General features: G+C 52.4%; 55 protein-coding genes and 1 riboswitch (2 of these 56 cut by a window edge). Of the genes, 27 read left to right on the forward strand and 28 right to left on the reverse strand.

Translation table 11 applies throughout. The annotated features are described in order from the left end of the window. Positions 1-183 carry the final stretch of a patatin-like phospholipase family protein gene (locus tag AJE_RS01855; protein WP_008949398.1) on the forward strand. 858 nt of this gene lie to the left of the window's left edge, so 183 of the gene's 1,041 nt are visible here — the last part of the coding sequence; its start codon lies off the left edge, out of view; the stop codon is at positions 181-183. Here AJE_RS01855 and AJE_RS01860 read toward each other — a convergent pair. From AJE_RS01860 to AJE_RS01875, 4 genes are read right to left on the reverse strand one after another with little or no spacing between them, the layout of a single operon-like run. Next, positions 175-1,017, reverse strand: coding sequence for a cobalamin-binding protein (locus tag AJE_RS01860; protein ID WP_138984185.1), 843 nt, complete (start codon positions 1,015-1,017; stop codon positions 175-177). The genes AJE_RS01855 and AJE_RS01860 overlap by 9 nt on opposite strands. A gap of 1 nt (position 1,018) precedes the next feature. Next, positions 1,019-1,621, reverse strand: a complete 603-nt coding sequence (gene cobO, locus AJE_RS01865; RefSeq protein ID WP_008949400.1) for a cob(I)yrinic acid a,c-diamide adenosyltransferase — start codon at positions 1,619-1,621, stop codon at positions 1,019-1,021. 12 nt (positions 1,622-1,633) lie between these two features. Continuing rightward, positions 1,634-2,626 (reverse strand): FecCD family ABC transporter permease, encoded by a 993-nt coding sequence (locus AJE_RS01870; protein ID WP_008949401.1) that lies wholly within the window; start codon positions 2,624-2,626, stop codon positions 1,634-1,636. Then, the gene (locus AJE_RS01875) at positions 2,623-3,417 is read right to left on the reverse strand and encodes an ABC transporter ATP-binding protein (protein ID WP_008949402.1); all 795 of its coding nucleotides are present in this window, start codon (positions 3,415-3,417) and stop codon (positions 2,623-2,625) included. Before AJE_RS01875 ends, AJE_RS01870 begins: the two co-directional genes overlap by 4 nt. A 104-nt stretch (positions 3,418-3,521) precedes the next feature. Beyond that, a riboswitch (cobalamin riboswitch) is annotated at positions 3,522-3,702 on the reverse strand. A 171-nt stretch (positions 3,703-3,873) separates the two neighbouring features. Between AJE_RS01875 and AJE_RS01880 the strand changes: the two genes are divergently transcribed. Beyond that, positions 3,874-4,428: an NADPH-dependent FMN reductase gene (locus AJE_RS01880; protein WP_008610241.1), complete on the forward strand. Its 555-nt coding sequence runs from the start codon at positions 3,874-3,876 to the stop codon at positions 4,426-4,428. Positions 4,429-4,564: 136 nt separating this feature from the next. Next, complete coding sequence (locus AJE_RS01885) at positions 4,565-5,302, forward strand: hypothetical protein (protein ID WP_008949403.1); 738 nt, start codon at positions 4,565-4,567, stop codon at positions 5,300-5,302. 85 nt (positions 5,303-5,387) lie between these two features. Here the strand turns inward: AJE_RS01885 and AJE_RS01890 are convergent, their stop codons facing one another. Both AJE_RS01890 and AJE_RS01895 read right to left on the reverse strand, forming a co-directional pair. Beyond that, on the reverse strand, positions 5,388-7,406 hold the full coding sequence (locus tag AJE_RS01890) for a S9 family peptidase (RefSeq protein ID WP_008949404.1): 2,019 nt from the start codon (positions 7,404-7,406) through the stop codon (positions 5,388-5,390). Positions 7,407-7,457: 51 nt separating this feature from the next. Next, on the reverse strand, positions 7,458-8,987 hold the full coding sequence (locus AJE_RS01895; protein ID WP_008610238.1) for a fumarate hydratase: 1,530 nt from the start codon (positions 8,985-8,987) through the stop codon (positions 7,458-7,460). A 98-nt stretch (positions 8,988-9,085) separates the two neighbouring features. Between AJE_RS01895 and pabB the strand changes: the two genes are divergently transcribed. From pabB to AJE_RS01910, 3 genes are all read left to right on the forward strand, one after another. Beyond that, entirely contained in the window at positions 9,086-10,465 is a 1,380-nt protein-coding gene (gene pabB / locus AJE_RS01900; RefSeq protein ID WP_008949405.1) for an aminodeoxychorismate synthase component I, read from the forward strand. Positions 10,466-10,480: 15 nt separating this feature from the next. Next, positions 10,481-11,044 (forward strand): CoA pyrophosphatase, encoded by a 564-nt coding sequence (locus AJE_RS01905; RefSeq protein WP_008949406.1) that lies wholly within the window; start codon positions 10,481-10,483, stop codon positions 11,042-11,044. 179 nt (positions 11,045-11,223) lie between these two features. Next, on the forward strand, positions 11,224-12,603 hold the full coding sequence (locus tag AJE_RS01910; protein ID WP_039925683.1) for an L-serine ammonia-lyase: 1,380 nt from the start codon (positions 11,224-11,226) through the stop codon (positions 12,601-12,603). A 25-nt stretch (positions 12,604-12,628) separates the two neighbouring features. Here AJE_RS01910 and AJE_RS01915 read toward each other — a convergent pair whose 3' ends face one another. From AJE_RS01915 to AJE_RS01930, 4 genes are read right to left on the reverse strand one after another with little or no spacing between them, the layout of a single operon-like run. Further along, positions 12,629-12,889: a putative signal transducing protein gene (locus AJE_RS01915; protein ID WP_008610232.1), complete on the reverse strand. Its 261-nt coding sequence runs from the start codon at positions 12,887-12,889 to the stop codon at positions 12,629-12,631. Positions 12,890-12,929: 40 nt separating this feature from the next. Then, positions 12,930-14,534, reverse strand: coding sequence for an L-lactate permease (locus tag AJE_RS01920; RefSeq protein ID WP_008949408.1), 1,605 nt, complete (start codon positions 14,532-14,534; stop codon positions 12,930-12,932). 25 nt (positions 14,535-14,559) lie between these two features. Then, entirely contained in the window at positions 14,560-17,724 is a 3,165-nt protein-coding gene (locus AJE_RS01925) for an efflux RND transporter permease subunit (RefSeq protein ID WP_008949409.1), read from the reverse strand. 2 nt (positions 17,725-17,726) lie between these two features. Beyond that, complete coding sequence (locus AJE_RS01930) at positions 17,727-18,923, reverse strand: efflux RND transporter periplasmic adaptor subunit (protein WP_008949410.1); 1,197 nt, start codon at positions 18,921-18,923, stop codon at positions 17,727-17,729. A gap of 378 nt (positions 18,924-19,301) precedes the next feature. Here AJE_RS01930 and AJE_RS01935 point away from each other — a divergent pair, with 378 nt between their 5' ends. After that, positions 19,302-19,610 carry an isoamylase early set domain-containing protein gene (locus AJE_RS01935; RefSeq protein ID WP_008949411.1) on the forward strand — a complete coding sequence of 103 codons (309 nt, stop codon included), beginning with the start codon at positions 19,302-19,304 and terminating at the stop codon, positions 19,608-19,610. A gap of 46 nt (positions 19,611-19,656) precedes the next feature. On the opposite strand, the gene AJE_RS01940 is transcribed toward AJE_RS01935, so the two are convergent. Next, the gene (locus tag AJE_RS01940) at positions 19,657-20,775 is read right to left on the reverse strand and encodes a beta-ketoacyl-ACP synthase III (protein WP_008949412.1); all 1,119 of its coding nucleotides are present in this window, start codon (positions 20,773-20,775) and stop codon (positions 19,657-19,659) included. A 280-nt stretch (positions 20,776-21,055) separates the two neighbouring features. Here AJE_RS01940 and tamA point away from each other — a divergent pair, with 280 nt between their 5' ends. Both tamA and tamB read left to right on the forward strand, forming a co-directional pair. Further along, entirely contained in the window at positions 21,056-22,756 is a 1,701-nt protein-coding gene (tamA, locus tag AJE_RS01945; RefSeq protein WP_008949413.1) for an autotransporter assembly complex protein TamA, read from the forward strand. Further along, positions 22,753-26,541, forward strand: coding sequence for an autotransporter assembly complex protein TamB (tamB, locus tag AJE_RS01950; RefSeq protein ID WP_008949414.1), 3,789 nt, complete (start codon positions 22,753-22,755; stop codon positions 26,539-26,541). The genes tamA and tamB overlap by 4 nt, the downstream gene beginning before the upstream one ends. Here the strand turns inward: tamB and AJE_RS01955 are convergent. Genes AJE_RS01955 through AJE_RS01965 form a run of 3 tightly spaced genes read right to left on the reverse strand, consistent with a single transcriptional unit; the run spans position 26,538 to position 29,358 of the window. After that, entirely contained in the window at positions 26,538-27,317 is a 780-nt protein-coding gene (locus AJE_RS01955) for a methyltransferase domain-containing protein (RefSeq protein ID WP_008949415.1), read from the reverse strand. The two genes, tamB and AJE_RS01955, sit on opposite strands and share 4 nt — an antisense overlap. Before the next feature lie 35 nt (positions 27,318-27,352). Then, complete coding sequence (locus AJE_RS01960; RefSeq protein ID WP_008949416.1) at positions 27,353-28,111, reverse strand: Nif3-like dinuclear metal center hexameric protein; 759 nt, start codon at positions 28,109-28,111, stop codon at positions 27,353-27,355. Next, positions 28,108-29,358: a glycosyltransferase gene (locus AJE_RS01965; protein ID WP_008949417.1), complete on the reverse strand. Its 1,251-nt coding sequence runs from the start codon at positions 29,356-29,358 to the stop codon at positions 28,108-28,110. The genes AJE_RS01960 and AJE_RS01965 overlap by 4 nt, the downstream gene beginning before the upstream one ends. A gap of 154 nt (positions 29,359-29,512) precedes the next feature. Between AJE_RS01965 and AJE_RS01970 the strand changes: the two genes are divergently transcribed. The 5 genes from AJE_RS01970 (at position 29,513) to infA (ending at position 32,638) form a co-directional block, all read left to right on the forward strand. Continuing rightward, positions 29,513-29,755: a Rho-binding antiterminator gene (locus tag AJE_RS01970; protein WP_008949418.1), complete on the forward strand. Its 243-nt coding sequence runs from the start codon at positions 29,513-29,515 to the stop codon at positions 29,753-29,755. Between the two features lie 124 nt (positions 29,756-29,879). Then, positions 29,880-30,836 carry a thioredoxin-disulfide reductase gene (trxB, locus tag AJE_RS01975; RefSeq protein WP_008949419.1) on the forward strand — a complete coding sequence of 319 codons (957 nt, stop codon included), beginning with the start codon at positions 29,880-29,882 and terminating at the stop codon, positions 30,834-30,836. Positions 30,837-30,886: 50 nt separating this feature from the next. Next, entirely contained in the window at positions 30,887-31,609 is a 723-nt protein-coding gene (aat, locus tag AJE_RS01980) for a leucyl/phenylalanyl-tRNA--protein transferase (RefSeq protein ID WP_008949420.1), read from the forward strand. Beyond that, a complete protein-coding gene (locus tag AJE_RS01985) occupies positions 31,602-32,324 on the forward strand; it encodes an aspartate/glutamate leucyltransferase (protein ID WP_008949421.1) in 723 nt (240 codons plus the stop codon). Before aat ends, AJE_RS01985 begins: the two co-directional genes overlap by 8 nt. Before the next feature lie 95 nt (positions 32,325-32,419). Next, positions 32,420-32,638 carry a translation initiation factor IF-1 gene (gene infA / locus AJE_RS01990; protein WP_008610216.1) on the forward strand — a complete coding sequence of 73 codons (219 nt, stop codon included), beginning with the start codon at positions 32,420-32,422 and terminating at the stop codon, positions 32,636-32,638. A gap of 117 nt (positions 32,639-32,755) precedes the next feature. On the opposite strand, the gene clpA is transcribed toward infA, so the two are convergent. Beyond that, positions 32,756-35,032, reverse strand: a complete 2,277-nt coding sequence (gene clpA / locus AJE_RS01995; RefSeq protein WP_008949422.1) for an ATP-dependent Clp protease ATP-binding subunit ClpA — start codon at positions 35,030-35,032, stop codon at positions 32,756-32,758. Positions 35,033-35,096: 64 nt separating this feature from the next. Continuing rightward, complete coding sequence (clpS, locus tag AJE_RS02000; protein WP_008610212.1) at positions 35,097-35,417, reverse strand: ATP-dependent Clp protease adapter ClpS; 321 nt, start codon at positions 35,415-35,417, stop codon at positions 35,097-35,099. 199 nt (positions 35,418-35,616) lie between these two features. Between clpS and cspD the strand changes: the two genes are divergently transcribed. Further along, positions 35,617-35,832 (forward strand): cold shock domain-containing protein CspD, encoded by a 216-nt coding sequence (cspD, locus tag AJE_RS02005; RefSeq protein WP_008610211.1) that lies wholly within the window; start codon positions 35,617-35,619, stop codon positions 35,830-35,832. Positions 35,833-35,969: 137 nt separating this feature from the next. On the opposite strand, the gene AJE_RS02010 is transcribed toward cspD, so the two are convergent. Continuing rightward, complete coding sequence (locus AJE_RS02010; RefSeq protein WP_008949423.1) at positions 35,970-38,198, reverse strand: NADP-dependent isocitrate dehydrogenase; 2,229 nt, start codon at positions 38,196-38,198, stop codon at positions 35,970-35,972. Positions 38,199-38,503: 305 nt separating this feature from the next. Between AJE_RS02010 and AJE_RS02015 the strand changes: the two genes are divergently transcribed. From AJE_RS02015 to AJE_RS02040, 6 genes are all read left to right on the forward strand, one after another. Beyond that, positions 38,504-39,040 carry a pseudouridine synthase gene (locus AJE_RS02015; protein ID WP_039927998.1) on the forward strand — a complete coding sequence of 179 codons (537 nt, stop codon included), beginning with the start codon at positions 38,504-38,506 and terminating at the stop codon, positions 39,038-39,040. An 18-nt stretch (positions 39,041-39,058) separates the two neighbouring features. Further along, positions 39,059-39,514, forward strand: a complete 456-nt coding sequence (locus AJE_RS02020; RefSeq protein WP_039927893.1) for an NUDIX hydrolase — start codon at positions 39,059-39,061, stop codon at positions 39,512-39,514. Between the two features lie 110 nt (positions 39,515-39,624). Beyond that, positions 39,625-40,728 carry a tRNA 2-thiouridine(34) synthase MnmA gene (gene mnmA / locus AJE_RS02025; protein ID WP_008949426.1) on the forward strand — a complete coding sequence of 368 codons (1,104 nt, stop codon included), beginning with the start codon at positions 39,625-39,627 and terminating at the stop codon, positions 40,726-40,728. A gap of 1 nt (position 40,729) precedes the next feature. Then, the gene (gene hflD / locus AJE_RS02030; protein WP_008949427.1) at positions 40,730-41,362 is read left to right on the forward strand and encodes a high frequency lysogenization protein HflD; all 633 of its coding nucleotides are present in this window, start codon (positions 40,730-40,732) and stop codon (positions 41,360-41,362) included. A gap of 14 nt (positions 41,363-41,376) precedes the next feature. After that, complete coding sequence (purB, locus tag AJE_RS02035; protein WP_008610204.1) at positions 41,377-42,747, forward strand: adenylosuccinate lyase; 1,371 nt, start codon at positions 41,377-41,379, stop codon at positions 42,745-42,747. Between the two features lie 163 nt (positions 42,748-42,910). Further along, positions 42,911-44,065, forward strand: a complete 1,155-nt coding sequence (locus AJE_RS02040; RefSeq protein ID WP_008949428.1) for a ribosomal protein uL16 3-hydroxylase — start codon at positions 42,911-42,913, stop codon at positions 44,063-44,065. A 75-nt stretch (positions 44,066-44,140) separates the two neighbouring features. Here the strand turns inward: AJE_RS02040 and AJE_RS02045 are convergent, their stop codons facing one another. Further along, positions 44,141-44,569, reverse strand: a complete 429-nt coding sequence (locus AJE_RS02045) for a DUF4826 family protein (protein ID WP_008949429.1) — start codon at positions 44,567-44,569, stop codon at positions 44,141-44,143. Between the two features lie 230 nt (positions 44,570-44,799). On the opposite strand from AJE_RS02045, the gene AJE_RS02050 reads away from it, so the two are divergent. Further along, positions 44,800-45,843: a Leu/Phe/Val dehydrogenase gene (locus tag AJE_RS02050; RefSeq protein WP_008949430.1), complete on the forward strand. Its 1,044-nt coding sequence runs from the start codon at positions 44,800-44,802 to the stop codon at positions 45,841-45,843. An 80-nt stretch (positions 45,844-45,923) separates the two neighbouring features. On the opposite strand, the gene AJE_RS02055 is transcribed toward AJE_RS02050, so the two are convergent. The 4 genes from AJE_RS02055 to psrA all read right to left on the reverse strand — a co-directional run bounded on the left by AJE_RS02055 (position 45,924) and on the right by psrA (position 49,759). Next, a complete protein-coding gene (locus AJE_RS02055) occupies positions 45,924-46,115 on the reverse strand; it encodes a hypothetical protein (protein ID WP_008949431.1) in 192 nt (63 codons plus the stop codon). 29 nt (positions 46,116-46,144) lie between these two features. Continuing rightward, positions 46,145-46,639, reverse strand: a complete 495-nt coding sequence (locus AJE_RS02060) for a GNAT family N-acetyltransferase (RefSeq protein WP_008949432.1) — start codon at positions 46,637-46,639, stop codon at positions 46,145-46,147. Between the two features lie 126 nt (positions 46,640-46,765). Continuing rightward, positions 46,766-49,081, reverse strand: a complete 2,316-nt coding sequence (locus AJE_RS02065; protein WP_008949433.1) for an acyl-CoA dehydrogenase — start codon at positions 49,079-49,081, stop codon at positions 46,766-46,768. An 18-nt stretch (positions 49,082-49,099) separates the two neighbouring features. Further along, positions 49,100-49,759, reverse strand: coding sequence for a TetR family transcriptional repressor PsrA (psrA, locus tag AJE_RS02070; protein WP_008610192.1), 660 nt, complete (start codon positions 49,757-49,759; stop codon positions 49,100-49,102). Positions 49,760-50,040: 281 nt separating this feature from the next. On the opposite strand from psrA, the gene upp reads away from it, so the two are divergent. Genes upp through AJE_RS02085 form a run of 3 tightly spaced genes read left to right on the forward strand, consistent with a single transcriptional unit; the run spans position 50,041 to position 52,764 of the window. Next, complete coding sequence (gene upp / locus AJE_RS02075) at positions 50,041-50,667, forward strand: uracil phosphoribosyltransferase (protein WP_008949434.1); 627 nt, start codon at positions 50,041-50,043, stop codon at positions 50,665-50,667. 26 nt (positions 50,668-50,693) lie between these two features. Beyond that, complete coding sequence (locus AJE_RS02080; protein WP_008949435.1) at positions 50,694-51,581, forward strand: alpha/beta fold hydrolase; 888 nt, start codon at positions 50,694-50,696, stop codon at positions 51,579-51,581. A 58-nt stretch (positions 51,582-51,639) separates the two neighbouring features. Further along, positions 51,640-52,764 (forward strand): META domain-containing protein, encoded by a 1,125-nt coding sequence (locus tag AJE_RS02085; RefSeq protein WP_008949436.1) that lies wholly within the window; start codon positions 51,640-51,642, stop codon positions 52,762-52,764. 157 nt (positions 52,765-52,921) lie between these two features. Here the strand turns inward: AJE_RS02085 and rplT are convergent, their stop codons facing one another. The 5 genes from rplT to AJE_RS18710 all read right to left on the reverse strand — a co-directional run bounded on the left by rplT (position 52,922) and on the right by AJE_RS18710 (position 56,423). Then, positions 52,922-53,278, reverse strand: a complete 357-nt coding sequence (gene rplT / locus AJE_RS02090) for a 50S ribosomal protein L20 (protein WP_008949437.1) — start codon at positions 53,276-53,278, stop codon at positions 52,922-52,924. 17 nt (positions 53,279-53,295) lie between these two features. Continuing rightward, positions 53,296-53,493, reverse strand: coding sequence for a 50S ribosomal protein L35 (gene rpmI, locus AJE_RS18050; RefSeq protein ID WP_008949438.1), 198 nt, complete (start codon positions 53,491-53,493; stop codon positions 53,296-53,298). Between the two features lie 91 nt (positions 53,494-53,584). Next, entirely contained in the window at positions 53,585-54,127 is a 543-nt protein-coding gene (gene infC / locus AJE_RS02095) for a translation initiation factor IF-3 (RefSeq protein WP_082629007.1), read from the reverse strand. Positions 54,128-54,159: 32 nt separating this feature from the next. Further along, positions 54,160-56,076 carry a threonine--tRNA ligase gene (gene thrS / locus AJE_RS02100; protein WP_008949440.1) on the reverse strand — a complete coding sequence of 639 codons (1,917 nt, stop codon included), beginning with the start codon at positions 56,074-56,076 and terminating at the stop codon, positions 54,160-54,162. Between the two features lie 149 nt (positions 56,077-56,225). Beyond that, entirely contained in the window at positions 56,226-56,423 is a 198-nt protein-coding gene (locus AJE_RS18710) for a DUF6436 domain-containing protein (protein WP_272941525.1), read from the reverse strand. Between the two features lie 101 nt (positions 56,424-56,524). Here AJE_RS18710 and AJE_RS02110 point away from each other — a divergent pair, with 101 nt between their 5' ends. Together AJE_RS02110 and AJE_RS02115 are read left to right on the forward strand one after the other, a co-directional pair. Beyond that, the gene (locus tag AJE_RS02110) at positions 56,525-57,385 is read left to right on the forward strand and encodes a fructosamine kinase family protein (protein WP_008949441.1); all 861 of its coding nucleotides are present in this window, start codon (positions 56,525-56,527) and stop codon (positions 57,383-57,385) included. A 42-nt stretch (positions 57,386-57,427) separates the two neighbouring features. Continuing rightward, a complete protein-coding gene (locus tag AJE_RS02115) occupies positions 57,428-57,628 on the forward strand; it encodes a CPXCG motif-containing cysteine-rich protein (RefSeq protein ID WP_008949442.1) in 201 nt (66 codons plus the stop codon). Between the two features lie 3 nt (positions 57,629-57,631). Here the strand turns inward: AJE_RS02115 and AJE_RS02120 are convergent, their stop codons facing one another. After that, positions 57,632-57,671, reverse strand: the final stretch of a protein-coding gene (locus AJE_RS02120; RefSeq protein WP_008949443.1) for a riboflavin synthase. 590 nt of this gene lie beyond the right edge of the window; 40 of the gene's 630 nt are visible here — the last part of the coding sequence; its start codon lies off the right edge, out of view — the gene reads right to left on this strand; its stop codon occupies positions 57,632-57,634.

Genomic DNA, 57,671 nt, shown 5'->3' on the forward strand with positions numbered 1-57,671 from the left:
GTGGTGATCCTCTGCCCCAGTGACGCCTGGGTGCGCAGCCTGCCCTATGCCAAGATACCGGATCGCAAAGACTTTAAACTGCCCGATGCTGAGCGTATCGCCTATTGGCAGGAAGTCCTGCAGCGCTCACATGAGCTGGCCGCCGCCTTTGCCAGCGGCGATTATCAACTCGAGTTACTGTAGGACGGGTTTCCGATAAATTGCCAACTGCTGACACAAGGTCGCTGCAGCATCCAGGATCCGTGGCGTCGCGCGGTATAGCTGGTTAGCATCCAGCGTGATAAAGGCGTGCTGCTGTACCGCCGGTAGCTGCGTAAAGCGCTGCCAGAACGCATTATGCTCAGTTTTCGCTTCGCGGCTAGCCTGCACTATTACTGCTGGCTGGCGGGCTAATAACTGCTCCAGCGCTACCTGCGGATAATCGGTTTTCGCATCGGCAAAGATATTTTGTGCCGCACACAGCGATAATACCTGCGCTGGCCAGGCTTGATTGGCAACCGTCATTAAAGGCTCAGTCCCGAGCGCAAAGAATACCGGCACTGCTGGTTTAGCCTGATACTGTGCCGCCAGTTGCTGTTGTCGTTGCCGGAAAGCAGCAGCCTGCTGTTGTCCTTGCTCTGCCTGACCCAGTAGCTGCCCTAACTCAACAAGCTCGCTGGCAATATCATCCAGTAATACCGGCTCAGAATAAAACACCCGGATGCCGAATTGCTGCAGGCGCTGTAAATCGGCCTCCGGATTACCGCCACGCCAGGCCAGCACCAAATCCGGCTTTAGCGCCAGGATCGCCTCGACATTTAAGGCACCGAAGGTATTGAAGGACGGCAAGGTTTTGGCCGCCTCCGGATAATCGGAATAATCGCTCACCGCCACCAGCCGCTCACCGGCGTCCAGCAAATACACCCATTCGGTCAGATGCGGGGTCAGGCTGATCAGCCGCTGCGGTACTGCGCTGGTCGCGGCCTGGCTACTTAAAGGCAGCCACAGTAGCAGGCAAAGCAGCAGATATGGGCGCATCTTACCAATCCAGACCGCGCTGCGCTTTGACACCAGCATCGAAAGCATGTTTCACCACCTGTACCTCACTGACCGTGTCAGCTAACTCAATTAAACGACGATGACAGGCGCGGCCGGTGATCACCACATGTTGTTTTGGCGGCCGATTTAACAGTGCCTGTTCAATCCGCTCCAGCGGCAGATAATGGAAGGTTAGCATATAGGTCAGTTCATCCAGCAGCACCAGGTCGATGCTGTCGTCAGCCAAAAATCGCTCCGCTTCCTGCCACACCAACTCTGCCGCGGCAATATCACCGGCCCGATCCTGCGTATCCCAGGTAAAGCCGGTGGCCATTACCGCAAACTCCACGCCATGCTGCTGCAGCAAATTACGCTCACCACAGTCCCAGCTACCTTTAATAAACTGCACCACCGCTGCCGTTAAGCCATGTCCGACAGCACGGGCCACAGTACCAAAACCAGCGGTGGATTTCCCCTTACCATTGCCGGTTAACACCAATAGCAGCCCTTTCTCAATATTGGCACGGGCCACCGCCGCATCAACCTGGGCTTTTAGCCGTTGCTGTCTGGCCTGATGCTGCTGTTGTTTAAGCTGCTCTGACATCTGTACTCCCCATTACACCCGTCGCCGTAGCAACAATAAGAAAAAGAGACTTCCCAGCACTGAGGTAATGACCCCTAGCGGGATTTCCTGCTGTGCCAACAAGGTCCGTGATAGATTATCGACCCACAACATAAAGACCGCGCCCAATAAGGCCGATCCCAGCAGTAAGGGTACAGCGGTGACACCAAACAAATAACGCACCATATGTGGCACCAACAGACCGACAAAGGCGATACCGCCGCATTGTGACACAATCACCGCACTGACCAGCGCCGTGGCAATCAGCAACACCAGGCGCAGCCGCTCGGGCCGGATGCCGAGGCTGCGGGCGCTACTGTCTGATAATAACAGTGCATCCAGTTGCCGGCGCAGTGCCAGCGCGAGCAACAACAACAAGACGACCGGAGGGCCAATTAACATTAAGCTTTGCCAGCTGCTGCGGCTTAAACTGCCCATTAACCAGAAAATCACCCGGTTGGCGGCAAAGGGCTCGGCAAAATACAAAATAAAGCTGCTGATAGCACTGAGCATAAAGGATACCGCTACCCCGGCTAACAGCGTGATCTCAATGCGTTGTCGTTGCTGACGCATGGCTACCGCCAGCACCAGCACAATCGCCAGCATGGCCCCGACAAAGGCACCCAGCGCCATACTCAGTTGCTGCTCTGGCAACACGATGCTGACAATAGTCGCGCCCAGTGCTGCACCGGCCATCAAACCAAATAAATAAGGATCGGCCAGTGGATTACGGCTGGCATTTTGTAACACAGCGCCGCTGACCGCTAAGCCAGCCCCAACCAGTAAGGCAGTCAGTACCCGTGGCAACCGCAGTTGCCAGATAATGGTTTCGGCCAGTGGCTCAGTCCCGTTGAACTGCAGTGCCGCCGCCAGCGTCGACAACGGAAAGGAGACACTGCCAAGCAACAGGCTTATCACGACACTTACCAGCAACACCAGTGCGAGCGCAGTTAACGCCAACGGGTAATAACGGGTCCAGCGGCTCATAATGCGACCTGCGGGCTGATAAACTGTACCTGCCACCAACCATATTGCGGATGCTGACTGACTGCTACCGGTAACTCAAATACCTCGCTCAGTAATGCCGGTTGCAACACCTGTTCCGGACGACCAAAGGCACGCACCTTGCCCTGGTCCAACAGCAATAATTTGTGACAATAGCGCGCAGCGAGATCCAGATCATGGATAGCGCAAATGACGGTTTTTTTCAGCTGCAACAGCAGTTGAAGCAACTGATGCTGATGTTTCACATCCAGATGATTAGTCGGCTCGTCCAGCAATAACACACTGGCCTGTTGTACCAGTGCCCGGGCCAACGTCAGGCGTTGCCATTCGCCACCCGACAGGCTCTCGACCGGCTGCTGTTGTTTCTCCAGCAAACCGGTTTGACTGAGCGCCAGCAACACTTGTTGCCGGTCATAATCGTTATCCGGTTCAAACCAACTTTTGTGCGGCAAGAGCCCAAGTGCAGCCACCTGATAACAGCTTAAACCGGTTAAAGGTGGATTATGCTGCGGTAAGAATGCCAGCTGCCTGGCTAATTGCCGTAGTGGGATGCTGGCCAGAGATTTACCGGCAAACAACAGCTTGCCACTGTCCGGCGCCGGACAACCACTTAACAGCGACAGCAACGAGCTTTTGCCGGCACCATTCGGGCCAATAATTCCCACCAGCTCACCGGGTGCCAGCTCCAGGCTAATATCCTGCAGCACCTGAGTGCGCTGGCGCTGCTGCGGATAGCTCAGACTAATTTGCTGTAATGAATAAATGGCGCTCACGCGATTGTCCAGTTAGTTAATGGGCAGCAACCAAGGACAACCGGCAGTGCAAGCTGCAGGCCGGGCAAAGGCGCTACCGTGTATTCCCGCACGGGCGTATCAAAGGCATAATTCGTGTTCTGGCAGGTCTCCTGACTTAACGCGATAACCCACAGCCACCTTCCCGTTATCAATACTGACACAGTGGTATTAGCTGCAGCGCGTTTCACAGTTGCGGGTACAGTTCAGGTATTCCACCTGATTCCCTTTTCAAGCACGTTGCTCACCAGACTGCGGCATTCTAGCAGCTAAGACCGCCAACTGCCAGAGAGTCGAACTGCAGTAAAAATCCATGGGCGTAGTGATGTTTGCGGCCTGAAGAGTCCGCGCTAGCGAACAAAATCTAAGCAGCAAACGTCAACACACCCTAAATTCAGCTAAGCTGTTAAGGGTATTTAGCTATGACGAGGATAAGTTATGACAATTAAGGTGCTTGCGATCTGTGGTAGTTTACGCGCCCGCTCGACTAACCGCGGTTTATTGCGTTTTGCCCAGGCAAACGCCCCCACCGGTATGAAGATCCATATTGCCGATTTGCTGGATGTGCCTTTCTATAATGCCGATCTGGCAGAGAAACCCGCGGCCGTAAGCACCCTGCTGCAAGAGTTTGCCGAGGCGGATGCCCTGCTACTGGCCTGTCCGGAGTACAATTACTCACTGGCGCCAGCGTTGAAAAATGCGCTGGATTGGGCCTCACGGGAGCCGGATAACCACTTGTTACGCGGCAAACCGGTGGCGATCCTCGGCTCTGCCGGTGGTATGGGCAGCTCGCGCTCACAATACCATTTACGCCAGGTCTGTGTTTATCTGGACTTACACCCCCTGAATAAGCCGGAAGTCTTTGCTAATGCCTTTAGCGGCGCCTTTGACCACGAGGGTAACTTGCTGGACCAAAAGATCCAGGACAATATCCGGCAATTGCTGCAAGCATTGTCCCTTTGGCAGAAACAATTAAGCCTGCCTGTTGGCTGACGTAAGCGAAAATAGTGTTATAATATCGCGTGTTTAAGGGCGCAATGCCTGGTCTTTGCCTGCAAGGCGTCAGCCATAGCTATGTTGGGTGAGTGCCAGGTGAGTGTTGGGTGATACAAGGATTTATAAATAGCTGATGCGGATTCTGGGATTGTTATTAGCTTTGAGTGTTATGCTGCCGGTTTATGCCACCGCGCCGGCTGAGTCTGTGCTGGAGTTTCGCCAGGCGCTGGGCTCACCGGCTTCCCGCTATAGCCAAAGCCTGCTAACAGAAGCTTATCAACGGCTTGGTGTCGAAGCCCGGTTTATCGAGGTGCCGCTGGGTCGCAGTTTAATCGAATCCGATAAAGGTAATCTGGCCGGTGAGCTGGCGCGCGTGCTGCATATTAACCAACAGTATAAGAATCTGTTGCCAGTGCCTTATGTGCTGTTTGATACCCATGTTTACCTCTATGTTAACCAGCAACGCTGTGCCGGTTGTCAGCTGTCACAAGTCCAAAGCCTGGCCTATGTTCGCGGCAGCTTAATTGTCGAAGAGTTACTGCGGAAGTTACCCGCCTCGCGTCAGGTGATTGGCAGCGGTAGTCTGGATGCCGCCAAACAAATGTTTTTGACTGGCAAAGTCGATGGCGTACTGTTTCCGGCATACAAACTCAATGCCACTAGCACATTCCCGATCAGTGAGCAAATTCTACAAAGCCTGCCGGATTATCATTTTCTACACCGACAACATCAGGAGCTGATCCCGAGGCTAACGCAGATGTTGTTTCAGCTGGAGCGTGAAGGTTTTGCCGAGCGTCTGCGGTTAAAATACGGCGTACCGGCACCACGACGCCAGCTTTCGCGCAATGAAAAGCCTTTTGCCGAGTACTAGGGCGTGTTACGTCATTTCGTATCACGCTTTGGCAAATAAAAAACCCCGCCAAACAGCGCGGGGTTTTTCACAACGACCTAGCATTCTAACGGGTATATTTTTCCAGCCACTGGAACACTTCGTTATACCAGCGCACCCGGTTATCCGGCTTTAAGATCCAGTGGTTTTCATCCGGGAAGATCACCAGGCGCGATTCAATGCCCTTGCGCTGCAGGTTAGTAAAGGCGCCTAAGCCCTGCGCATAAGGTACCCGATAGTCTTTCAGGCCATGGATCACCAGCATCGGCGTTTGCCATTTATCGGCATGCGCCGCCGGGTTAAATTTCTGATAGTCTGACTCCGGGTTCCAGGCCGTGCCACCTAAATCAAACTCCGGAAACCAAAGCTCTTCGGTGCTGCCGTAGAAACTTGGCATATCATATAAACCGGCATGATTGACCAGACACTTAAAGCCATCCGGCCAGTTACCGGCGATCCAGTTCATCATAAAGCCGCCATAAGAGGCGCCGAGCGCACAGGCACGGTTGCCATCGATCCACGGATAGGCCTGCACCACATGCGCAAAGCCTTTTTGCAGATCAACCAGCGGCTTGCCACCCCAATCACGGCTGATTGAGTCGGTAAAGGCCTGACCATAGCCGGTAGAACCGTGGAAATCGACCATCACCACCGCATAGCCTTTGGCTGCATACAGTTGGGCATTCCAACGTTCGTTAAACATATTGCCAAAGCTACCTTGTGGGCCGCCATGCACTAAAAAGGCCATCGGGTACTTTTTGTTTGGCTCAAAGTTCCAGGGTTTAACCAGATAACCATAGACGGTCGCATCTTCAGCGCCTTTAAAGCTGAACTGTTCAAAGTCACCAAACTGAATGCCTTCGGCCCATTTGGCATTAACCTGAGTTAATTGCTGTGGCTGTGAACCATCCGCATTGGTCTGGAAAATTTCGGCTGGCATATTCAGCCGGTGATTGGTAAACACCAGCTTATCCGCCGCAACTTGCAGATTACCGGCATAGCCATCACCATACAGTTTAATCACATCGCCAAAACTGGTGTTAATGGCGTAGATGCTGTACTGCCCGACATCCTGAGTGGTGACATAGATGGTTCTGTTATCACGGCCAAAATAGAAATCAGAAATCGAGCGATCCCAGTTCGGTGCCACTTCTTTGCGCTCGCCGGTAATCAAATCCAGCAACATCAGGCCAAAACGATCTGCCTCAGCGCCCGGCTTTTGCATCGCCAGATAGGCCAGAAAACGGCCATCATTGGAGAACTTGGGTTTGGCATCCCAGGCCGGATTGTCGGCCGTCAGATTGACCTTCTCACCACCATTAATCGACACCTGAAACAAATCAAAGTTAGTGTGCCAGGCCTGATCAACCGCCGGGATCTTGGCACTGAACACCAGTTGCTGATTATCCGGCGTAAAGGCCACTTCGCTGATACCGGCGATATTGGTATTCCAGTCGGCCATCAGGTTTTTCGCATCAGTAACAGGGGCATCGCCGAGCACCGCCACGTGCAGATGTTCACGATACTGATCCAGCCAGTGATCCCAGTGCCGTACCATCAACTGGTCATAGGCCAGCGCCGTATCTTTGCGCTCCGCTTCTTTGGCTTTGGCATCCAGCGTACATTGCAGCGTCTGACAACCGGGTTTCACTGTTAAACTCAGCGCCAGGGTTTTGCCATCGCTGGCCAGTTTAAAGCCGTTAATTGGTAAGGGTAGCCGGGTCACCTGCCGGGCTTCACCGCCTTCCAGCGCCAGTTGCCACAGCTGGGTGCTGCCAGTGCGATTAGCTAAAAAGAAAATACTCTTGCCATCCGGGTGCCACTGCACCGCTGTTTCGCGGCTGCTGTTTTCGGTTAAACGGCGAACTTGCCGATTTTCACCCAGTTGCATTAAATAGAGATCATGGCTGGTATCGGCCGGCGCAAAACCGCCGTTAGTCTGGCTATAAACCAGCGAACGGCCATCCGGCGACAAAGCCAGATTACCAACTTTATTATGTTGATTCAGATGTTCGACCGTCAGTGGTCCTTTGGCCAGCGCACCAGCACTAAAGAGTGCTAACGCCACTAAACTCAGATGTTTCATGCTTCCCCCAGTTAGTAAAAAGCCGCAGTCATCGCTGCGGCCTTGTTAGAATCAGGCTTTCAGTTTGGCATCCAGCTCAGCAATATTGGCTTTCCAAATTGCCGGCCCCTGCTTATGCACGTTATTACCGTTGCTGTCCACTGCTACAGTTACCGGCATATCTTCGACTTCAAACTCATAGATCGCTTCCATACCCAGATCGGCAAAGGCCACGACCCGGGCTTTCTTAATGGCTTTCGACACCAGATAAGCGGCGCCGCCCACGGCCATCAGATAAACAGCTTTATGCTGTTTGATACTCTCAACCGTTTGATCACCGCGCTCGGATTTACCAATCATGCCCAGCAGACCAGTTTGCGACAACATCATATCGGTAAATTTATCCATCCGGGTCGCGGTTGTCGGGCCGGCCGGGCCTACTACTTCATCACGTACGGCATCAACCGGGCCAACGTAATAGATAAATTTATTTTTCAGATCGACGCCTTGTGGTAAACCTTCGCCTTTATTCAGCATATCGGCAATGCGTTTGTGTGCCGCATCACGGCCGGTTAACATCTTACCGCTTAACAGCACAGTTTCACCGGCTTGCCAGCTTTGTACATCCTCTGGCGTCACGGTATCCAGATTGACCCGGCGCACATTGCTACCAAGCTCCCAGGTCACCTGCGGCCAGTCTTCCAGTTTCGGCGGCGTAATATCGGCCGGGCCAGAACCATCTAAATGGAAATGCACATGGCGGGTGGCAGCACAGTTCGGGATCATGACCACCGGCAATGAGGCCGCATGGGTGGGTACTGATTTGATTTTGACATCTACGACCGTGGTTAAGCCACCCAAGCCCTGGGCGCCAATGCCCAGTTTGTTCACTTTTTCATACAACTCTAACCGCAGTTTTTCTTCCGCGTTTTGCGGCCCTCTGGCCAGCAACTCCTGAATATCCACCGGCTCCATCAGCGATTCTTTCGCCAGCACCGCGGCTTTTTCCGCCGTACCGCCAATACCGATGCCGAGCATGCCCGGCGGACACCAGCCAGCACCCATTTTTGGCAAGGTTTCCAGCACCCAATCGACAATAGAATCGGACGGATTCAACATTGCCATCTTGGTTTTATTTTCTGAACCACCGCCTTTAGCGGCGATCATCACTTCGACATGATGACCAGGCACCAGATCGATATGCACTACCGCTGGCGTATTATCCTTGGTATTTTTACGTAAACCGGCCGGATCGGCAACAATAGAGGCCCGCAGCGGGTTATCCGGATTCATATAAGCACGGCGGGTGCCTTCATCCACCATTTGCTGCACCGTCAGGTCTGTTTTATCCCATTTCACATCCATGCCAATCTTCACGAAGCAGGTAACAATGCCGGTATCCTGACAGATTGGACGATGGCCTTCGGCTGACATCCGCGAGTTAATCAGAATTTGTGCAATGGCATCTTTCGCGGCCTGGTTTTGCTCTTTGTGATAAGCCACTTCCAGTGCCTGAATAAAATCCAGTGGGTGATAATAGGAGATGTACTGCAGCGCATCTTCGATGCTTTCAATAAAATCTTGTTGGCGAATAACCGTCATGCTTGCCCTTCCTCTGTCGCCCAAGCGGCGAGACATTTAACTATTAGTGTGGGTGCTGGTATGATAGCGCGCATCCCCAACAGCGGCTAGTCCAAATCATGCAGCAGTATCTGATATACGACGCCAAATCTGAACCCGAATTTTCTCTGCTGGAGATTTTTGCTCATTTTGCCAGCGAGCCCTGGTCAATGTTGCTCGATTCCGCGGATGCCAGTCACCCGAATAGCCGTTACCAGATTATGGTGGCACAGCCGGTGGCAACCCTGCATAGCCAGCACGGTAACACCATCCTGACCGACGAGCACGGCAGCCATCATTACACAACCGATCCGTTCAAGGTATTAGACTGTGCGCTAAAGCGTTACTTTGCTACGCCCTGTCACAGTGAGCTGCCCTTTGTCGGCGGCGCCCTTGGTTATTTTGGTTATGATCTGGGCCGCTATCTGGAACGCCTGCCGGAACAGGCGCAAGCTGATTTGCAGCTACCGGATATGGCGCTGGGTCTGTATCAATGGGCGCTGATTTATGATCAACAACAAAAGCAGCTCTGGTACACCGATTACCGGCAGGATGCGGAACAACACTGGCATAAATTGCAGCAAAGATTAAGCACGCAACCGCCGCTAAGCCGCCCCTTTAGTTTGCAAAGTGACTGGCAAGCCAATATGACCCAGGCTGAGTATCAGCATAAATTCGCCCGGGTACAGCAAGAGCTAAGTAGCGGTAACTGTTATCAGATTAATCTGGCACAACGTTTTAGCGCCGCTTATCAGGGCGACGAATGGCAGGCGTATCTGAAGCTACGGCAAAAAAATGCAGCGCCCTTTTCGGCCTTTATCCGCTTGCCAGCCGCTGCGGTGCTCAGTATCTCGCCGGAACGCTTTTTGCTGCTGCAGGATGGTCAGATTGAAACCAAGCCAATTAAAGGTACCCGGCCGCGTGGTTTCTGTGCCCAAACCGACCAGATAGAAGCTGAAAATCTGAAAACCTCGCCAAAAGATCGCGCTGAAAATGTGATGATTGTCGATTTGCTGCGCAACGATCTGGGTAAAGTATGTCAGCCGGGGTCGGTCGAGGTGCCGGCCTTGTTTGCCATTGAGAGCTTTCCGGCCGTACATCATCTGGTCAGTACCGTTACCGGCACTCTGGCAGCGCCGAATAGCGCCTGTGATTTGCTGCGGGCGGCTTTTCCCGGCGGCTCTATTACCGGCGCCCCGAAAATCAGTGCCATGCAATTAATTGAACAGCTGGAACCCCACCGGCGCAGCGTCTATTGCGGCGCTATCGGCTATATCAGCAGTACCGGCCGTATGGATACCAATATCGCTATCCGCACTCTGGTTTGCGAACAGGGGCAGATCCATTGCTGGGCCGGTGGTGGTCTGGTGGCGGATTCGAAAGCTGACAGCGAATATCAGGAAACGCTGGATAAGGTGGCAAAAATTCTGCCGGTATTAACTGCGATACCGCGAGCTTAAAGGAATAAACAGCAGGTGCAAGCCGAACAATTTTTGAACCGCTATCTACTCAGACCATTGCCTGCAACCACGCCACAGCCGCTAGTTGCAGAGCTAAGGCGCAGCGCTGTGTTGGTACCGCTGCTGCACTACGCAGACGAGCTACACCTGCTGTTGACACGCCGCGCTCTGACACTGGCCCATCATCCGGGGCAAATCAGCTTCCCCGGTGGCATGCTGGAAACAGGTGAGACGGCTATTCAGGCGGCCTGCCGCGAAGCCGAAGAAGAGATAGGCTTGCCAGCAACAACTATCCGGGTACTGGGTGAGTTACAGCCACTACAAACATTAACTGGTTTTCATATTAGTCCGGTCGTCGCCCTGGTAACGCCAGGTCAGGCCTATCGTTTGAATAAGCAGGAAGTCAGTGAAATCTTTGAAGTGCCGCTTAGCTTTTTTCTGAACCCTGCCAGTCAGCAGGGATGGCCAGTCTGGTGGCGCGGTAAACAGCAACACCTGACCGTAATACCTTATCAGGACAAGCTGATTTGGGGCGCCACAGCCGGCATTATTCAGCAATTATTAACCCAGATCCGCTGAGCGCAGCCTGCAATATGCGAATTTTGTAAAGAAAACTGCACTCTCGCGCGAAAAAAGACACTGAATAGAGCTGTTGCAGATACTGAACAGACCTCTGGCGCCCTGACAGCCATGGCATCCATCAGTTAGAATACCGACTATCAGGCTCCCTACTCTAACTATAATAAGTCGTATTTATGATCATTAGTGCATTTGATATGTTTAGCATCGGCATTGGCCCCTCCAGCTCCCATACGGTGGGCCCAATGCGTGCAGCAAAGAAATTTACTGAGCAGCTGCAACAACAGCAACTGTTAAGCCGTTGTGATAGCGTAAAAGTGGAATTATTCGGCTCGCTGGGCCAAACCGGTATTGGCCATGGCACTGGCAAGGCGGTGATCCTGGGGTTGTCTGGCTACTTGCCGGAAAGCGTCGACCCGGATGCAGTAGAAGGTATTCTGCGCCAGGTGCATGACAGCCAAAAGTTACAACTGGCACAGCAACACGCGGTGAATTTCCCACGCGACGGCGCCATTGTGTTCCACCGCCGTAAAACGCTGAAAGAGCACTCCAATGGCATGGAGCTGATTGCTTATGACAGCGAGAAAAATGTGCTGCTAAGCGAAGTCTACTTTTCCATTGGTGGCGGTTTTATCGTGAAAGCCGAAGATTTTGCCAAAGAAAAAGAAGCAGCCAGTCAGTTCGTCGCGGCTAACCCACCACCCTACCCATTTGAGTCAGGCGCAGAGTTATTAGCACTGTGTAAAGAGCATGGCCTGTCGATTTCGGGCTTGATGCATGAAAACGAAAGAGTGCTGCGTAGCAGTGCGCAAATTGAAAGTGAGCTGAATAATATCTGGCTGACGATGCGCGCCTGTATTGAACGCGGTATTCGCACCGAGGGTATTTTACCCGGTGGCTTAAAAGTGAAACGCCGCGCCCCCGCCTTACATAAAAAGCTGATGGCAGAGAAAAGTGCCGATCCACTGCAGGTAATGGACTGGGTCAATCTGTTTGCGCTGGCGGTAAACGAGGAAAACGCCGCCGGTGGTCGGGTCGTTACTGCACCGACTAACGGTGCTGCCGGTATTATTCCGGCGGTGTTAATGTACTACGACAAATTTATTCAGCCGGTCAGCCCGGAAATCGCCAGTCGCTATCTGTTAACCGCGGCCGCCATTGGTATTTTGTATAAGAAAAATGCCTCGATATCCGGCGCCGAAGTCGGTTGTCAGGGTGAAGTTGGCGTAGCCTGCTCAATGGCCGCAGCGGCACTAACCGAAATTCTAGGTGGCAGCCCGCAGCATGTTGAGAACGCGGCTGAGATTGGCATGGAGCATAATCTGGGCTTAACCTGTGATCCGGTTGGCGGTTTAGTGCAGGTGCCCTGTATTGAACGCAATGCGATGGGTTCGATTAAAGCCATTAACGCTTCGCGACTGGCGCTACGTGGCAGTGGCGATCACAAGGTATCGCTGGATAAGGTGATCAAAACCATGTGGGATACCGGTAAGGATATGCAGACCAAGTACAAAGAAACCTCACGCGGTGGTCTGGCGGTAAATATTATCGAGTGTTAAAGCGCTGTGGTGCTATTTGTGCCGGCTAGCCGGCCGGTGCCAGGCCATCTTCATCAGTAAGCGGAAAATCAACCAGTTCCGCTTGCTGATAATCCTGCAATAATTGTTCAGCCTGCTCCGCCTGCTCGTCGGCGACAAACACATTAGCAAAACCCAGCGCGGCCAAATCCCCTACCGCACCCTGCAAATAATGACCACCGACGTAGGTGTCAATCCCCTGGCTATTTAGCATCCCGGCGATAATATGGGCTTCCAATATATCGTTGGCACGAAAGATAATTTTCATAAATGTCCCTGTTTTAGGGCGTTAAGACACCCTTGACAGCTTAGCTGAAAAACCAGTACGCCACCAGTGCCGCCCCGCTGCAATAAAATAGCATCGGCCACAATGTATAACGGATAATCTCCCCCTCGCGACCATGTAAATTCACTACGCTGGCCGCTGCTACCACATTGACCACACAAATCATATTGCCGGCGTTGGCACCGAGCATTTGTAGCGCCAGTACCAGAGACTGCGGCAATTCCGCCTGCAGTGCCATCTGCTGCTGAAAGCTGCCAAACATCAGATTAGAGAAGGTGGCAGAGCCAGCAATAAAAGAGCCTAAGGCACCAACAATGGCAGCAAAACCCAGCCAATAGTCTGCCAGGTGGGCCGCCGCCAGTTCAGCCAGCGCCAGCGGCATCGCCGGTAAACCGGCGCTGTTAACATCAGAATGCAAGAAAATCCGCACCATCGGCACCGCCGCACCGAGCGCAATACAGGACGGTAACAGCATCTTACTACTCTGGGTTAACGCCTGCTGCAGCATACTGAACTTAGCCTTAAACAGCCACAGTGCCAGTAAGGCTGTGAGCAGGAATACCGTACCCGGTAAATACAGCGGCGCCACCGTAACACTGAGTTCAGAGCCTAAGATCTGCTGCCATTGCCAATTTAGCCCCTGCAGCATCGCTCGAAAGGGCAGCTCCGGCACCCGGGTTAACACCAATAATGTGGCCACCAGCGCATAGGGCAACCAGGCTTGCCAAATCGGTATCTGGCTGCTGTGCGCTGTATTCTCAGGCGTGTTTTCTGCAGCAGGCAGACTGTTGTCGGCTGTCACAGGTTTTGGCACTAACCAGCCCCGACTTGCAGCCGTCGCGGTTAGCGCCAGCCCCAATAACGCACCCAGGACAGAGGGAAACTCCGGACCAAGCAACCAGGTCACCAGCCAGGCCGGTAAGGTAAAGGCAAAGCCAGCGAATAACGCAAAGGGCGTGGCAGCCAGGCCGTAACGCCAGTTAGCCTGAGTGCTAAAATAACGGCTGTATAGCAGCACCATCAGCAGAGGTAAAAAACTGGCGACAAAGATATCGATACTGATTGCCAGCAGTGCCGTTTGCTGCAGCTCTGATGCGCTGATCCCAGGTACGCCTTGTGCCAGCCCCACCAATACCGGAGTACCGACAGCACCAAAGGACACCGCCGCCGAATCCGCCACCAGTGCCAGCACTACGGCAGAGAGCGGACTAAAGCCCAGCGCCACCAACAAAGGCGCCACGATCGCCGCCGGGGTACCAAAACCGGCCGCCCCCTCCAGAAAGCCAACAAAGAGCCAACCGATAATCAACAGCTGTACTCTTTTGTCGGCAGAAAGCCGGGCAAAGCCTTGTTTAATCATCTCCATGGCGCCGGATAACAGCAAGACCTTTAACAGCACCAAAGCGCCGAAGATAATCCACAGAATAGTGGCAGCGATCACCAGGCCTTCCAGGGTGGCGGCCGTTAAGTGTAATAGCGGTACCTGCCATACCAGCAGAGCTAATAGCGCAGATAACAGTAAACTCAATGGCATCGCCTGCCGTGCCGGCAGGCGCATAAAACCAGTAGGATAAAAACGCTGAACAGCGGCATCGCCGCTGTCAGCAGTTGCAGCAAGGTCACTCAACCTCCGCTTATGCCAGTTGCAGATGTTATTTAGAGAAGCCCTGCTCGGAGGTCGCCGCTATGGCTTTCTTACCACGGAACAGTCTTTTTACATCTTCCAGCATAACATAAAGTGCCGGGATCAAGACCAGGGTAATTACGGTTGCAAACAGGATACCGAATGCCAGCGACACTGCCATCGGGATCACGATTTGCGCTTGTAAACTGCGCTCCAGTACTATCGGTGCCAGACCAACAAAGGTAGTTAATGAAGTCAGTAAAATGGCCCTAAAGCGCTGCGTTCCTGCATCGACTACGGCTTGCTTAATCGCCACACCCTGTGCCCGGGCGCGGTTAACAAAGTCCACCATAATCAGACTGTCGTTTACCACCACCCCGGCCAGTGCCACTAAGCCGAACACCGACATAATGCTCATCGATAAGCCCAGCAGCATATGGCCAATCACCGCCCCGATCAGGCCAAAGGGGATCACGCTCATAATAATCAGCGGCTGGGAGTAGGATTTCAGCGGGATCGCCATTAAGGCATAGATACAGAACATCGCAAACACAGCAGCCTTCATTAGATCGCGCTGGGCATCCATTTCATCCTGGCTGGCACCATCCAACTGGCCACTGACGCCGGGATATTTTTGTTCCAGTTCTTTCAGGATGCCGCGACGCACTTCAGACACCACCTTGCCAGGCTCCACCAGACTCTTATCTGCCGCCGCGGTAATGGTCACCGACCGTTCACCATTGACCCGGTTAATGGCGCTAAAGCTTGGTTGCAAGGTATAGCTGGCCACCTGTGAAAACGGCACCTCACCACCATTGGCAGTACGGATCCGCATATTCTCCAAATCACCCAAGGAACGGCGTTCTTCCCGCGGGTAGCGCACCATTACTTTTACTTCTTCACCGCCGCGTTGCACGCGCTGTGCTTCGGCACCATAGAAACCATTTCTGACCTGCCGCGCCAAATCAGCCAGAGTCAAACCTAACAGATCGGCTTCCGGTTTTAACGCCAGCACAATTTCATCATTGCCCCCACGCAGGTTATCTTCAATATCAAATACGCCCTCGTAACCCGCCAGCGCCGCCTTTAACTCTTCTGTTGCGGCTTGCAACTGCGCCAAGTCACGGCCACGTAATTGCAGCGCGATATCCGCGCCGCTGCCCATGGTCGAATTATTGATGCGGAAGGTTTTTAAACCCGGGATCTCTGGAATTTGCTCACGCCACAGCCGGGCGATCTCAAAGGCATCAATTTCGCGGCCTTCGCTTTTATCCAGTTCAATGACCAGCTGACCGGCCGTATCGCTGTTTAAAAATACTAGCCGGTGTTTGACGACCATGTCCTCACCCGAGGCCAGTAGCTGCTGATCGACGCGCATTAACGCGGCTTCGATTTCCTGGATTGCCAGTACCGTTGCCTCGTTGGAAGCGCCTTCTTCCATTTGCACGCTGGCTTGCATAAAGTCGCTTGGTACATTCGGGAAAAACACCCAACGCACAAAACCTGCTGACATCACACCGAACATCACAATCAACATGGCAAAAAATATCGCCATGGTGACGTAGCGAAATTCAATACATCTCTCGATAAAAGGCCGGTAGCGGTTTTCAATAAAGCTAAACAGTACCCGCGACACGGCGCCGCGTACCCGCTTTAACGAATTACTGCCAAAGCGCCCTAAAGCATAGACGCCGCCCCGGTTTGGATCCCAAGGTTTGGTGTTCATATTGGCAATATGCGCCGGCAGGATCAGTTTGGACTCAATAATAGAAAATGCCAGACAGAGTACCACTACCCAGGCAATGGAACCCCAGATCGCGGATTGTGCGCCACCGACCATTAACATCGGCACAAAGGCAGCAATGGTCGTCAATACACCAAAGGTTGCCGGCATCGCCACTTTTTTCGCGCCGGCAATGACCGCATCCGTTGATTTACCGCGCTTTTCAATTTCAGTGTAGGCGCTTTCGCCGATAATAATGGCATCATCGACCACTATCCCCAACACCAGGATAAAGCCGAACAAACTGATCATATTGATCGAGACATCAAAGAACGACAGTGGCAGCAATGCCAGGGCGCCGAGGAAGCAGATTGGAATACCCACCATGACCCAGAATGCGACCCGGAACTCCAAAAATAGCGTTAACGCCAGCAGTACCAGAATGACCCCGTACAACAGATTGCTGGTCATCAGATCCAGACGACCCTGCAGGTAATAACTGGAGTCTCCCCAGTAATCCAGCGTAATTGATGCCGGTAATTCCTGGCGTTTCTTCTCAATATAGTTTTTTACCGTGCCGGCAATACGCAAGGTATCGTCTTCCCCCACCGCATCAATTCGGATCGATACACTGTTCTGACCATTAAAGGTCGCCAGCCGGGCCCGCTCAATAAAGCCATCGGTGACAGTCGCAATATCGCCCAGCAGCAAACGGGTGCCATCAGCATTACGCACCAACGGGATACTGGCAAAATCATCTTCGTAATAAGCCTGGCCCTTGGTTCGTAGCAAAATATTGCCACTTTCCGAGCGGATAGCACCGCCGGGTAAGTCGACTGAACTACCACGCACCGCACTGACCACCTGTTCAAAGGTCAGGCCATACTCGCGTAGCCGGTGTTCCGGGATTTCGATAGCGATTTCATAATTGCGCGCGGCTACCACATCAACCTTACTGACGCCCGGCAGCTTTTTAATTTCATCGCGAATACTTTTCGCCAGTTCTTTTAATGTTGCTTCAGTGGCGTCCCCATAAAGAGATAGCCACATCACATTACTTTGAAAACGCACCCGATATACCACTGGCCGTTCTGTTTGCTCCGGCAAGGTAGAAATGGAGTTAACCTGGGTTTTAATCTCTTCCATGACTTCGCTGATATTGTAGCCGGACGTGATTTCAACATTCACTGTCGCCAGCCCTTCTACCGCAGTAGAACGCACCCGCTTAATGCCGTTGACACTGCGAATACTTTCTTCAATTTTATCAATAACTCCGGATTCAACTTCCTGCGGTGCTGCTCCCAAATAGGGCACGCGAATGGTTACCACCTCGGTTTCAATTTCCGGAAAGGTTTGCTTTTTAATAGTTAAAACCGAGCCCAAACCCGCTAATAGCAGCACGACCATTAACAGGTTGGCCGCCACGCTATTGCGGGCGAACCAGGCGATAATGCCTTTATTGGTATCCATACTTATTGCGCCTCCTGCTGCACTGCAGAGGCATTTGCGATAGTCTCAGCGACTGGTTGTTGGTCGGTCAGCCGTACCTGGGTCCCGGCCAGCGGGTTGGTCACAGGTGAAATGACCAGCCGATCAGCCGCTTCAAAGCCACTGCCGATATAAGCAAAGTCGGCATCGGCGCGGCTAAGTTGTACCTGGCGAAATTGCAGTTGTTGCTCGGCGTCAACCACCAGTAACTGATTGCCTGGCCGCAGCAGATGTCGTGGCACCTTGGTGACCTGAGTTGCTGCGATACCGCTGATTTGGGCCTGTACAAAACGGCCAAACTGCAGCGGTATGCCAGTGCCTTCGCGCTGATACGGATCCTGAATTTCCGCCACGGCATAAATTACCCGGCTACGTTCATCCAACACCCCTTCAGTACGAACAATATTGGCCTGCCATTGTAACGGTTGGCCAGCAATAGTCGCGCTTAAAATCACTGGTATCTGCTGTACCTGAGCCTGTTGCTGTGGCAAGAAACCAAAATCGGTATCGGTTAAGGCTAAGCGCACTTCCGCGACCTCAGTACCTAGGATGCTGCCAAGCTGACTACCACGACTGATAAACTGGCCCAGATTGGCCATCCGGCTGCGTACCATCCCATCGTAAGGCGCACGGATTTCGGTACGTGCCAAATCACGCTGCGCCCGTTCCAGCTCGGCTTCTTTTGATTGCACATTAGCCAGCGCACTGGCCAGCTGTGGCTGGCGTAAACCCAAAGCAGGTGCTTTACCTTCGGTAAAGGAGCGCCATTCGGTTTCCGCAACCCGCGCCCGCGCCCGCTCTTCTTCAAGTTGGGCTTTTGCGCCGGCCAATGCTGCTTCTGCTGCCTTCACTGCGGTCAGATAATCTGCCGGTTCAACCTGAACTAATAAATCGCCTTTTTTAAAGAAACCGCCAGCAACAAAATTCTCGGCTACCCGGATAATCCGGCCGTTAACTTCTGACATCAGCGTGGTTTCTAACTTGGGTGACACTGTGCCTTGCGAAGCAATACGGTAGGTAAGGTCCTGAGGTGCCAATTCAATGGTATTGACCAGTAACGGCAGTCGTTGCTCAACGACCTTAGCCGGGGGCTTTCGCATTGCGCCTAAACCTATAGCTAATCCCACCGCACTGATCAGAATAATGATCGGTAATCCAACTTTGATAAATTTTGTTGCCATGAACTCGATGTCCCGCTAATTATAGTTTTACTGCTACCAATTTTACCTGCTGTGAAAAATGCTGCAGTAGCATGAATGTTAATTTTTATTTCAATTCAATCATAAATATCCGGCCTTCAAGGCTTCTATTACGCTAATAACTTACTGGCAGATTTTACAAAGCCCGCCATTATTAGCCTGGCAAAGATTTATTGACTAATCAGAGACTAAAACAACGCAGCCGATAGAGTTAACAGAAATATATTTTGTTACAAAGTTACCTGCTATGCACTGCAAACGAATGCGTAAATTTTGACCATTGGCAAAAAGTCCACTTTAGGTTAGTTTTAACAGGTAGCCGGTGCGTTACCGGTTACGCCAAAGCAACAGGAGTGAGCAATGAGCATCAGTAAGCAGTATTTAAAGACCAAACCCGCTTGCAAAGTGACCTTTAAACTGACTGCCGACAGGCTACCAGCCGCGACACAGGTTGCTTTACTGGGGGAATTTAACGATTGGGATCCGGCAGCCTTGCCGATGAAGAAAAGCAAAAGTGGCGAATTTAGTGCCACTGTCACCTTGCCGGTCAATAGTGAGTATCAATTCCGCTATCTGGTAGATGGTGGCACCTGGCTTAACGACGAGGACGCCGATGCCTATCTGCCATCGCGGGTATCATACGACGAAAACTCGGTGATCCGGCTCTGAAAAAAGGGGCCAGGCCCCTTTCTCTATTCAGCTTAAGCGCAACGCCTTAACACTTTTCCAGTACTAAGCAGCCCACCGAATAGCCGGCACCAAAGGAGCAAAGAATCGCTTTGTCGCCACTTTGTAGCCCCTGCTGGTATTTATGAAACGCAATAATCGAGCCTGCCGACGCTGTATTAGCATAGGTATCCAGCACCAGCGGTGCCTCTTCCGGCAACGGATCGCGGCCGAGAATCTTTTTGGCCGCAAAGATATTCATATTGATATTGGCCTGATGCAGCCATAACCGTTTTAAATCGTCGGCAGTAACCTGTAGTGCCGCCATTTCGTCAAGAATCACCTCAGCCACTATCGGCAACAGCTCTTTAAACACTTTACGCCCCTGCTGTTTAAAAAACGGGGCCTTCGGGTCCTGCTCGCTAAAGCAATGCTCGGTATAGCCAATATCGCAGCGGATATTATTGGAGAAGGTGGTTTTTAGACGCATACCCAGAATGCGAAATGCCTGGCTACTGGTACAGCTGGACTCGGCTTCAATAATGGTTGCGGTACAGACATCACCAAAAATAAAGTGACTGTCACGGCTGCGATAATCCACCTGCGGTGAGGCAAATTCCGGGTTGACCACCAGCACCACTTTGGCACTGCCGCCACGGATAGCATTAACCGCATTGCTGATCGCGAAGGTCGCCGAAGAGCAGGCTACGTTCATATCAAAGGCATAACCGCCAGCGCCCAGCGCCTGTTGTAACTCGACGGACAGCGCCGGATAAGGCCGCTGCATATTCGAAGCAGCACAGATAATTAAATCAATATCGGCAGCGGTTTTATTTGCTTGCGCTAAGGCTTGAGTCGCCGCCTGCACCGCCATTTCGACCATTTCTGGCAGTTCATCTTCGCCGCGCTTACGAAACACCGGATGCATCACCTCGGGGTCAAGAATGCCATCCTTATACAGTACGTGCCGGGCTTTAATACCGGAGGCTTTTTCGATAAATTCGCTGCTGGAATACTCCAGCGCTTCCAGTTCACCAGCGGCAATCTGTGCCGCGTGTTCGGCGTTAAATTGATCAACATATTGATTAAAACTTGCGACCAGCTCGTCATTGCTAATAATGTGTTGTGGGGTAAATAACCCTGAGCCGCTAATCACCACCTGCTGCATACTTTCACCTTGTCTGCGCCGTTATTTATCTACTATCAGGTTACACCCTGGCCGCTAGCGTCGCGCGGCGTGAACCTTTTGCACTTTTGGCACTCAGTATAACTGAAATGCTGGTCAGAGGTGATCCTTTCAAGACACCGCGTTTTAACTGGCGAAAATTCCCGCAGTTGGCCTCAGTTTTACTGTACTGCGTTCAGGCTTAAGGTACACTTTAAGTTGAGTTGACCGATACCGCCGCCAGCAAGTTGTCCGGTATTGACTGCATCTTAACAGGATTTTAATGCGCTATTTGTTATTAACCTTGCTACTGCTAAGCCCTGCTGTGCTGGCGCAAACCACCTTGCGCCTGACAGGTCTGTCAGGCGAATTGGAGGATAACGTTAAGTTATTCCTCGACCGCTACGCAGCAGGTGAAATTTCGACCTCGCTGCGCTTTCAAGCCCGGCTGGAGCAAGATATTGCGCAAGCGATGCAGGCGCTTGGCTACTACCATAGCGAGATTACCATTACGCTGCAAAGCACCCGCCAAAATGGCAGTCGCTTATTAATTCAGGTCACACCCGGCGAGCCCATTCGGATCACCGAGACCGATATTCAATTGCTCGGCGATGCGGCCACGGATCCCGAGTTTCAGAATTTGTTACGCCAGGCACCACAGGTCGGTCAGGTGGTGCACCATGGTCGTTATGACAGTTTCAAAAGTGCCCTGAATAGTCTGGCGCAGCGTCGCGGCTATTTTGACGCCCGTTTTAGCCTGCAGCGGCTGGAAGTCGCGCCCTCCCGCCGTCAGGCTTTTGTGCGCTTACATTTTGACAGCGGCCAGCGTTACCGTTTTGGCGAAGTGCGCTTTAGTGGCTCACAAATTGCGCCTGAGCGCCTGAGCTCACTGGTACCTTTTCAGCCTGACGCCCCCTATCTGGCAACCCAACTGGGTGAGCTAAATCAGGCACTGGCCAATACCAACTGGTTTTCGTCTATCCTGGTTACGGCCAGTACTGAGGCCATCGACCAGCGGCTGCTACCGATCGATGTTGAACTGGCGCCACGCAAACGCAACAGTATCGAAACCGGTATTGGTTTCTCTGACGATGTCGGTGCCCGCATTAAACTCAACTGGCTAAAACCTTGGTTAAATGATCGCGGCCACAGCCTGAACAGCAAACTGGCGCTGTCGCAGGCGGAGCAAAGTATTGAGGCCGCTTACCGGCTGCCGCTGGAAAGCGTTGCTACTGACTTTTGGCAATTGCAGTATGGCTTACGTAACCGCGATTATCAGGACACCCGCTCTATTGAATCGAATCTGGCACTGGAGCGGCACTGGCTGCTGCGCAATGACTGGTACCGCACCGCCAGTATCCGCTGGCTCTATGAAGACTATACCCAAGCGGATCAGGAAGATAACAGCAGTTTAATTATGCCGGGGATCAGCTTTTCCCGCAGCCGGCAAACCGGCAGTGGCATGCCCAGCCGGGCGGATCGTCTGCTGCTGGGGATTGAAGTGTCCGATCAGAGCTGGGGCTCCGCAGCAAGCTTTGTCCGCTTGCGCGGTCGCGCTGGTTATATCGACAGCTTTGGCGACCGGCATCGTCTGGTTAGCCGGTTAGATGGTGGCGCTGTGCTAATGGAAGCGGTTGATAATTTGCCGCCGTCACTGCGCTTTTTTGCCGGCGGCGATAATAATCTGCGCGGCTATGCCTACGAGTCCGTTTCCCCCCGCAACCAGGACGGCGAATTGATTGGTGGCCGCTATATGGCAACCGCCTCGCTGGAATATCAATATCGGGTAACCGGTAACTGGTGGCTGGCAACCTTTGCTGACTATGGCAGTGCCTGGACCAAGACACCGGATTGGAAAAAAGGCGTGGGCTTTGGCGTACGCTGGGGTTCACCTATAGGTGCGGTGCGGATCGATTTTGCCTGGGGTCTGGATGCGGAAGGTAAGCCCTTTCAGCTGCATTTTTCTTTGGGGCCTGAGCTATGAAGCGCCTGCTCACCTGGCTTGACCGCGGCATTTTCTGGCCGCTCTGGGCATTGTTACTATTACTTTGCTGGTTGCTGTTCAGTCAGTCCGGCTTACGATTTAGCCTGTACCTGACAGAAAAAGCCGTGCCAGAACTTAAGGTTGCCGAGGCTTCCGGCAGCTGGCTTGGCGGCGTAACCCTCAAGCAGCTAAGTTATCAAAGCCCTGAGCTGGATCTTAGCCTGGAGCAGCTACAACTGCGGCTACAAAAACGCTGCCTGATCCAGTTCCGGCTCTGTATTCCCGAGCTGGCGCTAAATGGCGTCACCATTAACAGCCAGCCTACTGATCAGTCATCGGCGCAGGCGGCAACTGCTGCTGAACCGGCACTTGACAGCGAACCGACAACGCTGCATATCGGCGCGTCCGAGGCTAATACGCCACGACGGCTGGCCGGCCTGGCGTTTCCGATCCCGTTAAAAATTGACCGGCTGCTGATTGAACGGCTACAACTTAACTTGCCAGAGCAGCAACTGGCCTGGCAGCACTTTAGTATTGGCTTGAACGCCTGGGGTAACCGGCTACAGTTACAGCAAGGCCGGCTGGACGGTTTGCTCGTCACACTTGCTGACAGTAGCAGTGACGCCGAGCCGCTGACCGCCTACCCAGCACCAGAGCTTAGCCCCTTTAGCTTACCACTATCGGTTTTTATTGATGATTTTCAGCTTAGTCATAGCGAGCTACAGCAAGGCGAGCAGCTCTTTAGCTTGCCGCTGCTGACCTTTAGTGCCCAACTAACGCCACGGCAAGTGCGCCTGCTTGATTTACAACTGACGCACCCACAGCTACAAGCTCAGCTTAGTGCCAATCTTGATTTAGCAACAGGCTTTCCATTGTCTGCGCAGTTCGATGCCCTGCTGCAAGACACCGCCCTGGCCGGGCAGCGTCTGCAGGGACAACTGCGCGGCTCGCTGGCCGAGCTGATTGCTGAGATCAACGCTAGCGGACCACTTAACCTGGCATTACAAGGGCGACTGGCCTTGCTCAGCGCCGACTTACCGCTGCAACTGGCACTGCAAGCCCGGGAATTACGCTGGCCGCTTGAACAACCGGACTATCAGCTGTCCGCTCTGGCGCTAGAGCTCGACGGCAATCTGACCGAGCTGCAATTAAACCTTGCCACAGAACTGCGATCCACGGGGCTACCTGATGCCGGACTGCGTCTGGACGCCAGCTGGTTTAACTGGCAACAACGCGCTGCTATCCGCGAGCTGCAGCTCACCACCCTTGATGGCCAGGTGCAGGCCAAAGGCGAGCTTAACTTAGAGCCGGCACTTAACTGGCAACTACAACTGGCGATGGACGGCATTAAACCCGGTGCCTACTGGCCCGATTATCAGGGGCAATTAAGTGGCCAGTTGCAAATGGCGGGCAAACTGGACCCGAACAGCGGTTTAGCACTGCAACTGCCGCAGCTGGCGATGCAAGGCGAACTGCGACAACTGCCGCTGCTGCTGGCAGGCTCTTTGACCCTGAGTAGCAATGCAGATTTTAGCGACTGGCAGTTTAACAGCCCGGATCTGCTGTTAAGCCATGGCCAAAACCAGTTACGGCTCTATGGCCAATTGCAGCAAGACTGGCAGTTGCAGGCTGAATTGTCAGTGCCGGATGCGGCCTTATCTTACCCAGAGCTGCGCGGCGCACTGCAAGGCAGTATTGCCGTAACAGGCCCGATGCTGACGCCAAAAGTCACACTGGAGCTAAACGCTGAGCGACTGGCATATCAGGATGCCCGGCTGCGTCAGGCATCACTTATCGCCACTACTGATTTGGCAGATAAATTGCGCACCAGCCTGACGCTGCAGCTTTCGCAAGCGCGCTGGCAACAGCAGCGCTTACAAGAATTACAGCTAAGCTTAGCGGGTGATGAAGATGCACATCAGCTAAAGGCACAGCTTAAAGCCGAAGGGCTGGCGGTTAAGCTGCAGGCGGCTGGCTCGCTAAGCCAACGTCAGCTCTGGCAGGGGCAGCTAACCGAGTTTTTACTGGCCAGCCAGTTAGGTGACTGGCAACTCGCCGAGCCACTCGCTATTAAGGCTGACCTGCCGGCGCAACAACTGATGCTGGCGGCACATTGCTGGGCGCAGTTGGATGCCAGACTCTGCCTCAGCGAAGCGGCCACGCTATCAGCTACGCAGGTGCAGGCAAAGCTGGCGCTCAGCGATTACCCGCTGGAAAATCTGAATAGCCTGTTACCGCTGCAAAGCAGCATTAATGGTGAGCTTGCCGCCCAGCTAGATATCAATTGGCGGCACGGACAGGCGCCACAACTGACTTTTGGTTTACAAAGTAGCAGTGGCCAGGTGTTGCAACAACTCGATGTGCCGGTGACCCTGCCCTGGCGCGATCTGGAACTGAGCGCCGAAATGGCGGCGCATCAGTTACGCAGTAAGCTGACGTTACAATTAGCTGATAGCGGCCAATTGACAGCGCAAGCCCTAGTTACCGAATTGGATCAAGCAGAAAAGCCCCTGCGCGCCGAACTTGCACTCACCAGTTTGACTCTGGATTTTTTAAAGCCGTTACTTGACGAATACAGTGAACTGGCCGGTACCCTGTCGAGCCAGTTAAGTCTGGATGGCAGCCTGGATAACCCGCAGCTGCGTGGTGAGCTGCGTCTGGATGGCCTAAAAGTAAGGGGTAAGCTGGCGCCAACTGATATCGAACAGGCGGACTTAGTGATCAGCTTTCGTGGTGAACGCGCTGAGTTAAACGGCCTGGTGCGCACACCTGAGGGCAAAATTGACCTGGCAGGCTTTGCCGATTGGCGTAATCTGGACGCCTGGCAGGCAAACCTCGGGATCAGCGGCGATCCACTACGACTGCAGATCCCGCAAGCAGAGCTGTTCGTGCAGCCTAATCTGTTGATAAACGCTGAACCTGGTCGCAGTCGACTCACCGGTACCTTACAGATCCCGCGCGCCAATATCAGTGTCAATACCTTACCGCAAAATGCCATTGGCTTATCCAGCGATCATGTGCTGCTGGACCGGCGCCTGCAACCGATCACTGAAGAGCAAAGTAGTCAATTTACATTGGAAACCGATATCCGCGTGCGCTTAGGGCAACAAGTCAGGCTGGAGGCCTTTGGCTTAAAAAGCCGCTTAGCGGGTGAGTTACGGGTGCAGCAACAGCAGTTTAACCCCAGTGTGCGCGGGGAAGTCTCACTGGTTGATGGTACCTTCCGGGCTTACGGCCAGGATCTGCTAATCCGTCAGGGCAAACTGACCTTTAATGGCCCGGCCGATCAGCCGTTCCTGAACGTTGAGGCTATCCGCAATCCGGTCAATATGGAAGACGATGTGATTGCCGGCATTCGGGTAACGGGCCCGGCCGACGAACCCATAGTTACCATTTTCTCTGAACCTGCTAAACCTCAGGCCAATGCCCTGTCATACCTGATTATGGGCAAGGATCTGGACAGCGAGTCGGGCTTTAATGCTAACAGTGTTACCACCAGTCTGATTGGTATGAGTATTTCCTCCAGCGGCAAGCTGGTTGGCGAAATCGGTGAAGCCTTTGGCGTCAGTGATTTAATGTTGGATACCGAAGGTGCCGGCGATAATTCGCAGGTGACGGTAAGTGGCTATTTAACCCGCGATCTGCAGCTAAAATACGGCATTGGTATCTTTCAGCCAATTGGTCAGTTTACGCTGCGTTACCGGCTGCTGCGTAATTTGTATCTGGAAGCAGTATCGGGTCTGGATAATGCTGTCGACTTGTTGTACAAGTTTGAGTTTGATTAGGCCCGTAACAGCAAATGGATATAACGGCCCAGCGAGGCATAAGGCTCCTGCCGGTTATACTGCAGCTCCAGCGCTTCTAACTCAGCATAATGACTTTGCTGCTGACTACGATCGCGCAAATAATCATGAAAGCAACGCACCCCGGTTTTGCCAAGCAGACTAAAGCCCGACTGCTGACACCACTGCAATACCTGCAGGGGCGATAACGGCTGCTGCGGATTTAACCGTACCGGTTTTTTCGCTTTTAACCCGGCCTGCACATAGGCAAAGTTACCGTAAATGATATTACTTAAGCGATGCGCATCCTGATTATAAAACATCAGCGATACTATGCCGCCCGGCTGCACCAGTTGCCGTAACTGGCTAATCGCGGCTTCTGGTTCGGCTAGCCATTCCAGCACTGCATGACACAGCACCAGCGGGTAAGCTTGCCCGCCAAGCCGCTGCGGTAAGTCTTGCAGTGAACTCTGACTGATCTGTAACTGCGCGCTCAGCCCCTGATTCTTTGCCTCCTCTGCCGCGAGTTGCAACATCTCAGCCGAAATATCAGTCAGATGCAGTTGATGCCCCAGCGCAGCCAGCTTTAGCGCCAGCTGGCCCTGGCCACCGCCAACATCGAGAATGGCGGTTGGCGCAGCGAGCTCGGGTAATTCCAGCAAATCACGCAGCAATACCGCCTGGCGAATTTTACCCTTAGTAGTCTGGTAAATATTGCTGGCAAAGCGGCTGGCCAGGTTATCAAAATTACGATCTTTTAATGGCTTAGATTGGCTCATAGTGGCGTTGGCTAAAGCATCTGGTTAGGCCGGCTTTAGGCCGGATTAGGAATATCGATAAAGTGGACGCTAAGGCCAAGTTCAGCCGCCAGGTATTCGCCCAGCGCTTTAATACCATAGCGCTCGGTGGCATGGTGGCCGGCAGCGATAAAATGGATCCCAAGCTCACGCGCGACATGAATGGTTTGCTCTGACACTTCGCCGGTAACAAATAACTGCGCCCCGGCCGCCGCCGCTTGTTCAATATAGCCCTGGCCGCCACCGGTACACCAGGCGACAGTGCGGATCTCACCAATACCGGCATCTTCGAGCAAAACCTCACGCTGCAGCTGCTGGCTTAGCGATGCCGCAAGCTGTGTGAGCTTTGCTGGCGCAGCCAACTGCCCCATTTGCAGTACGCCAGCAGGTTCAGCGGTTAGCACCGGCTGCGGCGCCGTGATCCCAAGTATTTTGCCAAGCTGAGCGTTATTACCCAGCTGTGGATGCACATCCAGTGGCAAATGATAGGCCAGTAAATTGATATCATGTTTCAGCAAGGTGGCCAGGCGCTGCTTTTTCATCCCCACCACCGGCATCGCTTCGTTTTTCCAGAAATAGCCATGGTGTACCAGCACAGCATCGGCGTTGAGCGCCACCGCCTGCTCCAGCAGGGCCTGACTGGCGGTCACGCCGGTCACTACCGTACGGATCGTGTCGCGCCCTTCTACCTGTAAGCCATTCGGGCAATAATCTTTAATGCGGGCACTGCCGAGTTTTTCATCAATAAAAGCGACGAATTGCTGCCGTGTAATCATGTTGAAACCCTGTTTTTTGCGGTGATCCACAGCCCCATATAGTGGCTGCTGCGATAAGCGTGTGATTGTAACATCAGGCCGGTAAAATTGCGTTGCCGCCGCGCAGCGGTTTGCTCAGCACTGGCATTGAGCAAAGACGCTAATTGTTGCCAAACCCGGCTGGCCTGCTCAGCGCCAAAGCGCTGCTGCAGGATCTGATAGCCCTGCTGCTGTGCTGCCAGCCAGGGCGTTTCATCCTGATTTAAAGCCACGGCGGCCTGACAAAACGCCTCTGCAGTATCGGCAATAGCGCCGCCCCAGCCTGCGCCAGCCTGCATGCCCTCGGCGCCAATTGAGGTGGTAACACTGGGAGTGCCGCATTGCATCGCTTCGAGCAATTTGCCTTTTAACCCGGCGCCAAATTGCAGCGGCGCCAGGCAAAGCCGCGCCTGTTGCATCACCGCTACCGCGTCCGCAGCCCAGCCTTTCACCAAAAAACCGTCGCGGGCATTATGTAATGCCGTCGCTTTAGGCGGCGGATAGGCGCCGTAAATATGTAACTCGGCCTGTGGTAAGGCCTTGCGGATCTGCGGCCAGAGTTGTTGTTTCAGCCAGAGTACCGCCTGCCAGTTCGGGGCATGGCGAAAATTGCCGATACTGATAAAGTGTGCGCGCTCAGCAAAAGCCGGCACGGCCGGCACCCTGGCTGCATGCCAGAACGGACAGTAACAGAGCAGCTCAGATGGCACCCGGTAATGCTGCTGTAGCAGCTGCATCTCATAATCGGAAATCACCAGTGTCAGATCACAGCGATAGATGGCGGCAATTTCCCGCAGCGCCAGCTCGTTATTTAGCCGCGCTACCGCTACCTCTTTTGCCACCAGCGCGTCCCCGGCTTTAACGGCGTCGTGCCTTGCCTGGCGCAGCGCATGTAAATCTTCCATATCCAGTAGGCGCAGGGCATCCGGACAACTTGCCGCGACCCGCCAGCCAAACTGTTCTTCCAGCATAAAACGGTCAAATAACACCACCTGCGGGTTCTTTTCTTTCAGCCACCGGTCAAAGCTATCGCAATTTAGGGCAATGCGCTGCTCGGTGACGCCAATGGCCGGTAAATCAATCCGATGCGGCCCGGGCTCAGCCGCGCTGGCAAAGCAAACCCGCCAGCCTTGCGCCTGAAACAGCTGAATTAAACTCAGCATCCGACTGCCTGCCGCGGAAGACGCCGGCTCAGGCCAGACATAGCCGATAACCACCAGTAATGGCATAAGGCCTCCTTACAAAAGGGCGTATTGTAGCGGTTCAAAGCCGCAGGGTATAGCGAGCAGACCAGGCGGCTAGCTACAGCAGACTGATGGGTTGCAGTTCAGCGTGAGTTTGGCTATACCTTGCTGAACTGAACGAACCCGGGATGACACGACTATGCTGGATTGTGACAAACATGATTATATCGAGATTGTCTGCCTCTATCGTTATCCGCTGCTGCTGACACTGCACAATGGCGATATGCTAAGTGGCACCGCCATAGACACCCGCTATAACACGACGCGACAGGAATGCTTGGTGCTGCAGCAGCAGAGCACGCAACAGCTGCTACCACTGTCTCAGATCCGCCAGCTAAAGGTGACCATCGATAATCCCCATCTGCAACAACTTATTTTTTAATGCTGCGTGCGCCTTTATTTACAGTTATACCGTCGCCATTTCCCGACAACGGGGTTTCGCTTTGTGCTGGCTTTCCGTAGAATCCCGCTATCTTTTTTGCATTATTTTCCAATGGAGTGCTCTGATGTCAGAGGTTAAACACAGCAAACTGCTTATTCTGGGCTCTGGCCCTGCCGGTTACACTGCCGCCGTTTATGCGGCCCGCGCCAACTTACAACCGGTATTGGTCACCGGGATGCAGCAAGGCGGTCAGCTGACCACCACCACCGAAGTCGAAAACTGGCCCGGTGATGCGCACGGTTTAACTGGCCCGGCGCTGATGGAGCGGATGCGTGAGCATGCGGAAACCTTTAATACCGAAATCGTGTTTGACCATATTCATACCGTTAACCTGAAACAGCGGCCCTTTATCCTGACCGGCGACAACGGCCAGTACAGCTGTGACGCGCTGATTATCGCCACCGGCGCTTCCGCCAAATATCTGGGTTTACCGTCGGAGCAGGCGTATAGCGGCCGCGGTGTGTCAGCTTGTGCCACCTGTGACGGTTTCTTCTACCGCAATCAGAAAGTCGCGGTAGTCGGTGGTGGTAATACTGCGGTGGAAGAAGCGCTGTATTTATCCAATATCGCGGCCGAAGTGCATCTGGTGCACCGTCGTGACAGCTTTAAAGCCGAAAAAATACTCATTGACCGCTTAATGGCTAAAGTTGCCAGCGGCAATATTATCCTGCATACCCACCGCGAACTGGATGAAGTGCTGGGTGATGAGATGGGCGTAACCGGTGTGCGGTTAAAATCGACTCAAGGCGAAGCGGCAAAAGAGCTGGCACTGCAAGGCGTCTTTATCGCCATCGGCCACAAACCCAATACCGATATTTTTGCCGGTCAGCTGGAGATGAATGGTGGTTATTTGAAAGTGCAAAGCGGCACTGAAGGCAATGCCACTCAGACCAGCATCGCCGGGGTGTTCGCTGCCGGTGATGTGGCAGACCATATCTACCGTCAGGCCATTACCTCAGCCGGTTCCGGTTGTATGGCTGCGCTGGATGCCGAGCGCTATCTGGACGCCCTGGGTAAATAACAGCGTATGAAGCCGCAACATACGGCTTCAGCTTGCCCGCGCCCTGCCTGATGCCTATCTATCTGCCGGAGCTATTAGCAGATGAACTCTGGTTCCCGCCCGTGCAACAGGCGCTGCGGGAGCCCGATGGCTTGCTGGCGATGGGCGGTGATCTCTCGGTGGCACGCTTGCAGCTGGCCTATCAAAGCGGCATCTTTCCATGGTTTTCTGAAGGCGATCCTCTACTCTGGTGGAGCCCTGCTATCCGCGCCGTCTTTGCGCCCGATACGCTTAGCTTAAACCGTACCTTGCGCAAGCAATTACGCCGCGAAGGTTTAACCGTAACGCTAAATCAGGCGTTTGCCGAAGTGATCAGCAAGTGTGCCGAACCCCGGCCCAGTCAGGCGCAAACCTGGATCCTGCCACCGATGCAGCAAGCCTATCTGGCGCTGCACCAACAAGGTCTGGCGCATAGTGTCGAGGTCTGGCAAGGCAAGCAACTGGTCGGTGGCTTATATGGCGTGCAGCTGGGTCAGCTGTTTTGCGGTGAATCGATGTTTAACCGCATTGATAATGGCGCTAAGTTTGCGTTGATAGCGCTGCAACAGCATTTGCAGCGCTATGCCCCCGGCTGGATTGACTGTCAGTTACCTAACCCGTTCTTACTGAAACTTGGCGCCACTACCCTGTCCCGGCGCGACTACCTGCCGCTGATTGCAACCTTAACCAAGACACCTGCACCGGCAGAGCATTGGCGAAGCCAGCCGCTGCTACTGGAGCCTGGGCATGACTGAGCAGAGCTTGCAGTTTGGCCTGACCCCACCTGCCGCCTGTAGCTACCTGAGTTCGCAGCAAGAGCAACTGGCGGTATTGCTCAGTCCACAGCCAATGGACGCCAGTTTATATCAGTTGCTGATCAAACATAATTTCCGCCGCAGCGGTGATCAACTGTACCGGCCACATTGCCCCAGTTGTCACGCCTGCCAATCACTGAGGATCCCGCTGCCAGATTTTACGCCAAGCAGCAGCCAGCGGCGCCTGCTCAGCAAAGCCGCGCGCAGCGGCTGGCAGTGTCAGCTAAGCAAGGTGCCCGACGCGGTGGCTGAGCGACAACAACTATTTGCGTTATTTGCCGACTATATTGCTTTTAAGCATCCGGATGGGGTGATGCATCCGGCAACGCAGGAGCAACTGGACTCGCTGCTAAACAGTAAATGGCAGCCGATCAGCTTGCTGCAGTTGTATCAGGCCGGGGTGTTACAGGCCGTGATGGTGGTGGATGAACTCGCAGGCGCCTATTCAGCGGTGTACACCTTTTTTGCCCGGCAGGCAGAGTCTTTTTCCCCCGGTAAGTTAGCAATCCTGTATCTGCTAAAACTGGCGGCACAGCAGCAGCTGGACTATGTCTACCTCGGCTATCAGGTCGATGGCTGTCGCAAAATGGCCTATAAGCAGGAATTTCTGCCGCATCAGCGCTATTTCGATGGCGGCTGGCACTCATTTGCTTAAAAAAGCGCTTGCTGCTTTACTTATCGGTGGCTTTTCGGCACAATCTGCGCTGTTTTTCCAAAGGCACCAAATTTTATTAGAGGCGAGTACGCTGAATGGCGAAAGAAGATGTAATTGAAATGCAAGGTACCATTTTGGATACCCTGCCAAACACCATGTTCAAAGTTGAGCTGGAAAATGGTCACGTGGTGATCGCACATATTTCCGGCAAAATGCGCAAAAACTATATCCGCATTTTAACCGGTGATAAGGTTACCGTAGAACTGACGCCTTATGATCTGACCAAGGGCCGGATCGTATTCCGCCAGCGTTAAGCAGCCTAGGTCTGCACGAAATGCCGACTTAGTGCTTTTCGTCGCCAGCTTAAGGCAAACCCGGCATCGCCGGGTTTTTGCGTTTTAGTCCACATCTGTTTGCCGGTGAGCGGCTTATTAACCCGGCTGTGCTTCGGTCGCCGCGGTTTTACTGGTCTGATAATGGAATTCCAGTTTATCCGCCACCAGTTCCACCCGCACATCGCCACCCTCAGTTAGCACCCCAAACAGGATTTCATTAGCCAAAGGCTTTTTCAGTTGTTCCTGGATCACTCTTGCCATCGGCCGAGCGCCCATCGCCTGATCATATCCCTTGGCTGCCAGCCAGTGCCGGGCTTCACTACTGAGCTCCAACGACACCTGTTTCTTATCCAGTTGTACCTGCAGTTCGCAAATAAACTTATCAACGATTTGCAGAATAATCTCCTGATCCAGATGTTGAAACCAGATAATGCCATCGAGCCGGTTACGGAATTCCGGACTAAAGGTTTTATTGATTTCACTGAGCGCGTCATGGCTATGATCCTGCTGTTTAAAGCCAATCGACTTACGTACCGTCTCCTGCACCCCGGCGTTAGTTGTCATCACCAGGATCACATTGCGGAAATCAATCTTGCGACCGTTATTATCGGTCAGAGTACCGTGATCCATCACCTGCAACAGGATATTGTAGATATCCGAGTGTGCCTTTTCGATTTCATCCAGCAGCACCACTGAATATGGATGCTTGGAGACCGCATCAGTCAGCAAGCCGCCCTGCTCAAAACCGACATAGCCCGGTGGCGCACCAATTAAACGGCTCACCGCATGCCGCTCCATATACTCCGACATATCAAAGCGTAGCAGCTCAACACCCATCACCTTGGCCAGCTGTTTGGTAACTTCGGTTTTCCCAACCCCGGTAGGCCCGGCAAACAGGAAGCTGCCGATGGGCTTTTCCTCGTTACCCAAGCCTGAACGCGATAAGCGGATCGCCGCCGTTAGCGCTTCAATGGGTGCATTCTGGCCAAAGACCACCAATTTCAGATTACGATCCAGATTGGCTAGCACTTCTTTATCCGAAGCGGAGACTGACTTCTCCGGAATACGGGCGATTTTGGCAATCACCTGCTCAATTTCAGCAACGTTAATCACTTTTTTGCGCTTCGATGCCGGTAGCAGCCGTTGTGAGGCACCGGCCTCATCAATCACATCAATGGCTTTATCCGGTAAATGCCGCTCGCTGATATATTTTGCCGACAGTTCAGCAGCAGCGCGCAGTGCTTTCTGCGTGTATTTCACATTATGGTGCTGCTCATAGCGCTCTTTTAAGCCAAGCAGAATGCGGGTGGTATCTTCGACACTGGGCTCTACCACATCGATTTTCTGGAAGCGCCGCACCAGTGCGGTATCTTTTTCGAAGATATTTTTAAATTCCTGATAGGTGGTTGACCCCATACAGCGTAAGCGGCCGCTCGACAACAACGGCTTAATCAGATTTGACGCGTCCATCACACCGCCCGAGGCCGCACCTGCACCAATCACGGTATGAATTTCATCAATAAACAGGATGGCGTTTTTCTCGCGCTCAATTTCTTTTAACAGCGACTTTAAGCGCTTTTCAAAATCGCCACGGTACTTGGTACCGGCCAGCAAAGCACCCATATCCAGCGAGTAGATAGTGGCATCAGCAATCACTTCCGGCACTTGCTGCTGTACGATGCGCCAGGCCAGACCTTCAGCAATGGCCGTTTTGCCGACGCCAGCTTCGCCGACTAACAGCGGATTATTTTTCTTCCGCCGGCACAGTACCTGCACTGCCCGCTCCACTTCGGTATCGCGGCCAATGAGCGGATCGATCAGGCCATTTTTCGCCTGTACATTCAGGTTGGCAGTAAAGTTTTCCAGGTAACGGTGCTCTTCTGCGCCCTGCTCGCCAATCTCTTCCTGCTGGCTATCATCATGCTGTTCCAGCTTTTCAGTTTTGGTAATGCCGTGCGAGATGTAGTTCACCACATCCAGCCGGGTGATATCGATTTTTTTCAGCAGATAAACCGCTTGCGATTCCTGCTCAGAGAAGATCGCCACCAGAACGTTAGCGCCATTGACTTCCGACTTACCTGAGGATTGCACATGAAAGACCGCGCGCTGTAGCACGCGTTGAAAGCCGAGTGTCGGCTGCGTATCGCGCTCCAGCTCCCCCTCCGGCAGCACCGGTGTGGTGGAGTCGATAAAGCTGGCCAACTCCTGGCGCAGCTTATCCAGATTAGCGCCGCAGGATTTCAGCGCCGCGCCCGCAGAAGGGTTATCCAGTAAGGCCAGTAACAGATGTTCAACCGTCATAAATTCATGCCGGCGTTCGCGCGCAAACCTGAATGCCATATTCAGCGTTAACTCAAGATCTTTATTTAACATACATCACTCCTAATCCACCTGAGTTAGAGACATCCTTGGCCACAGCCCCGGGATGCCAACGGTTTTAAGCGCGTTCCATGGTACAGAGCAACGGATGCTGATGCTCCTTGGCATAGGTCATCACTTGCTGCACCTTGGTTTCGGCAATTTCGGCAGTAAAAACCCCACAAACCGCGCTGCCTTCATAATGTACTTTCAGCATAATTTCGGTGGCTCTTTCATACTGCATATTAAAGAACCGGCTCAGTACATCGATGACAAAGTCCATTGGGGTATAGTCATCATTATGCAAAATCACCTTATACATCGGTGGCGGTGCCAACCGCTGCCGGGTGAGTTCTGCGATATCATCAAAATGTACGTTGGGATTCTGCTTACCGCTCATAAATTAACTATAGCCATCCGAGCGCCATCCAGCAAAGGCGCGTGTTATTAAAATTGCGTAAAGGTTTTAGCTTATTTTTGCAAATACCTTGACTGTTTGCTCAAATTATCTACATTAAATAACGGGGCCAGTTCCGGCTCCTGCTTAGTGCTTCACTAGCATACAGAATATAGCTAACTTAGAGAAGGAAGTAAGTAGTATGGCTACCGGTAAAGTGAAATGGTTCAATAATGCCAAAGGATTTGGATTTATCCGGGAAGACGGACGCGACGAAGATATTTTCGCCCATTATTCAACCATTAACATGGATGGCTACCGCACGCTAAAAGCGGGCCAGGACGTGGTATTCGACTTGTCTGAGGGCCCCAAAGGCTTACACGCTGTCAATATCAAGCTGCCCGGCGTTGACGAATAGCACAGCGGACCTGAAAACAAAAAAGCAGGCGACGCCTGCTTTTTTGTTGTCCTGCGTTTGCTGTGCTATTACACAGAGCACAAGACATCTTTGCAGCCCGCCCCGGCTATAGCCGGATAGCGGGCCGCTCACCGCTATTACAGTGCTGCCAGCGCCGCGTTTAAGGTTGCGCTTGGCCGCATCGCTGCAGCCACTTTGGCCTGATCCGGACGGTAGTAACCGCCGATATCCACTGCCTTACCCTGTACGCCATTTAACTCCGCCAGGATTTGCTGTTCGCTGGCTTCCAGCGTATCCGCCAGTTTAGCGAAGCGTGCTGCCAGTGCACTGTCAGCCTGTTGTTTCGCCATGGCGCGGGCCCAGTACATCGCCAGATAGAAGTGGCTACCACGGTTATCCAGCTCGCCGGCTTTACGACGTGGTGATTTGTCGTTGTCCAGGAATAAGGCTGTCGCCTGATCCAGGGTATCGGCCAGGATCTGCGCCACCTTGTTACCGGCAACCTGAGACAGATGCTCCAGTGAGGCCGCTAAGGCCAGGAACTCACCCAGTGAATCCCAGCGCAGATGGTTTTCATCAACAAACTGCTCGACGTGCTTAGGTGCTGAACCACCGGCGCCAGTTTCGAACAAGCCGCCGCCGTTCATCAGTGGCACGATAGACAACATCTTGGCGCTGGTACCCAATTCCAGGATTGGGAACAGGTCAGTCAGATAGTCGCGTAGCACGTTACCGGTCACAGAGATGGTATCCAGACCTTGCTTCATCCGCGCCAGGGTATGACGGGTGGCATCAACCGGCGACATAATCTGCAGATCCAGACCAGTGGTATCGTGCTCTTTTAAGTAACTTTGTACTTTCTTAATCAGCTCAGCGTCATGGGCGCGGGCGCTGTCTAACCAGAACACGGCTGGCGTACTGCTTAAACGAGCGCGGTTAACGGCCAGTTTCACCCAATCACGGATAGGGGCGTCTTTTACCTGACACATGCGCCAGATATCACCGGCTTCGACCTGATGGCTAAATACTACTTCGCCTTGGCTGTTAGTTACCACTACGGTACCGGCGGCCGGGATTTCGAAGGTTTTATCGTGTGAACCGTATTCTTCGGCTTTTTGCGCCATTAAGCCAACGTTCGGTACTGAGCCCATGGTACGCGGGTCGAAAGCGCCGTTTTTCTTACAGAATTCGATCGTTTCCTGATAAACACCGGCATAGCAGCGATCCGGGATCACGGCTTTGGTATCATGTAACTGACCATCCGGGCCCCACATCTGACCGGAGCTGCGGATCATTGCTGGCATAGACGCATCGATAATCACATCGCTTGGTACATGCAGGTTGGTAATGCCTTTATCGGAGTTCACCATCGCCATCGCTGGCTTGCTGGCATACAGCGCCTTGATATCGGCCACTATGGCTTCCTGCTCGGCTTGTGGCAGTTGCGGCAGCTTGGCATAAAGATCGCCAATACCGTTGTTCACATCCACGCCCAGCTTGTCGAAGGTAGCGGCATATTTGGCAAAGATTTCTTTGTAGAACACCTTTACCGCATGACCGAACATAATGGGGTCTGATACCTTCATCATGGTAGCTTTTAAATGCAGCGAGAACAGTACGCCCTGCGCTTTCGCGCTCTCTACTTCAGCGGCATAGAAGTCACGCAGCGCTTTAACGCTCATAAAGGTGGCATCGACCACTTCACCTGCCAGCACCGCGACTTTTTCTTTTAATACTTTAACGCTGCCATCGGCCTGCTGCAGGCTGATTTTCAGCACATCATCAGCAGCCATGGTAGCGGATTGCTCAGAGCCATAAAAATCACCCGCCGTCATATGGGCGACATGAGACTTGGAGCTGCTGCTCCAGGCACCCATGCTGTGCGGATTTTTCCGGGCATATTGTTTAACTGAAGCCGGTGCGCGACGATCAGAGTTACCTTCACGTAATACCGGGTTTACCGCCGAGCCTTTGATTTTGTCGTAGCGTGCTTTGACATCACGCTCCTGCTCGGTTTTTGGCTCTTCCGGATAATCCGGCAGCGCATAGCCCTGAGCCTGTAATTCTTTAATTGCCGCTTTCATTTGCGGAATAGAGGCGCTGATATTTGGCAGCTTGATAATGTTGGCATCCGGCTGTTTCGCCAGTTCACCCAGCTCAGCCAGATCGTCGTTGATGCGTTGTTCAGCAGTTAAAAATTCCGGAAAGCTCGCAATAATACGGCCCGACAAGGAAATATCACGGGTTTCAACGGCTACACCGGCCGCGGCAGAAAAGGCCTCAATAATCGGCAATAACGACTGAGTCGCCAGCGCTGGCGCTTCATCAGTAATGGTGTAAATAATTTTTGCACTTTCTTTCGACATGTTAGTTCCTGTATTGTTAGCGCCGGATCGCCATGACAAGGCCATCGCCACCCGTGTGTGGAAATTGTTTAAAACGCAGCCAAACGAAGCCCGCTGAGTATATCAGCATCAGGGCGAATAAAACAGGCAGCGCACATCCAGCGGCACACCACCCGGTTAAACGGCAGCTTGGCGCCGCGGCGTTTAAATATTACGGTCAACATCAGATGCAGAGATCAGGCGTGAATGCTCAGAAACGGCCGACCCGGCCAAAACATAAGGCTTTTTCAGCAAAAAACAATAGGACTAAGGTAGAAAATCCACTATTGGTACTCTTTAATAAGCCCTACGATGTATTAAGCCAGTTTACCGACAACAGTACACCGCCACGCCAGACGCTGGCTGATTTTTTGGCCATCCCGGATATCTATGCCGCCGGCCGGCTGGATCGGGACAGCGAAGGCCTGCTGCTGTTAACCAATTGCGGCAAGACCCAGCAAAAAATTGCTGACCCGGCATTTAAAGCACCGAAAACCTACTGGGTTCAGGTCGAGGGGCAAATTAACGAACAGGCGCTGGTAAAGCTACGTCAGGGCGTACAACTTAACGACGGCATGACGCTGCCGGCCCAGGCTGAGCTTTTGGCCGAACCCGAACTCTGGCAGCGGCAGCCGCCGGTTCGCTATCGGGCCAATATTCCGACCAGCTGGCTGGCATTAACCATCCATGAAGGGCGAAACCGTCAGGTACGGCGGATGACCGCCGCGGTCGGCTTCCCGACACTGCGTCTGGTCAGGGTACAGATTGGTGACTGGCAACTGGGTGAGCTGGCACCGGGCCAGCACCGTATTATCGAACTTTAGGGACAGTGTAGGATAACTATGAGCAGGAACAGACTCCATCTGACCGTGGCGGCGGTGATTTATTATCAGGGCCGGTTTTTACTGGTCCAGGAACGCGACAAACTCAGTGGCCGGGAAGTGTTAAACCAGCCTGCCGGCCATATGGAAGAGGATGAAGATCTGCTCAGCGCCGTCTGCCGCGAAGTATACGAGGAAACCGGCCTGACCCTGCTGCCCTCAGCCTGGCTTGGCATTTCGCAGTTAAAGGCCAGCAACGGCCATACCTATGTGCGGGTGAATTTTTTGTTTGAGCCCGACCAGCTGCCAGCAGCATTTCAGCCCCAGGATCCGGATATTCTGGCGCTACACTGGCTTGATAAAAGTGAACTGCTGGCACAAAAACTGCCTCCGCGCAGTCAGCTGGTGCTGGATGCCATCGATCTCTGTTTAGCCGGTACCCGACTGCCATTGTCATTGATCCAACCGCTTTGCTGACAGTAAACCGCAGCTTAGTCAGCTTTTTTCCGGTAGCGAGCATTTTTGCCGCCGCTATTTTGGTGTTATAATCCGCGCCTTTAATTCAGGCAGTCTTTAAGCGCGGTGTCATGTCAGAGCATAGCAGTAAAAAAGTAATCGTCGGGATGTCCGGCGGCGTTGATTCGTCCGTTTCCGCCTACCTGTTGTTGCAACAGGGTTATCAGGTGGAAGGCCTGTTTATGAAAAACTGGGAAGAAGACGACAACGACGAATACTGTGCTGCCGCAGAAGATATGGCCGATGCCCAGGCCGTATGCGATAAACTGGGTATCAAATTACACAAGGTCAACTTTGCCGCCGAATACTGGGACAATGTGTTCGAGTATTTCTTAGCCGAATATAAAGCCGGGCGCACCCCTAACCCGGACATTATGTGCAATAAAGAAATCAAGTTTAAAGCCTTTCTGGAGTTTGCCGCTGAAGCGCTGGGCGCTGACTATATCGCTACCGGCCATTATGTACGCCGCCGTTATCAGGATGGTCACTGGCAAATGCTGCGTGGTCTGGATCACAATAAAGATCAAAGCTACTTCCTCTACACCCTGGCTGAGCAACATATCGCGCAAACCTTGTTTCCGGTTGGCGATTTGGAAAAGCCAGCCGTGCGCGCCATTGCTGAGCAACAAGGCCTGGTCACCCATGATAAAAAAGACTCCACCGGCATCTGCTTTATCGGTGAGCGCAAGTTTAAAGATTTTCTGCAGCAGTATTTACCGGCTCAGCCGGGCGATATTGTCAGTATTGATGATGGCAAAATTATCGGCCGCCACGAGGGCCTGATGTATCACACCCTGGGCCAGCGCAAAGGCTTAGGCATTGGCGGTTTACGCGATGGCGGCGACGATCCCTGGTATGTGGTCGGCAAAGATCTCACGCTCAACCGGTTACTGGTTGCGCAGGGCCATGATCACCCGGCGCTGTTATCCAGCGGGTTGATCGCCAGTCAACTGCACTGGGTGGATCGCACCGGGCCACAGCAAGTTTGCCGCTTAACGGTAAAAACCCGCTACCGGCAACATGATATTCCCTGCACAGTCACACCGCGCTCTGATGGCCGGCTGCAGGTGATTTTTGATAGCCCACAAAAAGCGGTAACCCCTGGTCAGTCGGCAGTGTTCTATCTGGATGAAGTCTGCCTTGGCGGTGGTATTATTGATGAGGCACTAAGCTAAGATGCAAGTATCGTTAGAAACTCAAATTTATGCGCTGGCCGGCCTGTGTCAGGCGGCCAAGTTGGTGCAAAAAGTGGCCCGCAGTACCGATTCGCAACAAGCGCAACTGGAAATTATGCTGGGTAGCGTAATCAATCTGAACCCCGCTACGCCGCTGGATATTTATGGTGGCGAACTGACGAATTTACGCGAAGGGCTGCAACTGATTATTGAGCAGTTGGGCGATAAGCCACAAAAAGACGTTGAGCTCACCCGTTACCTGGTCGGCGTACTGGCGCTGGAGCGGCGACTGAATAAAAACCGCGACAATATGGCCGAGCTGGGCAAGCAACTCTCGCAACTGGAGCGGCAATTGCAGCATTTTAGTGTTACCGATGAGACTATTATTGGCAAACTGGCCGATATCTATACCGACTGCATTAGCAGCCTCGGCGCCCGCATTCAAATTTACGGCCAACCGGAATTACTCAGTCAAAGCAGTGTGCAGCAAAAAGTGCGCGCCCTGCTGCTGGCGGCAATCCGCTCTGCCGTACTCTGGCGTCAGGCTGGCGGCAGCCGGCTAAACTTTATTTTTAAACGACGGAAAATCCTGGCTGCAGCGCAGAAAGCGCTGGCCAGTCTTCCCGCACTATAAGATCAGGAGTTTTCATGGAACTTAATGCCCTTACTGCCATTTCGCCGGTCGACGGCCGCTACGGTAGCAAAGCTGCCGCGCTGCGCCCGATTTTCAGCGAGTTTGGTTTAATCAAGTACCGGGTTTTGGTCGAAGTGCGTTGGTTGCAGCAGCTGGCCGCCGAGCCGGCGATCAGCGAAGTGCCGGCGTTATCCGCAGAGGCCAATGCGCTGCTAAATCAAATCGTCGATAACTTTAGCCTGGCCGATGCACAGCGGGTCAAAGATATTGAGCGCACCACTAACCACGACGTGAAAGCCGTTGAATATCTGTTAAAAGAAAAAGTCGCCGGCAATAGCGAACTTGCCGCCATCAGTGAGTTTATTCACTTTGCCTGTACCTCCGAAGATATCAATAACCTGTCACATGCGCTGATGCTGCGCGAAGCGCGCGACAGCGTATTACTGCCTGAATGTGATGCCTTGCTAACAGCAATTAAAAAGCTGGCGCTGGAGTTAAAAGCGGTGCCGATGATGGCGCGTACGCACGGTCAACCGGCGTCCCCCACTACGATGGGTAAAGAGCTGGCGAACGTCTATGTGCGTTTAAAGCGCCAGCGTGAGCAAATTGCTGCGGTCAGCCTGCTGGGTAAAATCAACGGCGCTGTCGGTAACTACAACGCGCATTTATCGGCTTACCCGACGCTGGACTGGCATGCCTTTGCCGAGCGCTTTGTCAGCTCGCTGGGCATCAGCTGGAACCCGTACACCACGCAAATTGAGCCGCATGATTATATTGCCGAGCTGTTTGATGCCATCGCCCGTTTTAATACTATCCTGCTGGATTTTGACCGCGACGTCTGGGGCTATATTGCACTGGGTCACTTTAAGCAAAAAACCGTGGCCGGCGAAATTGGCTCTTCAACCATGCCGCACAAGGTTAACCCGATCGACTTTGAAAACTCAGAAGGTAACCTCGGCATCGCCAATGCGCTGTTTAACCATTTATCCGCCAAGTTACCGGTATCACGCTGGCAGCGAGATCTGACCGACTCTACCGTACTGCGTAATCTCGGTGTCGGCTTTGGCTATACGCTGATTGCCTATCAGGCCACCTTAAAAGGGATCAGCAAGCTGGAAGTGAACGAAGCCAACCTGCTGGCCGAGCTGGACGCCAACTGGGAATTACTGGCCGAGCCGGTGCAGACGGTAATGCGCAAATATGGCATTGAAAAGCCGTACGAGAAGCTAAAAGAACTGACCCGTGGTAAGCGGATCAGCGCTGCCGATCTGGCCGTCTTTATCGATGGTCTGGCGCTGCCGGATGCGGTAAAAGCCGAGATGAAGCAGCTGTCACCTGCCGGCTATATCGGTGATGCTATTCGTCTGGTGGAGTTATTGGATTAATCCAGTAACTTTATTAGCAGGGAACCGGATTGCTTTAAGCCAAGTCTTGAAGGCATGGATGCCTGAATGAAGCCTACAGGGATGTATTTACGGCGTCTTGGCGTGAGCAATCTGGTTCTTGCTCTGTAATCGTAAATTCAGCTGCTTTACTTGGGATCCTAAAATGTATCAGTTAAATCTGGGTAAATTAAGCCTGGCCGATTTTATGCAGCAGTACTGGCAAAAGCAGCCGCTGTTGATTAAACAAGGCTTTAAGAACTTTCAGGATCCGCTATCAGCGAATGAGCTTGCGGGTCTGGCGTTGGAAGATGACGTCGAATCGCGGCTGGTCGAATGTCGCGACGGTAACTGGCAGCTGGAAACCGGCCCCTTTGAAGACTTTAGCCGCTATGGCGACAAGGACTGGACTATTCTGGTGCAGGCGGTTGACCACTGGCATCCACCGGCGGCGGAGTTAATCGAGCCGTTTCGCTTTATTCCAAACTGGCGGATTGATGATCTGATGGTCAGCTTTTCCACGCCGGGTGGCGGTGTTGGTCCGCATCTGGATCAATATGATGTGTTTATTATCCAGGGCGAAGGTAAAAGACACTGGCGGGTTGGTATGCCAGATGCGTCACTAAAGCAATTCTGCCCGCACCCACGCCTGCTGCAAGTTACACCCTTTACCGCCTGTATTGATGTGATTATGGAGCCGGGTGATATTTTATATATTCCGCCTGGCTGCCCACACGAGGGGATTTCACTCGAGAACAGTCTGAACTACTCAGTTGGTTTCCGGGCGCCGGCACAAAAAGACTTACTGACCGGTTTAGCCGATTATCTATTGGATAATGATATCAGCGGTAAACGCTTTAGCGATCCTGATCGCAACCTGACCGGTAATATCGGTGCGATTAGTGAGCAGGATCTGGATCAGGTGCAGCAGTTGTTGGTGCAGCTGGTCAGTGACCGCGACAAACTGCCGCTTTGGTTTGGCCAGTATATTACCCAGGCCAAACATGAGCTGGATCAGCAAGAGCCAGACCCACATTATCAGGCCGAGGAAATTGCGGAATATCTGGAAGAAGGCTCGGTACTGGCACGCCTTGGCGGCCTGCGTTGCAGCTACTATCAGACAAACGAAAGCAGTGATATTCAGCTGTTTATCAACGGCACTACCATAGTGCTGCCAGCCGAAGAGCAGATGACAGCGCAATTACTCTGTGACAGCAAACGCATTGACCAACAGCAGTGTCTGCATTTTACCGCGCGGGAAGAACGCCTGTTATTATTGACAGACTTGATTAACCAGGGCTTGTGGTATTTTGAAGAATAAACCGCAGCGCTGCGCATAAAAAAAGCCGCAATAGCGGCTTTTTTTGTCAACTAAATTTGACAGTGTAGCGATTAGCTATTGTCCCTGCCACAGCGGCTCATTGTCGAATAGGTTATATAAACCTTCAGCGCGATTTACTAACAGGTTGGCAAAATCAACCTGAGTTTTATCGGTAAAGCCGGCCTGGGCAATTTGTTCGGCTTTTAACTGCCAGTGCAACGCAAAAGCGCGGATCGCTTCGCGGGCATTGGGTGCTGCAGTAACGGGCATATGATCAGTTGGCAGATCACCACTGATCACCCAGAACGACTTGGCATCACGGGTATTCAGCTTCCATACTGCGACCAAAGGCGGTAAATAACGGCTTTCACTCACGGCCACGTTATCCGGGATAATCCCTTTGGTTGCCAGATATTCATTGGCTTTCTGAAATTGTGCCCGGACCCATTCTGCGCGCTGCGCTTCGGTGATTTCTGTGGGTTGTTGAGTTGACTGCTCACTCATAAGATGACTTCCTGTGTTGTAGATGCCGCTACTTTATGTGAGCTATCCGCGACAATCAAGCTTTACTGAGCTTCTCGCCGCCAATACTGGACTGACCAGCCACAAGTTAACGGCAAGACTGGTATTCAGTGGTGCAAAATGGTACATTCCGCGCCATTACGACATAAGTCGCAGTTAACGTAAACGTAAACCATTCAGCTGTAATAGCTATTCTTGCAAGGGAGTCCGTTGTGGCCGTATTTAATCACCCAGAATTTGATCAGCATGAGCAAGTAGTTTTCTGCAGTGATCAGGAAACCGGTTTAAAAGCCATTATCGCCGTACACAGTACCCGCTTGGGCCCTGCTGTAGGCGGTTGCCGGTTATGGGATTATGCATCTGACGAAGATGCGCTGGTAGATGTACTGCGTTTATCACGCGGTATGACCTATAAGAACGCCATGGCCGGTTTACCGCTGGGTGGCGGCAAGTCAGTGATTATCGGTAATGCCAAAACCATTAAATCTGAGGCCTTATTTCAAGCCTTTGGCCGCATGGTACACCGCTTAAGCGGCAGCTACTATAGCGCTGAAGATGTGAACATTACTACCCATGACATTATGCAGGTGCATCAGGTTACGCCTTATGTTGCCGGGTTAGAGGGTAAAAGCGGTAACCCAGGTCCGTTTACGGCACTGGGTACCTATCAGGGCATTAAAGCCGCCGCTAAGCATCAGTTTGGCTCTGCCGATCTGGCAGGCAAAACGGTTGCCGTACAAGGCTTAGGTAGCGTCGGTTTCTATCTGTGTGAGCATCTGCATAAAGAAGGCGCTAAGCTTATTGTCACCGACATTAACCAGGATGCGGTAAACCGTGCTGTGACGCAGTTTGGCGCCACTGCGGTGGGCCTGAATGATATCTACGGTGTAGCTGCTGATATCTACGCGCCTTGTGCGCTGGGCGCCACCTTAAATGATGACACCATCCCGCAATTAAAAGCCAAAATTGTAGCCGGTTGTGCCAACAACCAGTTAAAGCGCCCTGAACATGGCCAGAAGCTGCGTGAGCTGGGTATTCTGTATGCACCGGACTATGTCATTAACGCCGGTGGCATTATTAACGTCGCCTTTGAAATGCGTCCGCAAGGTTATAATGCGGCAGAGTCTACAGCGAAGGTAATGCAAATTTTTGACACCCTGCTGCAGATTTTTGAGCGCGCCGACGCTGAAAATAAACCCACCAGCACCGTCGCTGATCAGATGGCTCAGGAAATTATCGCTCGCGGTCAGGCATAAGTTAAAACCGCTGTAAAACAGAAGGGAGGCAATGCCTCCCTTCTGTTTATATCTCTGGTTTAGATTCAGCGCTAACCGCTTTAGCGGACTATCTTCAGCAACAGTTCAAAACCCAGTACCAACAAACAAGCGCTGATAAAGAGACCAATACTGAGATTGATCCAAAAATCCCCCTGTTGTTTTTTCTTACGCATCTTAGGTGCCACTTTGCCAGGCTTATCTGCATCGCTCTGCGACGATGGCAGAGGCTTCTTCCCCACTTCCTTTGTCATTTACTACTCCGACAAAACACTTTAACTGCTTACTCAACCTGATATTGCGCCGCCAAGGCCGTTAATTTTTCACCGGTTACCCGGTTGATCCGCCAATCGTGCAACAATGTTGCCCCCTGCGCCTGATAGAAATCAATTGCGGGTTGATTCCAGTCCAGCACTGACCATTCAAAACGGCCACAGCCTCTGTCTACGGCCAGTTTCGCCAGATAGGTCAGTAATAACTTGCCCAGCCCCTGGCCGCGAAACTGTGGTAACACAAATAGATCTTCGAGATATAGACCTGGCTTGGCCAGGAAAGTCGAGTAATTGTGGAAAAACAACGCAAAACCTGCAGGCTGTCCCTGATATTCAGCAATCACCACTTCAGCGGCAGGTCGTGCTGAAAATAAGGTTTCGGTTAACTTTTGTTCGGTTGCTACTACCTCATGCGCCAGCTTTTCATATTCCGCCAATCCCTGAATAAATTTCAATATCAGTGGCACATCGGCTACAGTGGCCAGACGAATTGTACTTTGCGCCATGTCGTTACCTCTTATTATTGGTGCTATTCGTGGTCGGGCCTATTCTAACGCTTTTCCGGACTTTACCAATCGAAAACCCATAAAAAACCGGAGCACCTGGCTCCGGTTTTACTATTGCTGCATTAATTACGCAGCATCACGTTTACCGACACTCATGCCTTCCAGCACGCCGGGTTTAAAGCTATCGACACTGATGGCTTTAAAGCGCAGCTGGTTCATCTTACGTAAGCTGGCCGCCTCGGACTCGCTTAAGATATTGGCGGCTAACGCCTGATTAATGCTATCCAGCAGCGGCTGTTTACGCGGTAACTGACCGGCTTTTTGCGCCTGGGCAATTTTCTTCAGCAGTGGCTGGGCGTTGTACATCGCAACAAAGGCGTTTTCCATTAACCCTGTGGCATCATCTTCATCTTTACCAACATAACACAGGTGAGTTAAGCGATCGCGCAACGTGTTTGGCTTAGATAAGGCCTCACAAATTTGTTGTGCCACCTCATCAGACGGCATTTTGTAACCGATCCCAAACGGGAATACCAGCGTACGGATAGTACGCGCCAAAATGCGGTTCGGGAAGTTGGCAAAGAAACCATCAAAGGCTTTACCAATCTCAAACAGCGAGCGTTGCACACTGTAGTGCACGAACGGCAAATCAGCCTGCTGACGACCATTATCTTCGTAAAACTTCAGCACGGTAGAGGCAATGTACAGCTGGCTTAACACATCACCTAAGCGGGCTGACAGCATTTCTTTACGTTTTAAATCACCGCCTAACATCAGCATTGAAATATCAGCACTTAACGCCAGGGCACGGCTCATCCGGCTTAATTGCTTGTAATAGCGGGCCGTTTCGCCTGATACCGGCGCACTGTTAAAGGCACCGGCCGTTAAACCCTGCCACAGTGCAGCAAAGGTATTGCCAACCGCAAAGCCGATATGTGCCATTAACAGCTTATCAAACTGTGCCAGGCCTTCTTCCGCATTTGGATTGGCTGCGGCTTCCAGCTCTGCCAGTACATAAGGATGGCAACGGGTCGCACCCTGACCGAAAATCATCAGGTTACGGGTCAGGATATTAGCACCTTCTACCGTAATCGAGATCGGTACGCCCATATAGCCATGCGCCAGATAGTTCATCGGGCCACACTGAATGGCTTTACCGGCATGAATATCAAAGGCGTCGTTTAATAAGGTACGCGACATCTCGGTCATATGGTATTTGGCAATCGCCGTCACTACCGATGGGCTCAAATTCAAATCGATAGCACCGGCAGTCATCACCCGCATCGCTTCTAAGGTGTAAGTTAAACCACCAATGCGCGCTAAACCTTCCTGCACACCTTCAAACTTACCAATCGACATGCCGAACTGCTGACGCACATAACCGTAAGCACCGGTCATCCGTGCTGCCAGGTGGCCGGTTGCTGTCGCCAGTGCTGGTAAAGAGATACCCCGGCCTGCTGATAAACACTCTACCAGCATGCGCCAACCACGACCCGCATAGGCCGGGCCACCGATAATCCAATCCAGCGGAATAAACACATCTTTACCGTAGGTGGTACCGTTCATAAAGGCCATATTCATTGGGAAATGGCGATCACCAATCTGCACCCCAGGGTGGCTGGTTGGGATCAGCGCACAGGTAATACCCAGCTCTTCTTTATCGCCTAATAGTTTTTCCGGATCGTACAGCTTAAAGGCCAAACCCAGTACCGTCGCAACCGGTGCCAGCGTGATGTAACGCTTATCCCAGTTCAGGCGAATGCCTAGTACTTCTTTGCCTTCGAATTGACCTTTGCAGACCACACCCGTGTCCGGAATGCCGCCGGCATCCGAACCTGCTTCCGGGCCGGTTAACGCAAAGCACGGTACGTCAGTACCATTAGCCAGCGTCGGCAACCAGCGATCTTTTTGCTCCTGGGTACCATAGTGCATCAGCAGCTCGCCCGGGCCTAAAGAGTTCGGCACCATAATGGTCACCGCCGCGGTTAAGCTGCGGGTCGCGATGCGCGATACGATAGTAGAGTTAGCGATAGCCGAAAACTCACGACCGCCATAGGCTTTTGGAATAATCATCGCAAAGAAACCTTCGCGTTTAATGTAATCCCACACCGCTTTTGGCAGATCACGGTCTTCCTGTACGATTTTATAATCGTCCAGCATGGTCAACAGAGTCTCGACCTGATTATCCATAAAGGCTTGTTCTTCGGCTGAGAGTTCAGCTTTCGGAATAGCATGCAACTTATGCCAGTCCGGTTTACCTTTAAACAGTTCACCGTCCCACCACACATCGCCGGCTTCCATGGCTTCACGCTCGGTATCCGACAACGGCGGCAAAATTTTCTTAAAGATGCCAAACACCGGCTTGCTAATCACACTACGGCGCACCGAAGTCACGCCAAACAGCACTACCAGCAGTGCCACTATTATCAATAAATACACCATATCAGCTTCCTTCCAGCATCAGGCAACGGTTTTGAGGTCTTGGCTATATACCGGCGCGGCAATTGCAGCCCCGAGATAAGGGATTAAACGGCGGATCACCCCTTCAATATCCACCGCTTCGTTAAAATCAGCCTGGGCGATTTCAGACAGTGCATCACTGGACGCCATCGTAAAGACGATAGAGCCGAGCGAAAAATGCAGCCGCCAGAACACTTCGCTTTGTGGCAGATGCGGGCAGCTTTGCTGTACCAGCAATACAAACTTATCCAGAGTACGGCCATAATGTTGATTAATAAACCAGCGCAAGTGCCCCTGTACATCGGTATAACCACGCCCCAGTAACTGTAAAAAGGTTCGGGTACCGCGGCGCTGCAGCTGGTTCAGATCGAGCAAAGGCTTTACAAAAACCGACAGGATCTGGGTTAAATCATTCGGCTTTTGACTGGCTAGCAAGCGATCAAACTCCTGATCCAGCCGCGGCATCAGTACCTGCAAATAGCGCTGTAGCACGGCCTGGATCAGCTCTTTCTTCGAGCCGAAGTGATAATTCACTGATGCCAGATTCACCTCTGCCTTGGTAGTAATCTGCCGTAACGAGGTATCGTTAAAGCCACTTTCGGCAAACAGGCTTTGCGCAGCATCCAGGATGCGTTGTTGGGTATGCACTTTACTGCTCATTCTTCACTACGCCGTTAAACACACTTTTAAACACCTGTTTGAAATGTACGTTTGAATAACTGGTCTGTCAAGTAACAAAATCAATTCTGGTCGGACAAGTTTCATAATTGGCGGTCAAAGCAACAGCCGCCGCCGAAAGCTTGCTCAGTACGCAGCACTGCCGTATTATCGCGACACCGTTTCGCTACAGTAACGCCTTCGAAAGCGCAGCCTTAAAGGTCAAAACAAACCTGAAAGCTGCCACTACAGATCCTGGCTTTCGAAGGGACATGGAGAACCCTATGCGCGTCGTCGAAGTCTCTCACCCCCTGGTACAGCATAAAATTGGCCTGTTGCGGGCCGCGGATATCAATACCCGTCAATTCCGGCAACTGGCGGTCGAGCTCGGCAGCTTACTAACCTATGAAGCCACCAAAGACTTGCCGACCGAAACCGTGACCATCGAGGCCTGGAGCGGTCCGTGCCAGATCAAGCAAATCCAGGGCAAAAAAGTGACAGTGGTACCAATCCTGCGCGCTGGCCTGGGTATGCTCGATGGCGTACTGGATCTGATCCCCAGCGCCCGTATCAGTGTGGTGGGTATTTATCGTGACGAAAGCACCTTGCAGCCGGTGCCCTACTTTCAAAAGCTGGCACCGGAAATCGATCAGCGGCTGGCGATTATTATTGACCCTATGCTGGCCACCGGCGGCTCGATGATTGCTACTATTGATTTGTTAAAACGACAAGGCTGTACCCACATCAAAGCTCTGGTATTGGTAGCAGCGCCCGAGGGGATTAACGCACTGCGCCAGGCACATCCGGATATTGAGCTCTATACCGCTGCGATTGACCAGGGGCTGAACGAGCATGGCTATATCTTGCCAGGCCTGGGAGATGCCGGTGATAAACTCTTTGGCACCAAGTAAAGGCAGATTACAAATAAAGGCTGAGCATGCAGTTAATTCCCTGGTCTTTTCATACCCGTTACGGCTTTACACTACGCGGCTGGCAGACGCCGGTTAGCGGTAAGCCGCTGCTGCACTTTTTGCACGGCAATGGCTTTTGCGCCCGCAGCTATCAGCCGCTGTTAGCTGAGCTGGCCGTCGATTACGATTTATTCCTTTCTGACGCCCAGGGCCACGGCGACAGTGACCATGGCGGGCCGTTTTTAGGTTGGAATATCGCCGCCGAACTGGCGGCTCAGGCCTTTAATGCCCATCGCGCCCAATATGCTGGGGTGCCGGTCTATGGCGTTGGACACAGCTTTGGTGGCGTGCTGACCGCCTTGATGCATGCTGAGCATCCGGGGCTGTTTCAGGGGCTGGTATTACTCGATCCGGTGCTGTTTCCGCCGTCAATGATTCTGCTGGCCCGAACTCTGGAAGGCGTGCGACTGTTTAAAAAGAACCCTTTGGCCAAGGCTGCATTGCGCCGGCGCCGGCACTGGCCGGATCGTCTCAGCGCTTTGCAGTACCTGCAAAGCCGCAGTTTATTTCAAAGCTGGCACCCGGAGGCACTGGCAGCCTATGTCGATCACGCGCTTAGCGCCGGTAATGGTGAACTACAATTAAAGTGTTTGCCTGAGCGCGAGGCTGAGATTTTCAGCTCCTACCCAAAAGGATTATGGCCGGCACTGCGTAAAGCGGCAGCACCTATTACTGTAATTTACGGTGAACAGACCTTTCCTTTTGTGGTCAAAGCGCTGGCGAAGTGGCGCCAGCTGAATGCTGCGGTGCAGACGATACAGGTACCTGGCGGCCACTGTTTTATGCAGGAGCGACCCGCACCAACCGCGCTGCAAGTCAGGGCTGTGCTACAGCAGTTTGCTGCGGTAAAATAGCCAGACACCCGGTTTGGGGTGCGTTATAATACGCCGAATTTTTTAGCGAAGAGTCATTATGAAAAAACTCGTTATTGCCAGTGCTGTGCTGCTAGCCGGCTGTAGTCAGCTTCCCCATTTTGGTGCTGATCAGCCCACCACGCTGTCGGCGCCTACCAAGCCGGCGACACCAGCGATCCCGCTGCCAGCAGAGGTAGAAGACGTGAATGAAGTGGCAAACAGCGCGACCACAGAAGCGCTGGCCACCGACTTCGAACATATCTTTATCGACAGTGATATGACCTTTGAAGGTGTGCTGCCCTGTGCCGACTGCCCAGGTATCACTTATCATATTAACCTGTACCGCGATGGCCGCTTTGAAGCACGACAAGAATATCTGGAACGGGGCCAGGTGGAACTGGTCAGTGGTGCCTGGTTATTAGAGCGCCGCACCCTGCATCTGGTTAATCAACAGGTTAATCTGCCATCCTTTCACTTTCGCTCCAACCGGCAATTAGTGATGACTGATCTGTCAGGCCGGCCAATCATCAGTTCCGATGCTTATCAGCTAAACCGACTGGATGCGCTGAAAAAGCTGGATACCCGCCAGCCAATGCTTGGCTTATACCGGCTGCAGAATAATCAGGCCACCTTTACTAAATGTCAGACCGGCGAAAGCTTACCTGTGGCCAATACGCAAAACCATTTGCCAATGATGCGCCTGTATCAGCAGGACAGTCGCTTTAATAATAAAGCGGTGATTGCCAGTCTGGTTGGCCGTAAGGGGCCGGATCAGCACGGCACCGATACACTCTTTATTGATAAGTTTGAGCAGTTCTGGCCTAATGCGACCTGCCCGAATCAATTCGCGATGAAAAATCTGCAGGGTATTGTCTGGCGGGCGGAAAAAATTGCCGATCGTTATGTGCCACATTCATTGAATGTACGGCTGATTTTTGAAAAAGATAAGTTGTATGGCTTTAGTGGTTGCAACAACTTTAATGCCAGCTACCAGCAACGCGCCAATACCTTCGCCGTACAGCAGTTAGCCAGTACCCGTAAATTCTGTGCCGATGCCAGCACTATCGAGCAACAGTTTACCGAAAAGCTGCAACAAGCCGATCGCGCTGAAGTGAATGCCGATAAGCTGCAGTTGTTCCGCAATAATCAGGTAATTATGGAGCTGATCCCGGCGGTTAACTGATTTTGGGAGCTGAGCCGGAGTGACACTCCGGCTTAGAGCCCGGATTAGACCCTTGGTACCCGCCTCCGAACGTAGCTCGGAGTCAGATACCTGTCGACTTGCCAGTTTACGGGCATAAAAAAACCACCTTGCGGTGGTTTTTTTATGCTTCACACTATTAAACTAAAGCTTGTTTGGCTTTAGCTACGATAGCAGTGAAAGCCGCTTTGTCATATACAGCGATATCGGCCAGGATCTTACGGTCGATTTCAATTGAAGCCTTTTTCAGACCTGCAATTAAACGGCTGTAAGATAAACCGTTCATCCGTGACGCTGCGTTGATACGCGCGATCCACAGTTGACGGAACTGACGCTTACGCTGACGACGGTCACGGTAAGCATATTGGCCGGCTTTGATAACGGCCTGGAAAGCAACCCGGTAAACACGGCTACGGGCACCGTAGTAACCTTTAGCCTGCTTTAATACCTTCTTATGGCGCGCGTGCGCCGTGACACCACGTTTAACTCTTGGCATTTCTGTCTCCTAATGACTTATGCGTACGGCATGCAACGGACTAAGCCGGCGATATCGACTTTAGCGACTAAGGTTTTTGGACCTAACTGACGCTTACGCTTAGAAGACTTCTTCGTCAGGATGTGGCGAAGGTGTGATTGCTTACGTTTAAAGCTACCAGAAGCAGTCTTTTTGAAACGCTTCGCGGCACCTTTATTGGTTTTCATCTTAGGCATAGTTTTTAAACTCGCATTGTTAAGTTACAACGAATAATAAGGCGTTAAAAAACTGCGGCGTGCCGCAGCTTATTAAACTTGTAGGCGCTTATTACTTCTTATTTGGGGCCAGCATCATAATCATCTGACGACCCTCTACCCGATTCGGGAAAGATTCGCAGATGGCGATATCAGACAGATCCTCTTTAATTCGAGTCAACATCTCAATACCGATTTCCTGATGCGCCATTTCACGACCACGATAGCGCAGCGTTACTTTAGCTTTGTCACCCTCTTCAATGAAGCGACGCAGGTTGCGTAGTTTTACCTGGTAATCGCCTTCATCAGTTCCAGGCCGGAATTTAATTTCCTTAATCTGGATCTGTTTTTGCTTCTTCTTTTGCTCTTTCAGAGCTTTACCTTTTTCGAACAGGAACTTACCGTAGTCCATCAACTTACATACTGGCGGTTCAGCTGTCGGGCTGATTTCTACTAAATCGGCGCCGCTTTCTTCTGCCAGACGATTGGCTTCAGCAATACTGACTACACCCAGCTGTTCACCTTCTACACCAATTAAGCGTACCTCTGGTACGTTAATTTCTTCATTAATCCGGTTAGGACGGTTTGAAGGTAATGTTTTCTTTCCTACTTTAATAGTATGTTCCTCCGAAAAAGTTTCCTGTTTGCTTAGCTCGCGGTCCGGTTTTTAATTTCTGCAGTGAGTTTTTCAACAAAAGCAGCCACCGACATCTTGCCCAGATCCTCTGCTTTGCGGGTTCGGACTGCGATATCGCCAGCTTCAACTTCTTTGTCACCAACTACCACCAGGTACGGGACGCGCTTAAGCGTGTGCTCGCGAATTTTAAAGCCTATCTTCTCATTTCTCAAGTCACTTATTGCTCTTATGCCCTGAGATTTGAAAGTTTTTACTAATTGTTGCACATATTCGGACTGATTATCGGTAATATTCATCACCACCACCTGGGTTGGCGCTAACCAGGTTGGGAAGAAACCGGCATATTCTTCAATCAGAATACCGATAAAACGCTCCAACGAGCCCAAAATCGCGCGGTGGATCATGACCGGCACCTGCCGTTCACCACTCTCCGCCACATAGCTGGCACCCAAACGGCCAGGTAAGGCGAAATCCAGCTGGATAGTGCCGCACTGCCAGGCACGGTTTAAACAGTCATGCAGTGTAAATTCGATTTTCGGGCCATAGAAAGCGCCTTCGCCTGGCTGCAGGTCGTAGGCAATCTCATTGGCTTTTAACGCATCGATAAGACCCTGCTCAGCGCGATCCCAGATTTCATCTGAGCCGATACGCTGGGCTGGCCGGGTCGACAGCTTGACCTTAATGTTTTTAAAGCCAAAGGTGCTATAAGTATCAAATACCATCTTGATACACTTGGTCACTTCAGTCTGCACCTGCTCTTCAGTACAGAAAATATGCGCATCGTCCTGGGTAAAACCGCGTACTCGCATCAGACCATGTAAGCCACCTGATGGCTCATTACGGTGACAGCAACCAAACTCCGCCATCCGCAGTGGTAAATCACGGTAAGATTTTAAGCCCTGGTTAAAGATCTGCACATGGCCCGGGCAGTTCATCGGTTTGATGGCGTACTCACGGTGCTCAGACTGGGTAGTAAACATATTTTCGGCATACTTTTCCCAGTGCCCGGATTTCTCCCACAGCACCCGGTCCATCATAAAGGGACCTTTTACTTCGTCGTAGTCATACTGACCCAGCTTTTCACGCACGAAGGTTTCCAGCTCACGGAAGATGGTCCAGCCGTCGTTGTGCCAGAACACCATGCCCGGCGCTTCTTCCTGCCAGTGGAATAAACCCAAAGCCTTACCGATTTTACGGTGATCGCGCTTTTCCGCTTCTTCCAGTTGGGTTAAATAGGCGGCAAGCTGCTTCTTATCTGCCCAGGCGGTACCGTAAATGCGCTGCAGCATTTTGTTTTTCGAGTCGCCACGCCAGTAGGCGCCGGCCACTTTCATAATTTTAAAGTGTTGGCAAAAGCGCATATTGGGTACATGCGGGCCACGACACATATCGGTATATTCTTCGTGGTGATACAGAGCCGGCTGGCTATCACGCGGGATATTCTGCTCCAGAATTTCCATTTTGTAGCTTTCGCCGCGGGCATTAAAGGTATCCCAGGCTTCCTGCCAGCTTACTTTGCGCTTCACCACATCGTATTCGGTTTTCGCCAGTTCCAGCATCCGCGCTTCCAGTGCCGCTAAATCATCGCTGCTGATCGGCTGCTCCAGATCGACATCATAATAAAAGCCGTTTTCAATTACCGGGCCGATCGCCATCTTGACATTGGGCCACAGCTGCTTAATGGCATGACCTAATAAGTGGGCACAGGAGTGGCGCATAATTTCCAGGCCTTCCTGATCTTTGATGGTAACGATACTTAGGTTGGCGTCCTGGGTAATCAGCTCGCACGCATCAACCAGCTCACCATTGACCTTACCGGCGATGGTCGCTTTAGCTAAACCCGGGCCGATATTTTTGGCGACATCTAATACGGAAACAGCTTGTTCAAAGGCGCGCTGGCTGCCATCTGGCAGAGTAATAACTGGCATGATAAGTCCTTAACAGTGGTGGCCCATACCAAGGGTCACTTGTGGGGTTGTGAAAATTCAGGCACTTGCCGGGCAGTTAATGGCTTAAACGAAAAGCCATCTGCACGACGTCGCGCGCTGAAGTAATAAAAAGCCGTTGCATAGTATCATTAACTGGCGGGACTGACCAGACAACGGCAGGCCATAGCTTCGCCATTTAGCCAGCTGCCAGGCAAACGGCTTTGCCCTGACAGTAATGCCGGTAAAAAACTGTTACTGGCGCTACACAGCGGCCCACTGGCATAAGGACCAGCGTAGCGTAAGATCCCGTGTTCAAACACCAGCACAGCGAGCGCTGATGGATACAACTAATAGTAGGTGTCTTTTACGTATCCTGCCTTATTCGGGATCAAGGAAATTTGCGCAGAATCAGCCATACTCAGTTTAGGCAAACAACAGGATGGTACCTATGTGGCAAAGTATTGCAGAACAAATCAGCACTGAGCTGGATATTGATTTTCAGATCACCGACAAGGCGTCACTAAACGATGGCTCGGTTAATCTGGCCTGGCATATTCAGGGCCAGGGCCGGCAATTTTTTGTCAAACTGAACCAACGCGAGCGGCTGGAGCAATTTGAAAATGAACAGTGGTCGTTGCAAAAGCTGGCCCAGCAAGGCGCCATCCGGGTACCAGAAGTGATCTGTGTTGGTCAGACGCTGGATAAAGCCTTTTTAGTGTTGGAATACCTGCCGCTGCAAATTGAAACTGAACTCGGCTGGCAGCAACTGGGCGAACAGTTGGCCGCGCTGCACGCCCGCCACGATCAGGCGATGTTTGGTTTTGACTGGGATAACTTTATTGGTCTGACCGTGCAGCCCAATCAATGGCAAAGTAACTGGAGCAGTTTTTTCTCCGAGCAGCGCTTAGGCTGGCAGCTGCAACTGTTAGCCGAACAAGGCTTTGGTCTGGGAAATATAGATAAAATGGTTGAACACAGCCGGCAAATTCTCGCCCATCATAAGCCGCAGCCCAGCCTGCTGCATGGCGATCTGTGGCGCGGTAATGTTGGCTTTTTAAGCGAGGGGCCGGTGGTATTTGATCCGGCCTGCTATTTTGGTGATCGGGAAGCCGATCTTGCCTTTACCGCCTTATTCGCCCGTTTCCCGGCACCATTTTATCAAAGCTATCAGGCGGTTTACCCGCTTAGCGACGGCCACCAGGAGCGGAAAAATCTCTATAATTTGTATCATGTTCTAAACCACGCCAATCAATTTCGCGGCAGTTATTTATTGCAGGCGCAGGAGCTGGTTAAACAGCTGTTTCAATAAGCGGATAAATCAGTAAGCGGATAAATTAAGTGGGAGGCCACTATGCAGCCGATATTTCACAGTATCCAATGCCCGTTCTGCGGACACTCAACCGATATTAGTGTCGAAGCCACCGATGAAGATCAGGATTACACCGAGGATTGCAGCAACTGCTGCAATCCTATGCATATCCGGGTGCATATCGATGAACTACGACATCGGGTGCAGATTTTTGTCGATGCTGATGATGAGCAATATTACTAAAACTTAGTCTATTGCCTTGGCAAAGCGCTCAGCCAAAAGCCGC

Source organism: Alishewanella jeotgali KCTC 22429, from assembly GCF_000245735.1.
GTDB lineage: Bacteria > Pseudomonadota > Gammaproteobacteria > Enterobacterales > Alteromonadaceae > Alishewanella > Alishewanella jeotgali.

Excerpts from the sequence above, each read along its gene's own strand:
- AJE_RS01860 (WP_138984185.1), bottom strand. The coding sequence starts at position 1,017 with ATGCGCCCATATCTGCTGCTTTGCCTGCTACTGTGGCTGCCTTTAAGT.
- cobO (WP_008949400.1), bottom strand. The coding sequence starts at position 1,621 with ATGTCAGAGCAGCTTAAACAACAGCAGCATCAGGCCAGACAGCAACGG.
- AJE_RS01870 (WP_008949401.1), bottom strand. The coding sequence starts at position 2,626 with ATGAGCCGCTGGACCCGTTATTACCCGTTGGCGTTAACTGCGCTCGCA.
- AJE_RS01880 (WP_008610241.1), top strand. The coding sequence starts at position 3,874 with ATGACAATTAAGGTGCTTGCGATCTGTGGTAGTTTACGCGCCCGCTCG.
- AJE_RS01885 (WP_008949403.1), top strand. The coding sequence starts at position 4,565 with ATGCGGATTCTGGGATTGTTATTAGCTTTGAGTGTTATGCTGCCGGTT.
- AJE_RS01890 (WP_008949404.1), bottom strand. The coding sequence starts at position 7,406 with ATGAAACATCTGAGTTTAGTGGCGTTAGCACTCTTTAGTGCTGGTGCG.
- AJE_RS01895 (WP_008610238.1), bottom strand. The coding sequence starts at position 8,987 with ATGACGGTTATTCGCCAACAAGATTTTATTGAAAGCATCGAAGATGCG.
- pabB (WP_008949405.1), top strand. The coding sequence starts at position 9,086 with ATGCAGCAGTATCTGATATACGACGCCAAATCTGAACCCGAATTTTCT.
- AJE_RS01915 (WP_008610232.1), bottom strand. The coding sequence starts at position 12,889 with ATGAAAATTATCTTTCGTGCCAACGATATATTGGAAGCCCATATTATC.
- AJE_RS01925 (WP_008949409.1), bottom strand. The coding sequence starts at position 17,724 with ATGGATACCAATAAAGGCATTATCGCCTGGTTCGCCCGCAATAGCGTG.
- AJE_RS01930 (WP_008949410.1), bottom strand. The coding sequence starts at position 18,923 with ATGGCAACAAAATTTATCAAAGTTGGATTACCGATCATTATTCTGATC.
- AJE_RS01935 (WP_008949411.1), top strand. The coding sequence starts at position 19,302 with ATGAGCATCAGTAAGCAGTATTTAAAGACCAAACCCGCTTGCAAAGTG.
- AJE_RS01940 (WP_008949412.1), bottom strand. The coding sequence starts at position 20,775 with ATGCAGCAGGTGGTGATTAGCGGCTCAGGGTTATTTACCCCACAACAC.
- tamA (WP_008949413.1), top strand. The coding sequence starts at position 21,056 with ATGCGCTATTTGTTATTAACCTTGCTACTGCTAAGCCCTGCTGTGCTG.
- tamB (WP_008949414.1), top strand. The coding sequence starts at position 22,753 with ATGAAGCGCCTGCTCACCTGGCTTGACCGCGGCATTTTCTGGCCGCTC.
- AJE_RS01955 (WP_008949415.1), bottom strand. The coding sequence starts at position 27,317 with ATGAGCCAATCTAAGCCATTAAAAGATCGTAATTTTGATAACCTGGCC.
- AJE_RS01960 (WP_008949416.1), bottom strand. The coding sequence starts at position 28,111 with ATGATTACACGGCAGCAATTCGTCGCTTTTATTGATGAAAAACTCGGC.
- AJE_RS01965 (WP_008949417.1), bottom strand. The coding sequence starts at position 29,358 with ATGCCATTACTGGTGGTTATCGGCTATGTCTGGCCTGAGCCGGCGTCT.
- AJE_RS01970 (WP_008949418.1), top strand. The coding sequence starts at position 29,513 with ATGCTGGATTGTGACAAACATGATTATATCGAGATTGTCTGCCTCTAT.
- trxB (WP_008949419.1), top strand. The coding sequence starts at position 29,880 with ATGTCAGAGGTTAAACACAGCAAACTGCTTATTCTGGGCTCTGGCCCT.
- aat (WP_008949420.1), top strand. The coding sequence starts at position 30,887 with ATGCCTATCTATCTGCCGGAGCTATTAGCAGATGAACTCTGGTTCCCG.
- AJE_RS01985 (WP_008949421.1), top strand. The coding sequence starts at position 31,602 with ATGACTGAGCAGAGCTTGCAGTTTGGCCTGACCCCACCTGCCGCCTGT.
- infA (WP_008610216.1), top strand. The coding sequence starts at position 32,420 with ATGGCGAAAGAAGATGTAATTGAAATGCAAGGTACCATTTTGGATACC.
- clpA (WP_008949422.1), bottom strand. The coding sequence starts at position 35,032 with ATGTTAAATAAAGATCTTGAGTTAACGCTGAATATGGCATTCAGGTTT.
- clpS (WP_008610212.1), bottom strand. The coding sequence starts at position 35,417 with ATGAGCGGTAAGCAGAATCCCAACGTACATTTTGATGATATCGCAGAA.
- cspD (WP_008610211.1), top strand. The coding sequence starts at position 35,617 with ATGGCTACCGGTAAAGTGAAATGGTTCAATAATGCCAAAGGATTTGGA.
- AJE_RS02010 (WP_008949423.1), bottom strand. The coding sequence starts at position 38,198 with ATGTCGAAAGAAAGTGCAAAAATTATTTACACCATTACTGATGAAGCG.
- AJE_RS02020 (WP_039927893.1), top strand. The coding sequence starts at position 39,059 with ATGAGCAGGAACAGACTCCATCTGACCGTGGCGGCGGTGATTTATTAT.
- mnmA (WP_008949426.1), top strand. The coding sequence starts at position 39,625 with ATGTCAGAGCATAGCAGTAAAAAAGTAATCGTCGGGATGTCCGGCGGC.
- hflD (WP_008949427.1), top strand. The coding sequence starts at position 40,730 with ATGCAAGTATCGTTAGAAACTCAAATTTATGCGCTGGCCGGCCTGTGT.
- purB (WP_008610204.1), top strand. The coding sequence starts at position 41,377 with ATGGAACTTAATGCCCTTACTGCCATTTCGCCGGTCGACGGCCGCTAC.
- AJE_RS02040 (WP_008949428.1), top strand. The coding sequence starts at position 42,911 with ATGTATCAGTTAAATCTGGGTAAATTAAGCCTGGCCGATTTTATGCAG.
- AJE_RS02045 (WP_008949429.1), bottom strand. The coding sequence starts at position 44,569 with ATGAGTGAGCAGTCAACTCAACAACCCACAGAAATCACCGAAGCGCAG.
- AJE_RS02055 (WP_008949431.1), bottom strand. The coding sequence starts at position 46,115 with ATGACAAAGGAAGTGGGGAAGAAGCCTCTGCCATCGTCGCAGAGCGAT.
- AJE_RS02060 (WP_008949432.1), bottom strand. The coding sequence starts at position 46,639 with ATGGCGCAAAGTACAATTCGTCTGGCCACTGTAGCCGATGTGCCACTG.
- AJE_RS02065 (WP_008949433.1), bottom strand. The coding sequence starts at position 49,081 with ATGGTGTATTTATTGATAATAGTGGCACTGCTGGTAGTGCTGTTTGGC.
- psrA (WP_008610192.1), bottom strand. The coding sequence starts at position 49,759 with ATGAGCAGTAAAGTGCATACCCAACAACGCATCCTGGATGCTGCGCAA.
- upp (WP_008949434.1), top strand. The coding sequence starts at position 50,041 with ATGCGCGTCGTCGAAGTCTCTCACCCCCTGGTACAGCATAAAATTGGC.
- AJE_RS02080 (WP_008949435.1), top strand. The coding sequence starts at position 50,694 with ATGCAGTTAATTCCCTGGTCTTTTCATACCCGTTACGGCTTTACACTA.
- AJE_RS02085 (WP_008949436.1), top strand. The coding sequence starts at position 51,640 with ATGAAAAAACTCGTTATTGCCAGTGCTGTGCTGCTAGCCGGCTGTAGT.
- rplT (WP_008949437.1), bottom strand. The coding sequence starts at position 53,278 with ATGCCAAGAGTTAAACGTGGTGTCACGGCGCACGCGCGCCATAAGAAG.
- rpmI (WP_008949438.1), bottom strand. The coding sequence starts at position 53,493 with ATGCCTAAGATGAAAACCAATAAAGGTGCCGCGAAGCGTTTCAAAAAG.
- thrS (WP_008949440.1), bottom strand. The coding sequence starts at position 56,076 with ATGCCAGTTATTACTCTGCCAGATGGCAGCCAGCGCGCCTTTGAACAA.
- AJE_RS02110 (WP_008949441.1), top strand. The coding sequence starts at position 56,525 with ATGTGGCAAAGTATTGCAGAACAAATCAGCACTGAGCTGGATATTGAT.
- AJE_RS02115 (WP_008949442.1), top strand. The coding sequence starts at position 57,428 with ATGCAGCCGATATTTCACAGTATCCAATGCCCGTTCTGCGGACACTCA.